A 55,805-nucleotide genomic window follows, 5' to 3' on the forward strand; every position below is an offset into this window, starting at 1 on the left:
TCACAGGGCTCGGTTCGTCCACCACGTCTGGTCATCATGGAATGGCAGGGTGCCAAGTCCAAGGAGAAGCCGGTTGCCTTCGTGGGCAAGGGCGTTGTTTTCGATACTGGCGGCATCTCGATCAAGCCTGCTGCTGGTATGGAAGAAATGAAAGGCGACATGGGTGGCGCTGCAGCCGTTACCGGCTTGATGCGCGCTCTTGCTGGTCGCAAGGCGAAGGTCAATGCTATCGGCGTGATCGGTCTTGTTGAGAATATGCCGGATGGCAATGCTCAGCGTCCGGGTGATATCGTTACATCGATGTCTGGCCAGACAATCGAAGTGATTAACACCGATGCTGAAGGCCGCCTCGTGCTGGCAGATGCACTCTACTACACCAATGATCGTTTCAAGCCGCAGTTCATGATCAATCTCGCTACGCTGACCGGCGCGATCGTGGTTGCACTCGGTACGCATCATGCTGGTCTATTCTCGAACGATGACGAGCTTGCTGATCAGCTTTATGAAGCAGGTCAGGCAACTGGTGAAAAGCTGTGGCGTATGCCGCTCGGCAAGGAATACGACAAGATGATCGATTCCAAGTTTGCCGATATGAAGAACAGCTCAGGCCGCTATGCAGGCTCGATCACCGCGGCGCAGTTCCTCAAGCGTTTCGTGGGCGATACGCCATGGGCGCATCTCGATGTGGCCGGAACAGCTATGGGATCGCCAACAAATGAGTATAGCCAATCGTGGGCTTCGGGTTACGGCGTTCGGCTTCTCGACCGACTTGTCCGCGATAATTTCGAAAGCTGAATTCGATTCAAGAACAATATGTTGGGGCGAGAAGGTGAATCACTTTCTTCGCCCCCATCAATAATTTAAAGAGAGCGCATGGCTGAAATTCTCTTTTACCACCTGACAGAATCGACACTGGATGAAGCCCTGCCGGGGCTTGTAGAACGCTCCCTCGGGCGCGGTTGGCGTGTGACGATTCAGGCCGTGAGTGATGAAAGACGGGATGCGCTCGATAGTCTGCTTTGGACATTCTCTGACACATCTTTCGTGGCTCATGGCACCGACAAGGAACCGCACCCTGAACAGCAGCCGGTGCTACTGACAACCTCGGAAGCCAATCCCAACGGAGCAACGGTTCGCTTTCTCGTGGAAGGTGCTGCATTGGAACAAGCGGGCGGCTACGAGCGACTTGTTGTCATGTTTGACGGGCATGATCAGGATCAGCTCGAACATGCTCGCGCGCAGTGGAAAGCCTTCAAGACGGAGAACCACGATTTGACCTACTGGCAACAGACACCAGATCGTCGTTGGGAGCGCAAAGCCTGATGCGTGCAATTTTCGTTGCGATGATTATTGCGGGTTTTGGTCTCGCCCTTGGTTATCCCTGGTATGTGCGTCACTTCACTGGTGACGAGATTGGCCGTTGGCCAATTCTGGAAAGCCGTCAGGGTGGCTTCATCACACAGGAAATCAAGCTTGAGGCGAGCGACGCGCCTGTACGTATTTTCCTCGATGCAGTGCCGCTGCCTGGCTATGTGCCTGCCGAGCGCCGCTCGGCCGTAACGCTGGCCGTGAGCCGGAATGGAGTTCCCGTTCTGTCGCAAGGTCTCGATTTCGCTTCGACCAGTAGCTCTATCAACACAGATCGCCCGCAGGATGGCAGCGTGTTGCGCCAGAGTGCAGGCGATATTGATCCGGTTTTATCCGGCACTTATGCTTTCCGCGCCGTGCAGGGCAATACGGATGGCCTGCAACTCTCCAAAGTCGAACTGGTGCTTAGGCGAGGGGCTGAAGAAGCTGATGAGACCTACACCACGATTGGCCTCATCATTGGCGTGCTCGGCGTTTATGCGCTTATGCGGACGCGTATTCGCCGCCCGCAAGTTTAATCAGCCATTGCCTCTTCATGTTCGGAAGACATTTCAAGCCATTTGTCTTCCGCATCGGCAAGCGCTGATTTCGCTTCGCTCATCTCTTTATTGATCCGGATCGCTTTCTGTGGTTCCTTTTCATAAAGAGCGGGGTCTTCCAGCTGCGATGTGAAGCCGTGAATCTGTTTCTGCAGTTTCTGCATCAAGCTCTCGGTTTCTTTAATCTTTTTGAGCAGGGGCGCCAGTGTTTCGCGCTTCTGGGCGGCAAGTTTACGCTGTTCCGCCTTGTTGACCTTCGGGCCTTCTTCGCGCTCTGAGGCCTGTTCACCCTTGGCATCGGCGAGAACAATCTGGCGGTATTCGTCCAGATCGCCATCAAATGCTTTTACGCGACCCTCACGCACCAGCCATAGCCGCTCCATGGTCGCTTCGATCAGGTGACGATCATGCGCGATCAGAATAACGGCGCCGTTGTAGGCGTTGAGAGCGTGAACCAGTTCCTCGCGGCTATCAATATCAAGGTGGTTGGTCGGTTCGTCGAGGATCAGCAGGTTTGGGCCATGGAAAGTCGCAAGGCCCATTAGCAGGCGTGCCTTTTCACCACCTGAGAGATCCTTGGCGGGCGTCAGCATTTTCTCAGTCGAAAGCCCCATCTGGGCAACGCGTGCACGAACTTTGGCTTCAGGTTCAAGCGGCATCAGCTTGCGCACATGCTCGATCGCGTTGTCTTCCGGTATCAGATCATCCATCTGATGTTGGGCAAAGAACGCAACTTTCAGATTGGGCGAAAGCGTGAGATTGCCTTTTTCGGGCTGCAACCGACCGGCAATCAGCTTGGCGAGCGTCGACTTACCATTACCGTTGGAGCCGAGCAGCGCAATGCGATCATCATTGTCGATGCGCAGCGTGACGTTTCGCAACACAGGCTTACCCGGCACATAGCCGACATCGGCATGGTCAAGCGCGATGATTGGCGAGGCGGCTTTCTTTTCCGCGTCAGGGAAGCGGAACGGCTGCACATTGCTTTCGACGTAAAGGTCTATTGGTTTCAGCTTTTCCAGCGCCTTCATACGCGATTGCGCCTGTCTGGCCTTCGACGCCTTGGCACGGAAGCGTTCCACAAAAGCTTCCATGTGTTTGCGATGTGCTTCCTGTTTCACATGGGCTTTTTGCTGAAGCTCCAGCATTTCATGACGTTGCCGCTCGAACTGATCATAGTTGCCACGCCAGAAGCTGATTTTCTTCTGATCAAGATGCATGATTGATGACGTAGCAGAATTCAGCAGATCGCGATCATGGCTGATGATGATGACGGTATGCGGATAGCGCTTCACATAATCAACAAGCCACAACACGCCTTCAAGATCGAGATAGTTGGTCGGTTCATCGAGCAACAGCAAATCCGGCTCAGCAAAAAGCACTGCTGCAAGTGCCACGCGCATACGCCAGCCGCCCGAGAAAGCGGATGCAGGGCGGCGTTGTGCTTCTGTGTTGAAACCGAGACCGGACAGGATCGCGCCCGCGCGTGATTCCGCCGAATGCGCATTGATATCGGCCAGTCGGGTATGAATTTCGGCAATGCGATGCGGATCGGTCGCTGTTTCAGCTTCTTCGAGAAGTGCTGTTCGTTCCTTATCCGCCTTCATGACGATTTCTATCAGCGCATCTTCCGTGCCGGGAGCTTCCTGAGCCACCTGACCAATGCGTGTGTTCTTCGGCAGAGAAATGCTGCCGGTCTCGGAAGCCATATCACCGGTAATCACGCGGAAAAGCGTGGATTTTCCAGTGCCGTTGCGGCCAACAAAACCCGTCTTCGATCCCGCAGGCAGTGTGACACTGGCGTGGTCGATCAGAAGGCGTCCGGCGATGCGTACAGAGATATCGTCAAGAATAAGCATGGTGAGAAGGCTTTTGCACGGCTTGAGAAATTTCCGCAAGTATCATCTGAACCAATATCAGGCGAAGCGGCGTCCTGCTTCAGTGCGCTGAAACTGAATGAGATCAAGTGACGGCGCATCCGCGCTCAAACGCGTGAGTGCTGAATGAATTTGCCCGCGATGGTGCGTCTGATGATTAAAGAGATGAGCGAGTGCTGGCGCGACGCGTTGGCTGATGGTGCGCACATTGGTTGCCGTCATATAGGTGAAGCGTCCTGCGAGCTGTGCGGCATTCATGCTTTCAACATAGTTGCAGATACGTTCGTCTTCTGCCTTCCTCATATCCCGTAGCTTGATGAAATCGTCGGTTATGATGGCATCAAGCTGGTTGGGGTGATCACCTTCGCCGGTGAAGCGCTTCATCCAGATGCGATCCGTCACCAGAAGATGATTGAAAGTACGATGGATCGAGCCGAAGAAAAGGCCGAGGTCGAGCCTGTAATCGACATCGCTCAGATCGGCCGCTGCGGAATAGAGCAGTTCATTGGCCCAGCGATTATAATAGGCGAACATTTGAAAGTGCTGTTCCATCTTTCCCCCGCATGTGAATCGAATTTACACATCTATGCAGTCAATTTTCTGCCGTCTCAAGATGATAAGAGGCAAGGCTGAGGGGCTACCCCTTGGCAATTGAGGCTATCAACGCTATAGAGCCTCACTTTTCAAATTTTCCATCAAACAAGGTGTCATAATGGCAATCGAACGTACCTTCTCCATGATCAAGCCTGATGCGACCCGCCGTAACCTGACCGGTGCTATCACCGCTAAGCTCGAAGAAGCTGGTCTGCGCGTTGTCGCTTCCAAGCGCGTATGGATGAGCCTGCGTGAAGCTGAAGGCTTCTACGCTGTTCACAAGGAACGCCCTTTCTTTGGCGAACTGACTGAATTCATGTCTTCCGGCCCAACCATCGTTCAGGTTCTCGAAGGCGAAAACGCAATTTCCAAAAACCGTGAAGTCATGGGCGCAACCAACCCTGCAAACGCAGACGCTGGTACGATCCGCAAGGAATTCGCTCTGTCGATCGGCGAAAACTCGGTTCACGGTTCGGACGCTCCTGAAACAGCTGCTGAAGAAATCGCTTACTGGTTCTCCGGCACCGAAATCGTTGGCTAATTGCTTATAGATGAATTGAAAAAGCCCGGTCTCTCGACCGGGCTTTTTTATTTAAGCATTGAGGCGATCAAAGGCTTTGTGCAAGCCTTGCCAACTCGTCACCACCTTCATCGATCAGGACGAGTTTTCCAGAATCCATTTTATATGAACGCGTCTTGCCAAGCACATCAAGGAATTTGCGTTCCTGATTCATCAGGGCAGGCGGGCATTGCATATAGGTGGAGCCGATCTCGGCGAATGAAATATTGCTGCCCGAGATCGTCGCCTTGCTCATGAAGCGGTTGCAGCCACCCGAGCCGCTGACAGTGCCGTTTGAATCAACCAGAAGGGTGGTCTGGGCAGTATCGACTACGCCGCCGCCTTGAATGTCTTCTGCGAGCCAATCCTTGCCTTCAATACCAATGGCAACCGATTCATCCGCGCTTTTACGAACCATCACGACTTTAAGTTCAATTGGTTCCTGAGGATTTTTCGGGTCAACTGTGTAACGTTCGTCGGTTACAAACCAAAGCGTATCACCTGCAACAATGCGCGCCTGAAGGGCATAGGTGTGTTGCGGCTCGATCTCATCAGTATCGAAATTGATTGCAAAAGGGATTGGCGATCCCTGTGGTGCTTCTATCCGCGTTTCGCCGATGGTCTTGGATGGCGCATCGGCAAGAGATACATCGGTGAGCTGCACAACAAGGTGCGCTTCTGGTGGGAGAGCGATGCGCTCGCGATAAACAACCTTACCGCTGATTGTTTTGTCAGCGGCAATACTGGCAGTCGGCATGGACGTCGTAAAAAACATGGCAGCACCGCCGAGCACACCAATACCCGCAGTGAGCGCTGCCACGATTGAAAGAGTTTTCGTCAGTCCTTTTAGCATCGCCAAATCCGAAACTTCCGTTCCCCGCATTTGTTGTCATGTGCTTTTGAGCGGCGCGAACAATCTGTCGATTGGTTCATTGGCCCAAGCTCAATGGCATCAAGATTCATGAGGCAGACAATAAACGCCGCTTCATGTGAAAATTGTGGCAGCGCGGTAACACGCTATCCAAAATACCCTATATTCTAGTGGCTTAAATAGTTAATTCGCCATTAAATAGCGCGAGCGAAATTCTTTCCAATGTAAAAAAGAATTTCATCTGCGACAACTTGCCCAAAAGAAGAAGCGTTCAGTGCTTCTGCCAGCGTTCTCGACTTTGGTCGTCTTCAGCCTTTGATTCGACCCAGCTGCCGGTGCCGCCGTCAATCAAATGCTCGCGTTTCCAGAACGGCGCTCCAGTTTTCATGAAGTCCATCAGGAATGACGCGGCTTCAAAAGCGGCCTGACGATGAGCTGATGCCGTGACGACCAGGACAATGTTTTCGCCAGGTTTAACAAGACCATAGCGATGGATGATAGAAATACCCGATAAAGGCCAGCGACTGATCGCTTCATCGACAATACGACGAATCTCTGCTTCCGCCATGCCGGGATAGTGTTCCAGTTCAAGCGCGGAAAGTTTTCCGCCTTCATCACGACAAAGGCCGGTAAACGTAACGATCGCACCAATATCCTTGCGACCTTCGCCAAGCTTGCGGATTTCTTCAGCAACATCGAAATCCTCGGAGCGCACGCTCACAAAAAGCGGGCATGTCGCTTGTCTGGACATTTCAACCACCCGTCATGGGTGGGAAAAGCGCTACTTCATTGCCGTCTTTGACGAGTTCGTCATGTTCGGCATGTTCCTGATTGATGGCCGCACGAATGACTGTCTCATGCTCGAAAGCAGCTTCATACTCTTCGCCGAGGTTTTTGAGGTGAGAAATCAGCTCCCCAACACTGATGGTCTGGGAAGGAAGTTCGATAACCTCTTCTCCCTTGCCGATCTTCTCGCGCACCCAGGCGAAATAGATGAGATTTACGCGCATAGTTTTAGTCCATGACGTGTTTGAGGCCAGCGCGGAAATAATCCCAACCGGTATAAAGTGTCAGGATCGCAGAAATCCACAACAGGCCAATGCCCATTTCAGTCGTATATGGTAGGACTTTGTCCCCGGCGGGGCCAGCAAGAAGGAATGCAAGTGCTACCATCTGTGCAGTGGTCTTCCACTTTGCCAGCTGAGAAACCGGAACGCTAACCTTCAGCTCAGCGAGATACTCGCGCAGGCCAGATACCAGAATTTCACGGCAAAGAATGATGATGGCTGCCCAGAGCGTCCATCCAGCAATTGTTCCATCGGCTGCAAGCAACAGCAGGCAAGCGGAAACAAGAAGTTTGTCAGCAATCGGATCAAGCATACGGCCGATCGTTGATGTCTGCTGCCAGATACGAGCCAAATAACCATCGAAGAAATCTGTGATACTGGCGATGGCGAAAATTGCAAGCGCTGTCCAGCGAGACGTATCACTGGATTGCAGACGTCCCTCCACGAAGAAGCACAAAACGACAAGCGGAACGGCGATAATCCGTCCGTAAGTCAGAATGTTAGGCAAGGAGAGAGTGTGATTTTTCCGCATAGCACCGCCGCATTCGTTATGAGAGCACATCAACAGGGATGACAAAGAAAATCAACACCTGCGGACGTGTTCTACCGGGACGTAATGACGCCTGTGGAAGATTAGCTGCCCAAACCCGGACAAAATTACGTCAACGGTCGTGAAAATGATCGTGAATGGTCTTCGCCATGGCTTCAGAGATGCCATCAATCTGCATCAGATCTTCAACTGCAGCACGAGATACGGCTTTCGCGGTTCCGAAGTGATGCAAAAGTGCTCGCTTTCTTGAGGGACCGATTCCCGAAATCTCATCCAGCGGATTGGCGACCATTTCCTTCTTGCGACGCGCGCGATGTGTGCCGATGGCAAAACGGTGCGCTTCGTCGCGCATACGCTGAACGAAATAAAGAACGGGATCGCGTGGCGGCAGTGTGAAAGGTGGTTTGCCCTCGATAAAGAAACGTTCGCGCCCAGCTTCGCGGTCAACGCCCTTGGCAATGCCAATGGCTGTCACAAGATGGCTTATGCCAAGTTCGCCCAAAATCTGGCGAACGGCTCCAACCTGTCCCTGACCGCCATCGATAAGAATAAGGTCGGGCCAGGCAGGGAAAGCATCGTTGATGGCTTCCGGGCTTTCCGCATCCATTACTGGCTCCGGCGCAGCATGTTCTTTAACCAGTCGCGAGAATCGGCGCTCGATCACTTCGCGCATCATGCCAAAGTCATCGCCGGGCGTGATGTCGGTCGATTTAATATTGAACTTGCGATACTGATTCTTGACGAAGCCTTCAGGGCCGGCAACGATCATGCCGCCGACTGCATTCGTACCCATGATATGCGAGTTATCGTAAACTTCGACACGGCGTGGCGCATTGGGCAAACCGAATGCCTCGGCCAGTCCTTTGAGCAGTCTTGCCTGCGAGGATGTTTCTGCCAGACGACGTCCCAGCGCTTCGCGGGCATTGGTCAGGGCGTGGTTGACCAACTCCACCTTTTCGCCGCGTTGTGGAACATTGACCTGAACGCGATGTCCCGCGCGCGATGAAAGTGCTTCAGCGAGAAGCGACTGATCTTCGACTTCTTCTGAAAGAAGAACGAGCTTCGGGCAGGGCTTGTCATCATAAAATTGCGACAGGAACGCGCCAAGAACTTCCGCTGCTCCAAGCGAGCTGTCGGCTTTCGGTAAATAGGCGCGATTGCCCCAATTCTGACCGGTACGGAAGAAGAAGACCTGAATACAGGTCATGCCACCTTCCTGATGGATTGCGAAAACGTCGGCTTCTTCAACCGTCTGCGGGTTGATGCCCTGATGCGATTGCACATGGGAAAGTGCGGCAAGACGATCACGATAGACCGCCGCGTGTTCAAAATCGAGATCGGCGGACGCCGCCTGCATGGCCGCTGCCAGATGATCCTTCACCCTCTGGCTCTTGCCGGAAAGGAAGGCCTTGGCCTCACTGACAAGCTCTGCATAATCCTCGTCGCTGACCTCATGCGTACAAGGGCCGGAACAGCGCTTGATTTGATAAAGCAGGCAGGGGCGGGTGCGCGTTTCAAAAACTGAATCCGTGCAGGTGCGCAGCAGGAACGCGCGCTGAAGCGCATTGATCGTGCGACCAACGGCACCCGCAGAAGCAAAAGGGCCGAAATACTCGCCTTTGCGCGAGCGTGCACCACGATGCTTGAAAATGCCGGGCGCGCGATGTCCGCCACTAAGCAGAATATAAGGAAACGATTTGTCGTCACGCAGCAGAACGTTAAAGCGTGGGCGCAAGCGTTTGATAAGATTCGCTTCCAGCAGCAGCGCTTCGGTCTCTGTACGCGTAACAACGAATTCCATCGTCGCCGTTTCGCCGATCATACGCGTGATACGATTGGAATGTCCGATGCCGCGCGCATAGTTGGAGACGCGTTTCTTGAGGCTGCGGGCTTTGCCGACATAAAGCACGTCACCATCGCTATTGAACATGCGGTAGACGCCGGGATTATTTGGCAAACGCTTGACGAAAGCATTGATAATGTCTGCGCCGCTTAAGCCTTTTGTATCTGGCAGACCATCTGACGAATCCCACTGAATGGAATCGGTCGCCGAGGCAACAGCAGGCGTTTCCTCGATTGCATCATCGTCGTCATCGTTCTCTGCATCGCCCATGATAATGCCCGCCACATCCTGCTCATCATCCGATGGCAGGCGTGAAATAGGATCATCATTGGGTTTGCGTGGTCCAGTCATTCTTTAATTCCTGCTATATCCGGCGTTTCCCATGCCAGATGCTGACCGCCATCAAGCGCAATCATCTGGCCAGTTACGGAACGGCTTTCCCAGAAATAGCGAATAGTGCGTCCAAATTCGGACAAATCAGGTGCGCGCTGCAATGGCAGATGGCTCACCTGTAACTCAAAGTCACTGATATCCTGACGCTCGCTGGGCAGCGTGGGGCCGGGAGCAATGGCATTGACACGAATACGTGGTGCAAGTGCCTGCGCAAGCGTACGCGTCGCATTCCAGAGCGCTGTCTTCGACAACGTATATGAAAAGAAGTGCGGGTTCAGCTTCCAGACACGCTGGTCGATGACATTCACAATGAGGCCGTCTTTACCTTCCGGCAGAGCCTTGGCCAATTCTTCAGCAAGGATCACTGGTGTTTTCAGATGAATCGCAAAATGGCGATCCCAAAGCTGCATATCAAGATTACCGATGCGATCGTCTTCAAACAACGAAGCATTGTTGACCAGCAAACGAATCGGTCCCAATTGCGCTTCTGCCTGTTGCAGCAAGCCACGAACATCATTTTCATTCGCCAGATCAGCCTGCACAACACCGGCTTTTCCGCCGTTAGCCACGATTTTGGCCGCCAGTGCCTGACCTTCCGCAACCGAGCGGTTACAATGGATAGCTACCGGAAAGCCGTGTGCTGCCAGATCTTCGACAATGGCTTTTCCTATGCGTCTTGCGCCTCCCGTCACCAGAACAGGGCAATTTGCAAGCAGGTTGGTTTCCGGATTTTCCAACAGGGTAAACACTTTCTTATCGTGATTCATCGCTTCGATTCATGCCATTTTGCCGGAAAAAAGACAGCTAAAAATAGGGGGGATGCCGATTACTGCTGACAAAAACCTTGCAAATTCAGTAGTTTCGATTTGACCCAACTTTTTCTGTCCCAAAATAGTGGTTCTCTATTTTCCTATATAAGCGCCTGAAACGAGCGTTGCGAGAATGCAACATCGCAATTTTGCCACCTTCTCGTCAGGTTCTCTCCACAGAAGGGGGCAGATCGTGCCGCAATTACCGACGATATGTCAGTCCTGTCAGCGCGGCATGAGCGGTTCACTCCCGAAATTGCTGCTCACCCGATAAGGGACCGCGCTAAAGGTAATTTAGTCAAGGAGAATGCTATGCGCACTCTTAAGTCTCTCGTAATCGCCTCGGCTGCGCTGCTGCCGTTCTCTGCAACTGCTTTCGCTGCTGACGCCATCATGGAACAGCCTCCTGTTCCAGCTCCTGTTGAGATGGCTCCACAGTACAGCTGGGCTGGCGGTTACACCGGTCTGTACCTCGGCTACGGCTGGAACAAGGTAAAGACCAACACCGACGGCGCAATCAAGCCTGACGATCTGAAGGCTGGCGCATATGCTGGCTGGAACTTCCAGCAGGACCAGTTCGTATACGGTGTTGAAGGTGACGCAGGTTACTCTTGGGCCAAGAAGTCCAAGAATGGTCTTGAAGCCAAGCAGGGCTTCGAAGGCTCGCTCCGTGGCCGTCTTGGTTACGACCTGAACCCAGTTATGCCTTACATCACCGCAGGTGTTGCTGGCTCGCAGGTTAAGCTCGACAACGGCGTTGAAGACGAAAGCAAGTTCCGCGTTGGTTGGACTGCTGGTGCCGGTCTCGAAGCTAAGCTGACCGACAACATCCTTGGTCGCGTTGAATACCGCTACACCCAGTTCGGTAACAAGACCTACGACCTCGGAACCGAATCGGTTCGCAACAAGCTCGACACCCACGACATCCGCGTCGGCGTTGGTTACAAGTTCTAATTACTACGTAATTGAACGAAAAAACCGGGTAGGAAACTACCCGGTTTTTTTATTGCCTGATTTTCTATGGCATTCAGCGAACGAGAGTGAACGATCTTACGCGAAAAGCGCTGCAACATAATTCCCTAAAACTGAATCAGTTTAAGGTAAAATTGTGCTGTAAACATAAAGTGTTAGAGCGACCTTTGTGCGCCCAATAGGGTCGCGGCGGTCTAGGCGTGTGGCAGAAGTTTTGAAAGCTCTGGATGCAGCTCTTCAAATCGCTTCATCCAGCGCTTGAGCTTCGGACGACCGCGCTCCCATTTGCCTTCAAAGCGCAGCCCCAGATAACCAAGGGTGGCAGCCACCGCCAGATGACCGCCATGCAGCTTGCCAGCAAGGCGCGGTGGAGCTTCATTTAGAAGATCGAGTGCGCGTTCGGCCTTACGCCATTGCAGATCCAGCCATGGCTGATGCACTTTTTCTTCCGGGCGCATACGACGCTCGTAAACATGGGCGAGCAGAACGTCAGCCAAACCGTCTGCAATCGCTTCAAAACGCTCAGCATCCGTACGCTTTTCGGCATTGCGCGGAAAAAGCTTGTTCCCCGATACGCGGTTCAAATATTGCATGATCGCGCGGCTATCGAAGACGGACTTGCCATCATCTGTAAGCAAGGTCGGGATTTTACCCAATGGATTGGCGCTGACGAGGTTATCGGGTTCTGCCGAGGTGGTAACGACCACGCTTTCAAACGGGATACCTGCATGGGCTGCGGCCATACGCACCTTGGCGCTGTACGGCGAGGCGGGCGAATAAAGGATCTGAGTCATCACGATTCCTGAGGTTTAGGACTATCTTGTCGCGGGCATCATAACGGATCGGCTGCGACATGCATTGGCGTTGACCTGTTCGCAGGCACGAAACTTCAGGTCTTTCGTCATGCAGATGCGCACTTCCTGAAGGTAATTTCTATTGCAGGCGACCGATATTCCGTCCGGCTTCATTCCCGGATTGGCGGTTACAAACGCTTTTTCAACAAGCATCGGATCAACACGACGGTTTCCAGCCATGCTCCGAAGGCTCGGAGGGATGTTCACATGCTGATAGGCTTGACGGACGGTTGCGAAATATTCGTTCTGAGGAAGGCCGGAGCAGCTTCCATGCTTGCGCCATTGATGCGCGACAAGCCCTGTGGACGGCATGATGTCCGAAACGCTTGAAACGATTTGTCGGGGAACAAAACTGCCACGGCTTCGAGCATTGTCGAACTGACAATTGGCCGGATAGCCCCATTCGTTTTGTGGCCAAAGCCCATGAACGACAAAACCGAAAGGGCGATTGGTCCCGCATTGCTGCCTGTTTGCCCTCGGACCTTCCGAAGCGCAATAGCTTGGCGACCATGAAAGAGACAGCACATAGAAATCAAATTCACCGGGGCTGCTGTTGCCCCGGTCTTGCGCCACTGCGGGTAGCGCTGCAAAGGAAGTGGCAAGAAGGGCGGCTGAGATCGCCGCCAGTTTGCGCAGCATTGCCTATCCTATCAACGTAGGACGCGGCATTTTGCGTCGTACACGGCCCAGCGATCAAAGCCATCTACGCAGAACTCGACATTCTTGCCGACGCCTGCAAAGCCTTGACCTTCTTCAACCATGTACCAGACCGAACGATTCTGGCCATCGCTGAGAACAGCCGTTGCCTTGCAATAGGTGCGATCGATCTGGGCTGGATTGTTCTTTGGCTCATAGCGCGTCAGGCGAACATCGCTCATTGCAGAAATGCCAACCTGTGGAAGGTTTGGTACGTTGCGAACCTGATAGCCGAAATCAGAAACGACGCTGCGCAGAATGCTCTGCTGACTGCAAAGACCGGCATCACCAACGGCTGTCGGTGCAGATGTCAGATAATCTGCAGCATTTGCGGGCAGGGAAGCGAACGTCAGGGGAAGAACCGATGCAGCCAGAAGTGCTGCACGAGAAAACTGTCCGATGCGATCCAACTTGCGTTGCATATCTCTATCCTGTCTCACAATTCGAGCGTGGAGCTCGTTTTATTAAATTGGCTGAGTTGCAGTTTCTTTCAGCAACGGGCAGCGGTCAAGTGCGATCCGTCTCGCTGCGTATCCATTGAATGCTGAAATTGCTCCCCTTTTCTTCACTAAGCAACTTGGTAAGGCAGGGAAGCAGGGTTTGCATCTCACTTTCCAGTGTATAGGGCGGATTGACGACAATCATTCCAGTGCCATCAAGCCTCGGCTCAAGCGATGGTGCGCGAATCGCAAGTTCAATGCGCATGATCTTCGGAATTTCGGTTTCACGCAGGCGCTTTGAGAACCGTTCTGTCTCTTTACGGTCCTTGACCGGATACCAGAGCGCATAAGTACCACCGGGAAAACGCTTGTAAGCCTTAACCAGCCCGTCAACGAGGCGATCAAATTCGCCTTCTATTTCAAACGGCGGATCAACCAGCACCAGACCGCGTTTCTCCTTAGGCGGCATATGTGCGCCGAGCGAAAGCCAGCCATCAAGCTCAATGACGCGCGCCTGATAATCGCCGTCAAACAGCTTCGTCAGCTTTTTGGCATCCTGCGGATGAAGTTCCAGTGCCGACAAGCGATCCTGTTTGCGCAAAAGATGACGGGTCAGAAGCGGCGAGCCGGGGTAATGCCGCAGCTCTTTACCATTGTTCACCGCGCGCACCACATCGAGATAAGGCTGCAACAATTCAATAGCGGCTTCTGGGATTTCGCTTTTTTCGACTGCATCGAAAACACGGCTGATCCCGCCCGTCCATTCGCTGGTTTTGCCAGCTTCGGTGCCTCGCAGATCGTAAAGGCCGATACCTGCATGGGTATCGATCACGCGAAAGGCTTGATCCTTGCGCTTGAGATATTCAACAATGCGGGAAAGGATGACGTGCTTGACGACATCCGCAAAATTCCCGGCGTGATAGGCGTGACGATAATTCATGTTCGCGCTTGTTTCATGCCTCGTCGCTTTCGGCAATATCCCTGCTTCACCAAATGTGACATATAACTGTCATCATCTGCTCTCATCCGAGTCGAGTCTTCCATGTCTGGTAGCGTACTGCTGATTGTCCTTTGTGGCGCGTTTTTCCACGCAAGCTGGAATGCTATCGTCAAAGGAGGCAGTGACAAATTTTTCGCAGCCGCCTGCATTACCGGTGCGGCTGGTCTGATTTCACTGTTTTTCCTGCCTTTTTTGCCACTGCCGCATCCATCGAGCTGGATTTTCATAGGCCTCTCGACCATCACGCAGATATTCTACATGTCTTTGGTCGCAGCTGCCTATAAATCGGGCGACATGAGTGAAGCATATCCGATCATGCGCGGCACGCCACCTTTGCTGGTGGCACTTGTCAGCGCACCTTTGATTGGTGAAGCCATTGGCTGGGGCGGCTGGGTAGGCATTATCCTGATCTGTAGCGGCGTTCTTGCAATGGCGCTCGAAGCGCGACGTCGTAACGGCGGCACATCGAGCAAAACCGCTTTGCTTGCGCTTGCCAATGCAGGTTTCATTGCAACTTATACCATCATTGATGGCGTCGGCGTACGGGCATCGGGTAACACGCTGTCCTATACGCTGTGGCTGTTTCTGATAAACGCTTTTCCGCTCGGGTGCTGGGCGCTTTATCGTGAGCCGGATCGTTTTCTCAATTATGTTCGTAACCGATGGCGCCCGTCGCTGATTGGCGGAATTGGCACTTTGGCCTCTTACGGCCTGGCACTGTGGGCAATGACAATGGCTCCAATCGCGGTCGTCGCAGCTTTGAGAGAGACGGCAATCCTGTTTGGTGTTCTCATTTCAGCACTTATTCTCAAAGAGAAAGTGGGCCTGCCACGTTTTCTGGCTGCGGGCTTCATTGTGCTCGGCGCCATTACCTTGAGACTTTCGTGAAAATCTATTTCGTCGCAGGTGGTTCAACACGTCAGAAATTCGTTTCTGTGGAACTTAGCTTGCGCTAAAAAGCGCTATGAACCAGCCATCCCCCAGATCAAATATCAAAATCGGACATTCTGCCTGTCCGCATGATTGCCCTTCCACCTGTGCGCTTGATGTCGAGCTGCTGGATGAGCGTACAATCGGCCGCGTCCGTGGTGCGAAGGACAACAGCTATACCGCTGGTGTAATCTGCGCCAAGGTTGCCCGCTATGCCGAGCGTGTTCATCATCCGGATCGCCTGAAACATCCGCTCATTCGTGCTGGCCGTAAGGGTGACGGCGAGTGGAAGCAGGCATCCTGGGAAGCCGCGCTTGATCTGATCGCCGAACGCTTCATCAAGGCCGAACAGACCTATGGCAGCGAAACTGTCTGGCCATATTACTATGCTGGTACAATGGGGCTCGTGCAGCGCGATTCCATCAATCGCCTGCGCTATGCCAAACGCTATTCGAACCAGTTTGACAGTTTCTGCACCAATATGGCGTGGACCGGCTATTTTGCTGGCACCGGCAGCCTGACAGGCCCAGACCCGCGTGAGATGGCAAAGGCGGATGTGGTGGTCATCTGGGGGACCAATGCCGCAGCCACGCAGGTCAATGTGATGACCCATGCGGTGCGAGCACGAAAAGATCGCGGCGCCAAGATCGTTGTCATCGACATTTACGCCAATGCGACCGTGCGACAGGCGGATATGGGCATTGTGCTTAAGCCCGGAACGGATGGCGCTTTTGCCTGCGCTGTCATGCATGTCCTGTTTCGTGATGGTCTTGCGGACTGGGATTATCTCAATCGCTACACCGACGATCCGAAAGCGCTGGAAGCTCATCTTGAGACCCGCACACCGGAATGGGCGGCTGAAATCACCGGCTTGAGTGTCGAGGAAATCGAAGCTTTTGCGCATCTGGTGGGTAAAACCAAGCGCACCTATTTCCGGCTTGGCTACGGCTTTACGCGCCAGCGGAATGGCGCTGTGAATATGCACGCCGCAGCATCGATTGCCTGTGTGACGGGCGCGTTTTTACACGAGGGCGGCGGCGCGTTTCATTCCAATTCCGGCATCTTCAAGATGGATAAGCGCGAGATTGAAGGCAGCGCAATGCAGGATAAAAGCCTGCGTTTCCTCGATCAGTCGAAGATCGGACGTATTCTTACCGGCGATAGCGAAGCGCTATATGGCGGCCCGCCCGTAACAGCGATGCTGATCCAGAACACCAATCCAATGAATGTGACGCCAGAACAGCGTCTGGTGCGTCAGGGTTTTGCCCGTGAAGACCTGTTTGTTGCCGTGCATGAGCAATTCATGACTGATACGGCCAAAATGGCCGATGTACTGTTGCCAGCGACCACATTTCTTGAACATGACGATATTTACCGTGGCGGCGGACAGCAGCATGTGGTGCTGGGGCCGAAGTTGATCGAACCTCTTGCAGATGCTCGCCCGAATATCTTTGTTATCAACGAGTTGGCTGAACGTCTGGGCGTCGCACATCTGCCGGGCTTTAACGTCGATGAGCGTACGTTGATCGACAACATGAATGCCAACAGCGCCCTTCCGCATTTCGATGACTTGAAGGAAAAGCGCTTTGTCGATTTGCAGCCTCCATTTGAGGAAGCACATTACATCAATGGCTTTAAATGGCCGGATGGAAAGTTCCGCTTCCGTCCTGACTGGACCGGCAGCCCGTCACCAAACAAACCACCGGAAGTCATGGGCCTGCAAGGGCCACATCACTCCATTCCAGAGTTTCCAGACTATTGGAATGTGATTGAGGCCGTGGATGCCGAACATCCATTCCGTCTCGCCACATCGCCTGCCCATAATTTCCTGAATTCGACATTTGCGGAAACACCGACATCTCTCACGAAGGAAATCCGGCCAGAGCTTCTCATCCACCCGGATGATGCGGCTCAACTGGATATCGCAGATGGTGAGCGGATTGAAATCGGCAATCATCGCGGTGAAGTGGTGCTTCATGCGGTGTTGCGCGCTGGTCAAAAGCGCGGTGTCGTTGTGTCAGAAGGTATTTTCCCGAACTCCACGTTCGAGCGGGGTGAGGGGATTAATACACTGATCGGTGCGGAGCCCGCGGCGCCATATGGCGGTCTGGCAGTTCACGACACCAAAATCTGGATCAGAAAACTTTGATGAAATAAAAAAACCGCGCTTAATTTAAATTAAGCGCGGTTCTTGATTATATCAGGCCGGATTAGCCTGCGTAATTCAGCTTGAGCTTGGAAAGGCCAACAGCTGCGTTGAGGCCTTTCTGGCCCTGAACCGAAATTGGCTGCAGCGAAATTGTCTTCCACGAGCCGCCGGTCAGGATGTTGGTGCCCGCGCCAATGCCGATTGAGGCATTTGCCGATGCGCCGACATAGCGGCCCTTGAGCGCGCCTTCAGGGCGAACGGTTGGAGCCCAGACAGCCCATGCAACGGTGCCGCCATTGATGAAGCCGATATCTACGCCGATTTTTGTGATGTTGCCGGTGTAACGCTCTACCGGGCCGCGACCGCGAACAGGGCTGAACACACAATCCACGTCCTGCTGGCTGCCGATAATGACGCCGATTGCAGGGGAAATATCACAAGTAAGAGTGCCAACTTCCGAACGCGGCTGGGTGCGACCTGATCCGGGAGGCGCTACGAAGTCAGCAGCAAGAGCAGGGGCAGTGATAGCAATGCCCGAAACGACGGCCATAGCCGACAGGAAGGAAGTCGAAAAACGGAGAGACATGATGTTGTCCTCTAATAAACACATACTGAAAGAGACGCTTATGCGACTCTCACGGGTTGCCGAAGCAGCTTCCCTAACGAACCTGAATTAGGGCATTTTCGCGAGAATTAAAGTTTTGTTAACGAAAAAATTCGGGTGTGATTAATTTGTCGCGTTTAATCGCGCTTTTGTAACTCAGGCGCTGATCACCATCGCATCTTGCGACAGGCCTATTTCCGCGTCGCCACTGGCAAATTTGCTGAGCGCCAAAGCGTAGATCTTGTGTTCGGCTTTCAAAACGCGCGCAGCAAGGCTGCTTTCCGTATCGCCTTCGACGATAGGCACAGCGGCCTGTGCCAAAATCGGACCTTCATCCATGCCTTCCGTCACCAAATGCACGGTGCAGCCAGCAAGCTTCATGCCTGCATCAAGCGCGCGCTGATGCGTGTGAAGGCCTGCGAAAAGCGGCAACAGCGAAGGATGAATGTTGAGGATACGGCGCTCGTAAGGCGCAATGAACCTGGCCGTGAGAAGCCGCATATAGCCAGCAAGACAGATAATATCCGGCTTCAATGCGGCGAGTGCTTCAAGGATCGCATCTTCATGCGCTTCCTTGGAAGCATAGTCCTTGCGGGTAAACACCTGCGTCGCGATGCCAGCGGCCTGTGCTTTGGCAAGGCCGCCTGCATCTGACTTATCAGAGAAAACCGAGGCGATTTCAGCCGGAAAATCGGGTGCCTGAGCAGCGCGGATCAGCGCCTCCATATTGGAGCCGCTGCCCGAGATGAAAATGACGACCCGTTTGCGGCTCATAGTTTCAGCGTGCCCTGATAGACGACGCCTTCGCCTTCGCGCTTGACCATGCGGCCGAGTGTTGTGACGTTTTCGCCTTCCTTGGTCAAAGCTGCAATCACTTCGTCCACCTTGTCTGGTGTGACAACAGCGATCATGCCGATGCCGCAGTTGAAGGTGCGCAGCATTTCGAGTGGTTCGACGCCGCCGGTCTTTGCAAGCCATGAGAATACGGCAGGAACATCGATTGCATCGAGATTGACTTCAGCCGCAAGACCTTCTGGCAGAACGCGCGGGATATTGTCCGGGAAACCACCGCCAGTAATATGAGCTAACGCCTTGATACCATCCGAAGCGCGGATAGCGGCAAGCAACGGCTTCACATAAATGCGGGTTGGCTCCAGCAGTGCTTCACCAAGCGTTGCACCTTCCTTGAACGGCGCATCAGACTTCCAGCCAAGGCCGGACATTTCGACAATGCGACGAACCAGAGAGAAGCCGTTGGAGTGAACGCCCGACGACGAAAGGCCGATAATGATGTCGCCTTCCGAAACATCGCCGCGCGGCAGCAGACGGTTGCGTTCAGCAGCGCCAACCGCAAAGCCAGCCAGATCGTAATCGCCATCGCGGTACATGCCCGGCATTTCAGCGGTTTCACCGCCAATCAGCGCACAACCAGCCTGAAGGCAACCTTCCGCAATGCCGGAGACGATAGCTACGCCCTGATCAGGCGACAGCTTGCCGGTTGCGAAATAATCAAGAAAGAACAGTGGCTCTGCACCCTGAACGACGAGATCGTTCACACACATGGCAACAAGATCGATACCAACAGTGTCGTGCTTGTCTGCATCGATTGCAATTTTGAGCTTTGTGCCAACGCCATCATTGGCTGCAACCAGCACCGGATCGGTGAAACCTGCCGCTTTGAGATCGAAGAGGCCACCAAAACCACCAATTTCGCCATCTGCGCCAGGGCGACGCGTGGAGCGGACAAGTGGCTTGATCTTGTCGACCATCAGATTGCCGGCATCGATATCGACGCCCGCTTCAGCATAAGTCAGTCCATTTTTTCTGGCGGGGTTATTTTCCGTGGTCATCACCTGCTCCTGAAACTGGCCTGAAACGGGGCTGTGCCCCTAGTGGGGAATAATGAGGGCGCAATGACATGAGATTGCGTGTCCTGCAAGGCCAGAAGGCCGGAAAAGCGCAAAACATCGCAGGAATCTGCTGAAATTTTCGCGATTGTGGATTTGCAGTAACCTGTCAATGCATAGCCAGCGCCGCGCTCATAAGCATTGCAATCTTTTTGCTACGATCTAACTATCTCTATCTGCCCGCGCTTACGAGAATAGTAACGCCGACGTATTATAGCTGAGACGCGGGAAATATCTTTGCAGAGAATGGATCAAAATGGCCAAGAAACCAGCGCCTGCGCGTGACACGACGACCAAGACGATACAGCAGGCTGAGGCTGTAGCGCGGGATGGCGATATTCACGTCAATGTGGAAGTCGGCGGCTTTACAGGTTCTGTTGTTCGTCGTCAGGCCATGTTCTGGACCTGTACTGCGGCGATATTCCTTCTGTTTCTGGTGATTTTCAGCCCGGTTCTTCTGCCCTTTGTGGCAGGCATGGCGCTGGCATATTTTCTTGATCCTGTTGCAGACCGTCTGGAACGGCTGGGTCTGTCGCGACTGGCTGCAACGATTGTCATTCTGCTGGTCTTCCTGATGATACTCGTCGTCGGGCTGATGATCATCATACCGGTGCTTGCGACACAGCTCGCAGACTTCATATCCAAGCTACCGGATTACATTTCACAGTTGCAGGCGCTTCTTGCCAATGAGAATTCGAGCTGGCTGAAACGCTATATCGGTATCGATAGTTCGGTCATTCAGGAAAACCTCAGCACGCTCCTGCAACAGGGCGCCGGTTTCCTCTCCACATTGCTCCAGTCCCTGTGGAATTCGGGGAAATCTCTCATTGATATTGCGGGCCTTTTCATCGTTACGCCGGTGGTTGCGTTCTACATGCTGCTCGACTGGGATCGCATGGTTGATCGCATCGATTCATGGGTTCCTCGCAGGCAGCTTTATACCGTCCGCGGCATTGCTCGTGACATGGATGCAGCGGTGGCGGGCTTCGTGCGCGGGCAGGGTACTTTGTGTCTCATTCTCGGCACCTATTACGCTATCGGCCTGACCCTGACCGGACTTAACTTTGGCCTGCTGATCGGCTTTTTTGCAGGGCTTATCAGCTTCATTCCCTATATCGGTTCCTTCGTTGGTCTGACGCTTGCAATCGGTGTTGCGCTGGTCCAGTTCTGGCCGGATTGGATCATGATTGTGGCTGTTGCCGCGGTGTTTTTCCTGGGCCAGTTTGTTGAAGGAAACATCCTCCAGCCAAAGCTCGTCGGATCGTCCGTGGGCCTGCATCCGGTCTGGCTGATGTTCGCTCTGTTCGCCTTCGGTTCTCTGTTTGGCTTCACTGGAATGCTGGTTGCAGTGCCAGCTGCGGCAGCGGTCGGGGTGCTTGTGCGTTTTGCCCTGAATCGCTATCTCCATTCTCCGATGTATGACCCTGCTTACAAGCGTTCGCATTCAGATGTCGGACCGCTGATAGAGGCGGGCGAGAATACAGGCAAAGAGAAATGAAATTGAAACGTAACCGGGCCAGATTTTCAGGAGCCAGACATTCTGGAGGCAGCGATGAGTGACGCGCCGCGTCAGATTCCGCTCGCCCTTGAGCATCAGCCCGGCTATCACCGCGAAGACATCATGGTCACGGGGTCGAACCGTGCGGCGGTGGACCTTATCGACCGTTGGCCGAACTGGGTTGCTCCGGTGGTTATTCTTGCCGGGCCGACGGGCGCGGGTAAAACACATCTTGCAGAAGTGTGGCGTGCAGCAACAGGTGCGTTGCTGGCTGATCCAAAATCTATCAGCGAGCGCGTAGTGCATGGTGCTGCGGAATATCCTGTGCTGATTGATAATATCGGTGGCGCACGTTTTGACGAAACAGGCCTGTTTCATCTCATTAACAGCGTTCGGCAGAATGCAGCCCTTGGTCCGGGACCATCGCTGCTGATGACTTCGCGTCTTCTGCCCGCAAACTGGAAAGTCAAACTTCCCGATCTTGCATCGCGCCTCAAGGCGGCGACAGTGGTGGAAATTGCCGAACCGGACGACATGCTGCTGGGTGGTGTTATTCACAAGCTCTTTGCTGATCGACAGATCAGCGTTGAACCGCATGTGGTGAGTTATCTGGTCAGCCGCATTGAACGCTCGCTTCTGTCAGCGATTCAGATTGTCGATCGTCTTGATAACGCCGCTATGGAGCAGAAAACGCGCATAACGCGCACGCTTGCCGCGCAGGTTTTGTCCGAAGCTGGTCACGGTGAGGGATGAAGGTCGCTGTCACTGGAGCTGGCGGATTTATCGGAAGTGCTGTTCTGCGCGAGCTGGCCGGCAATGGACACGAAACGCTCGCTCTTTCACGCGATGCGCTTTTGGCGCCAGACTTTGACGGCGTTGATGCGGTCGTTCATTGTGCCGCTCTGGCGCATCGAACTGGTGCCGAACGCCCGCAGGCGGATGAGTTTGAAGCTGTCAATCATCGCCTGACAGTCGAGCTTGCAGAAAAAGCCAGACAGGCCGGTGTACGCCGTTTTATCTTTGTCTCAACAATCTACACGATTGCAGGCAATCCATCGCCGTTAATGCCGGATATGCCGTTTTCACCGCGTGATGATTACGGCCATGCCAAAGCGAAGGCCGAAGCAGCATTGCTTGCGATGCGTGGTATTGAGGTGGTTATTACGCGTCCGGTGCTCGTTTATGGCCCAGATGCACGGGCCAATCTGCGCGCTTTAATGAAGCTTTGCGACACAGGACTACCGCTTCCCTTTGGTTTGGCCGACAACCGGCGCAGTTTTGTCTCGCTGGAAAACGTGGCGCGTGCATTAGTGTTTCTCGTCAATGCACAGAAAGATCAGGTTTCAGGCCAAACTTTCCATCTCGCTGAGCCAGAACCCCGCTCAACCCGCGAACTTGTCTCAAAAGCCCGCAAAGCAATGGGCCGTTCGTCACGGTTGCTGCCGGTGCCAGCCTTTCTTATGAAGGTTTTGCTGACGCTTGTGGGCAGACAGACGCTTTATGAGCAGCTGTTCGGCAACATGGTCGCCGATACCTCGTCGCTGCTCGCAATTGGCTTTGACTATCTGCCGGGTGATCCGCAAATCGCAGCCATGGCAATAGCCGCACAGAAAATCTAGTTTTTCTGTCCAACGGCCATTGGCGGCTGAATGCGTGCCTTCTGCACGACGGGTGCCGCTGGAGTTGGTGCTTGCGTCTTCTTGGCAATCGAGCCGGTGGTCATCATTTGTGCGCTGTCGGGCTTGTTACGGCCACCGAGCAACTGATCTTCATGAACCCAGCCAATTATATTGGTTGAAGGCACGACCACACGATGCCACTTGCCGGTCTTACCATAGGAGCGCATTTCGCGACCCTTCTCGACTGTACCGATAGCCGGTGAGCGATCCCATGCGTTCTTGTGAATGGTGAGTTTTGCCTTGGCATATATCACCGATGGAGAATGAGCGGCCGTATTGGTGCCGCGCGGTGGCATCGGCAATGCGCGTGCGGATGCAGGGGGAGGCGGCGGTGGAGCCACTTTCTGTGTCGCGACTGCGGGCTTTGAAACCTCAATTGCGGCTTGCTGCACAGGCTTGGCCGGTGCCGGCGCTACCAATGCGGCCGGGCGTGGCACCGGACCCACCGCGCCAGCATAATCTCTGCTTTGCGACTTCTTTTCGACCACGGCCTTCTCGGCAGGTTGTCTGGCTTCAACCTTGGCAGGAGCAGACGAAGTGGTTGTCGGGACAGTGCGTTGGAACAAGGCGGTCAATGCTGCTTGTGGGCTTTTATGCTGAGCCGTTGCCCACAGGCTAAACGCACCCAATCCCAAAATAGCGCCAAGCGCCAGAATTGGTGCTGATGAACCTGAACTGTTCTTGCGCCCGGTAGAACGCCCGGTTGAGCGTTTTGTCGGGCGGGAACTCCGTTTCCGTGGCGCCATTTTTCATGTCCCCTGTCCGAATCGCGACAGGAAGACACTACCGAGTCTTCCTTCGCATTTCGTTACCAGGGTTTTTATCAGACCGAGCGGGTGAGGCCGCCATCCACGCGCAGGTTCTGACCCGTGATGTAGGCAGCACCTTCGGAGGCAAGGAATGAAACCGTCGCAGCGATTTCTTCGCTTTTGCCATAGCGCTGCATAGGCACGCTATCCCGGCGTTCTTCTGTTGCTGGCAGACTGTCGATCCAGCCCGGCAAAACATTGTTCATACGGATATTGTCTGCCGCATAGGTGTCGGCGAAGACTTTTGTAAACGAGGCCAAACCAGCACGGAAAACTGCTGAAGTCGGGAACATCGCGCTTGGCTCAAAAGCCCATGCAGTCGAGATATTGATGATCGTGCCGGATTTCTGCTTTTGCATGAAAGGCACGACGAGACGGCTCGGGCGTACGACATTTAGAAAGTAAGTATCGAGACCCTTATGCCAATCTTCATCTGTAATATCGAGGATCGGTGCGCGTGGACCGTGGCCGGCACTATTCACCAGCGTATCGATACGCCCCCATTTTTCGATAGTGAGATCGACGAGCTTCTTCAGGTCGTCAGCCGACTGGTTTGACCCTGTGACACCAATGCCACCCAATTCCTCGGCCAATGCTTCGCCTTTGCCAGATGACGAGAGGATTGCGACGGAAAAACCGTCCGCTGCAAGCCGCCGTGCGGAAGCCGCACCCATTCCGCTGCCACCTGCCGTAATGATCGCTACTTTCTGTGTCGACATTTCCTGATCCCAAAATACTGAAATTGTTTCGATATGCAGAAGGTAGCGGACGGGATTGAAATCCCAAGTGAATTTTCTTGAATTTAAGATTTTATAGCGTTGTTCCGGCAATAAAAAACGCCGCTTTCGCGGCGTTCTAACTAAGTGGGTCGGAATGAATTATTCCTGTCCGGATGCCTTGTTGCCCGAAAAGGGTTCACCGGAAGCAGTCTCACCGCGTTTCTGGCTCGCCTCTTTTTGCTGAACAGCATCACGAAATGCTGCCCACTCATTTTCGTGGCGACGATAAAGTGCATCTGAAGTCTGGATATCCATTTCGATCCTCCATTGGCTCTTGGCATGGCAAATAACATGGACCTTGAAGAATCGTTGCATCACAAACGGTAAGCGTTTGAAATCTTAATCGGTTTATATGTTTATAACCGATTTAGACTTGAAACTTTTTGCCGTGTTGACGCGCCCGTCTTAGCTTAAAGGCTTAGTTTTCCTGAATGGAAACGCCACCCTCTCCAATTTTCATTTCGATGCCGGAAGGTTTTGATTCCTCCTGATAGGTATAGATCGCGAACCCTGCGACCACGACAATAAGAGCACCGATAATCAGATAAAGCCCGTTGCGATTCACTCTGAAACTCCTGAAAATTTGAGGATGAAAACAAAACGCACCAGAGCAAGCTTGGTTCCTGGCTTTGAGCTAAGCCATAAACGCACCGAGCGGCGTAACGCTGTGAATAAAATTTGAAAAATCTGTTTTTAGCGCTTGCTTTATACACGGCGATTATCTAGGGAAGGGCCGCTTACAAAGCACGGAGCGTAGCGCAGCCTGGTAGCGCACCTGATTTGGGATCAGGGGGTCGGAGGTTCGAATCCTCTCGCTCCGACCATTTTTTCCAGACAATTTGCCAAGATGAGTATGTCGCAGTCAGATGCTGTGGCGTGCGCCTTTATCGCGTTGACATGGTGAGACGTGTAAACTATTGCCTTGGTGAAATTATCGCCCTTCATGGGCTCAAGAGCATAGATCAAGGTTCGTCAAATGGTTGCACGTATTTACCGTCCAGCTAAGACCGCAATGCAGTCTGGTAAAGCCAAAACCGATAACTGGCTTCTGGAATATGAGCCAGAAAGCGCTCGTAAGGTCGAGCCGCTTATGGGTTACACATCATCCGGTGACATGAAGAGTCAGATTCGCCTGTCTTTCTACAGCCGCGAAGACGCGATTGAATATGCGACCCGCAACGGTATCGCTTATCGCGTAATCGAGCCGCATGAAGTGAAGCGTCGCAAGGTTTCCTATTCGGATAACTTCAGCTTCTATCGTCCACAGCCTTGGACGCACTAACAGCTTTTCCCGGCCTCATGCTTTGTGCTATGGCCGGGTTCTGATGGTGAGGTCCCGTAGCTCAGCTGGATAGAGCACCGGCCTTCTAAGCCGTAGGTCACTGGTTCGAATCCAGTCGGGATCGCCATCAAAACAATGACTTGGATCATTGAATCTTCCTCTGCCAAAAACCTCACATTGCAGCAATCGTATCCGCCAGCATTAGCGCTGCCGTCAGCAATTCTGCTAATCACCTTCGACACAGTTGCAATTGCGTTCCCAAGTGCTAAACGGGAATTCCGGTAACTCGAAGGAATACGATATGCCGGATCTCTCCACACTTATGCTTTTTGCCACTGCTTGCGTCGTGCTCACTGCTACGCCAGGGCCAGATATGCTCCTCATTGCCTCCCGCAGTATTAGCCAAGGACGGGCTGCAGGTTTTCTCACCTATGTTGGTATTGCCGTGGGCACATATTGCCACGCAGTCGCGGCAGCCCTTGGTCTTTCGCAGCTCTTTTTGGTTTTGCCCGTTGCCTATGAAATTGTGCGCTGGGCAGGCTGCATCTACCTCCTTTATCTTGCCTGGAAGACCATTCGCTCAGATGGCACTGTCTTTTCACCGGTGGTGGGCCTCAATCGCTTTTCTTTGAAATGGATATTCGGTGAGGGCCTTTTTACCAATCTGCTTAATCCGAAGATGGTGCTCTTTGTGCTGGCGTTATTTCCCCAGTTCGTGAAGCCTGAGGCTGGTTCCCTCATCTTACAAATGTTGGTTTTGGCAACCGTGCTCAACGGCATTGGTTTGATTGTGAATGGAAGCGTGATTCTTTTGAGTACGCATGTTCGAAATCGCATTAAAGCACAGCCCTCTATGCGAAAGCTGCCGCAATATCTGCTGGCGACTGTGTTCGCAGCGCTTGCCTGCCGCCTCGCGCTCGGAGGTCGCAATTAGGTTTCACCTGGTACAATAACAAAAACGCCGCAAATTTTGCGGCGTTTCTCAATTCAAAATTGTTTGTCTTATTGGCCGTGCGGGCCATCGCCGGAGCGGCTTCGTGGGAAAAACCGCGGACCGCGATCACGATCCCAATTTCTTCCACCACGGTCCCAGTGGCGGCCTCTGTCCCATCCACGGCCGCGGTCCCAATGGCGACCACGATCCCAATGACGGCGGTCATAATGGCGACGGTCCCAGCGGTCGTTTCGGTCGTTGAGGGCAGCGCCAATCGCGACACCAGCGATCAATGGAATGCCGATCAGAGCGGCATTACGACCGAAATCGTCTGAGTAACCGCCGCTAGAGCCTTCACGCATGGCGAGGTAGCGGGATGATGCCCAGCCGGACAATCCGCCATAGCTAATCTGGCACCAGCCATAACCCGAGGTGCAACCATGCACATTGACAGGCGCTCTATTCGGAATGCTGCCGAGCGCGGCATAACCCGTTCCCGGACCTGTGCGTACATTAAGATTGGTTGTTACAATCGCGTTAGCGGCTTGCGCAGCACCCGCAGAAAAAACACCCAGCGCAATCATGGCGGCTTTAAGAGTGAGTTTCATGGGTCTTCTCCCTGGATTTATATGCACGGTAAACGAATTTACCGGGCAAGAAGTTCCCAATGGTTCTGCTTATGCGTGTATCTTAGCGACGGTGACGCAGAATGACGGCAATGGCCAGTCCTGCCAGACCAATAGCGATTACACCTTGCAACACGAAAACCCAGTTCATCATGGCATTTCCTTTGGGTGCTTTCGGCACCTGAAGACAAAATAGACTTATCTGGTTGGCTTCCTACCGTATTTCAGGGGCATGTGAAATGGATAAGTGCCGAAAAGCAGCCGCAGGGCCATGAATGTTGATTTTAAATATCAACTTTTCAATCTATGAAAACAAAAGCGACCATTCGGACGCATCTGCATTTTCCGACTATTCGTCCCTTCCGAAATATTTGGTTTTCAGCGCAGCCAGCTCTTCGCTTTCCTGAAGGCTGATGATCGCAATCGAAGCGGGCTTAACCAGATCACTATGGCGCGGGAAGGCGAATCCATATTTATCAGGGCTGAAGGTGTTGCCCACAATCTCGATTGGCGCATCGACATTCTGGTGTACATAATATTCAAGCACAGGACTATCGCCAACGATTGCCGAGATTTCGTCATTGGTCAGTGCGGTTACAGCTTCGGGAAGGTGGTCGAAACCTACAGTTGAGATGGAGCGCGCTGCCATTGTCTGCTCTGCAATACTACCCGTACGCACCCCAACCGTCTTACTCTGAAGGTCAGCCAAGTTGTTGATGTTATTGGAGATATGGGCAACGGTCATTACGCTGGTTACGGAAGATGTTACGTAAGCAACCACGGCAATACCAAAAACCAGCCAGAATGCCTGCCATATACGTCCCGCCCAACCGAAGAGATTCTTGCGTGAGCTTTTGCCGGAAGTGGCAAGCGAAACAACGTGATAGAAGCTTTCGGCCAGGCCCTCAAGCCAACGACGTGGGAAATTCTGGTCAAACCGGCGATCAAAGAGCGTAAGCAAAACTGTGGCAACCAGAATGACGATGCCAATCCAGGCGTAGGTGGCAAGATGGCCTGCATCTTCCAGGTCACCAATCAGATCTTCCCAGCCATTTCCCGCTTGGGTGTGAACCATGATCCGAAGGCCTGCATCAAACCAAGGATGAGTAAAATCAACCACTTCCGCACGTTTTTCAGTGATTGTAATGTTGGTGACAGCCGCATCGACTTCGCTCTGAGAAACGGCCTTCACCAGCGCATTATAGTTCGGATATTCGACGAATTGAGACGCAAGCCCTAGACGTGTGCTTATATTGCTCCACAAATCGATAGCCATGCCAGTGTAGATGTCGCCCTGTTTGCTGACAAAAGGCTCACTGACATAAACCCCGACTTTCACCTGACGCAGAGCTGTGTCCTGAGCGACAGTCGGAATCGCTGATAGAGCTAGTAAAAAGAGCGCGAGCAGACTCTGCGTAAAAAGGTGAAGCGGATGCTTAATTGAATTCCAAGAAGACACTGACCCAAGCCGATATTTATTTTCGATAGTTCATAAGTATAAATATTCCAACACTCGATGGAAGCAAAAGAATGAGCTAATTTCACCCTAAATTTTTATTTATATATAACTAAAATACTATGTAAAAACAAAGCGGCTCCCGATACCATCAAGAGCCGCTTTGCTATTTTATGTGTCTATTCCGATGGGACGAGCACGTGATAAGGCAATTCAGATTGCTGCAAAGCCTTTTTCGAGATCGGCAATCAGGTCAGGTACATCTTCAAGGCCGATCTGCAAGCGAATGACTGGGCCCGGATAATCGCCCTTGGCAACCATGCGATCCTTGATGCCAACTTCATTGGCGAGGCTTTCGTAGCCGCCCCAAGAATAACCGAGCCCAAAAATCTCAAGCGCATTCAGAAATGCGTGAGCTTCCTGCCGTCCGCCGCTTTTCACAACGAAAGCGAAGACGCCTGACGAGCCTTTGAAGTCGCGCTTCCAGATTTCATGGCCGGGATGGCTTTCAAGGGCGGGGTGCAGCACACGATCAACCGCTGGATGGCTTTCAAGCCAATGAGCGACTTCAAGCGCACTTTTGCGGTGATGCTCCAGACGAACACCCATTGTGCGCAAACCGCGCAGGATCTGATAGGCATCGTCAGGTGCAGCACAAAGGCCGAGCGTGCCATGCGTTTCCAGAAGCTGCGGCCAGCACTTTTCATTGGCCGAAATTGTCCCGAAAAGAATATCGGCGTGACCGGATGGATACTTCGTTGAAGCATGGATGCTGATATCAACGCCAAAATCGAGCGGTTTGAAGTAAAGCGGCGTTGCCCAGGTGTTATCCATCATCACAATCGCACCGACCTTATGCGCTTCTTCGACGATTGCCGGGATATCCTGCACCTCAAATGTGTTGGATGCTGGCGACTCCGTGAAGACGACCTTGGTGTTTGGGCGCATCAGCTTTGCAATGGCTGCACCGATCTCCGGATCGTAATATTCAACCTCGATACCCATACGCTTGAGGATCGTATCGGCAAAGTGACGGGTTGGATTGTAAATAGAATCGACAAACAAAACATGGTCGCCGGGTGACAGGAAAGCCAGCAGAGGGATAGTGACTGCAGCAAGACCAGAAGGCACGCAAACAGTGCCAGCGGAGCCTTCAAGAGCGTCTATAGCCTTGCAAAGTGCTTCACTGGTTGGAGTGCCGCGCGTTCCGTAAGTGTACTTCTGTGCGCCCGTCGCCATGGTCTGTGCATCCGGGAAAAGAACGGTAGAGGCGCGCACGACGGGTGGATTGACGAAGCCATAATAATCGCGCGGTTCATAACCATCATGGGCCAACCGTGTGTTTATGCCCAGCTTTTCTGTCTTGTCCTGTTTGTTAGTCACGAAATTGCCTCCAGGCCATGTTGCATGCTTTGCCACCAGTTCTCATTTGGAGAGCTTTGCAAACTTGTTTCCGGCGGATTCAGTCTTGCATGAGCAGGTTTTGGTCCGCTCCGGTGGATACTCCAATTTATTGGATAAGACGCACATGAAGCGGATGCAACATGGCGCTTTGTAACAGTGATAATGTAAACCAGAGAAAGAGTAATTCCGATATGAGTGAGAGTAAGGCCACAAGCACAATTCTTTATCCGATCCGCATCGCTTCGGAGTTGGTAAGGGCGCTTGTCAGGCCGGCTTATCCGGGTGCGCCATCAAGCTGGACACTTGAAATGACGGCGCTTGTAGTTCTGCTGCCCTTTGTTCTGCTTGTTCTGCATATTTGGGATGCGCAGATTGTTCGCGCTGCAATGAACAGCGACTTCTTTGTCATGGAAGTGCTTAGAACCATTACGGATTTGATTCGCACTTTGGTCTGGCTTGGCGTCGGCATTATCGTTTGGCTGAGTACGGCTTTCTTGCTCTCACCAAACATTCGCTTAGCTTCACAACAAGTGCTCGTCCGTTTTCACAGTTGGGCGACTCTTGTTCTTGCCTCAGTCGTTGTCGGCAGTTTTCCCACGGAGATCGGAAAGCTCTTGATCGGACGCGCGCGCCCGCTTTTGCTGGATGAATTGGGCTCCGCGTATTTCGCTCCGTTTCGGGGCGAACATTCTTATGAAAGTTTCCCCTCCGGACACTCCATGATGGCCGGTATCATGCTGGTTTCACTGTGGATTTTCTTGCCTCGCTGGCGGTTTCTCACGGTTCCGGTCTGTGTTCTTTTCGTTATCAGCCGACTGGCAGCCGGCGCTCATTATCCGACAGATGTCGTGGCTGGACTGACAATTGGCTTTATCGCGACATGGTGGGTGGCTCGCTATATGGCGACGCGAAATATTATTTTTTCGCTAGATGAAGATCAGGTGATGCCGCGGGTCTGAATGGGGCAAAATTGAGGTGCTGATCGCTATGTTCAGTGCCTCTTTTTATCTATAACAATTTGTAATTATTGAATTTTTATAATATTTTCTTTTTTAGGTTCGGCTGATTTTTCAAGCTGAACGCCTTTACCCTAAAATTGGGAAATCGTGTAAAAATCTGCATGTTGATGACCCATTTTTTAGGCAAACGGGCTTTTTCCACGACGTTAATAGCTTGACCAAAACCAAAATATCGCCTTCGATAGCGCTGTGAAGGCGACAGGCATCACTCCGCCCATAAAAACAACAGAGGGTCGATAACGGCTCCGGGCGAGGGATATCTGCGTAAGCAGGGGTGGGGGAGGTCTTGTGGCCTGTTCTTCAACCTCATGCAAAAAATAAAGCAACAGAGACGTGCATGGATCATTTGTCCACCACGATCTCCAGGGAACATAAAAGGTTGCAGGCCAGATGAAAAAGACTGTTTTGACAGGGGTATTGGGTGCAGCGGCGTTGTTTGGCGCAGCTTCGGGAGCATCGGCCGATACACTTTCGGATGTAAAGGCTAAGGGGTTCCTGCAGTGTGGTGTCAACACAGGTTTGCTCGGCTTCGCATCGCCTAATGACAAGGGCGAGTGGTCGGGTTTTGACGTTGATTATTGCCGTGCGGTTGCTGCCGCGATTTTCGGCGATGCAACGAAGGTAAAGTTCACGCCTCTCAATGCTAAAGAGCGCTTTACTGCATTGCAGTCGGGCGAAGTGGATGTCCTCATCCGCAACACGACATGGACCATCAGCCGCGATACGTCGCTGGGTCTCGATTTCCCTGGCGTCAATTACTACGACGGTCAGGGGTTCATGATTAACTCGAAGAAGCTGTCGGGTATTAACTCAGCACTTCAGCTTTCCGGCGCTTCAATCTGTGTTCAGGCTGGCACCACGACCGAGCTGAACATGGCTGACTACTTCCGCGCCAACAAGATGGAATACAATCCGGTGGTCTTCGAAAAGCTCGAAGAAGCCAACGCAGCTTATGATTCTGGCCGTTGCGATGCCTATACGACTGATCAGTCGGGCCTCTATTCGACCCGCCTCACGCTGGCAAACCCGGATGACCACGTTGTTCTGCCGGAAATCATTTCCAAGGAACCACTCGGACCGGCTGTCCGTCAGGGCGATTCCAAGTGGGCAGACGTTATCCGCTGGACTCACTATGCGCTGCTGAATGCTGAAGAGTTTGGTATTACTCAGGCCAATGTCGAAGAGATGAAGAATTCCGATAACCCGGAAATCAAGCGTCTTCTCGGCTCGGAAGCGGATACCAAGATCGGTACGGATCTCGGCCTCACCAATGATTGGGTTGTGAATATCGTTAAGGGCGTCGGCAATTACGGCGAACTCTTCGAACGCAATCTGGGTGCCAACAGCCCGCTCAAGATCGCTCGCGGTATCAATGCGCAGTGGAACAAGGGCGGCCTGCAATACGGTATGCCGATCCGCTAAGGCCGATCCGTTAAGGAACGCGCTTTTATTGGATAAATATCGGGCGGGGGCAGCAATGCACCCGCCGGATTTGTCGGCTGTATGATTTTGCAGCTGACCTCAGAATCCGCAGCGCATTCAGGGTTCGGCACTCAGGTCTGACGACTGTACCAAGCAATTTAACTCGCGCTTTGTATCTTATGAGCAAGGCTGCAAGGTTCGGCATTTATACGTAACTGCTTTGAAAAGATTTTCCCGGTGGGGGTCGGGAGCCACAGCTATTTTCAAAGCTGATGCGAAAGGCCGAAAGAAAACAGGGAACATATGGCTTCCTATTCTGCAACCGAACGACGCCAAAGCGGCGGCGGCACATCACTCCTCTATGATCCGCGGCTTCGCGGCATCTTCTATCAGGTCGTGGTTTTTGCTGCCGTTATTGGCTTGATCTACTGGATCGTGGGTAACACGATCACCAATCTTCAACGCGCCAACATCGCTTCCGGCTTCGGATTCCTGAATGGTCGTGCTGGCTTCGATATCAGTCAGACGCTGATTTCCTATTCGAGCGATTCCACCTATGGCCGGGCCATTCTGGTTGGCCTGATGAACACGCTATACGTCGCAGGACTTGGTGTTGTTCTGGCGTCGATCATCGGCTTTCTGGTGGGTATCGGGCGGCTCTCGCGCAACTGGCTGATCCGCAAGATCTGCATGGTTTATGTCGAGATCTTCCGAAACATTCCGCCGCTTCTGGTTATCTTCTTCTGGTATTTCGGCGTGCTTTCCGTTTTGCCGCAGGCGCGAGAAAGCCTTTCTCTGCCGCTTGGCAGCTACCTGAATAATCGCGGTTTCTTCATGCCGTCGCCCGTATGGGGTGAGGGTGCGTGGCTGTTGCCAGTTGCCTTGTTGCTTGGCATCGTCGTTTCATTTTTCGTTGCGCGCTGGGCGAAGCGTCGGCAGATGGCGACGGGGCAACCGTTTCATACGGTTCGCGTTTCTGCAGCGCTGATCATCGGCCTGCCGTTACTGGCGCTGATTGTGACCGGATTTCCTATCTCGTTTGATTTTCCGAAACTCGGAACCTTCAATCTGACAGGCGGTGCGCAGGTTAAGCCTGAATTCCTCGCGCTGCTTTTGGCCCTGTCGTTTTATACTGCATCCTTCATCGCTGAAACCGTTCGTGCAGGTGTTCTAGGCGTCAATAAAGGCCAGACCGAAGCGTCTTATGCGGTGGGCTTGCGTCCAGGTCAGACGATGCGTTTGATCATCGTGCCGCAGGCGCTGCGCATCATCATTCCTCCGCTCTCCAGTCAGTATCTCAATCTGATCAAGAACTCTTCGCTGGCCATCGCAATCGGCTATCCGGATCTGGTCGCCGTTGGCGGTACGATCCTTAATCAGACCGGTCAGGCTGTTGAAGTCGTAGCTGTCTGGATGGTGATCTATCTCGGTATCAGCTTGATCGTTTCTGTTCTGATGAACTGGTTCAATGCCAAGATGGCGCTGGTGGAGAGATGACAATGGAAAACGCAAATCTCCAATATGTCCGCCCGCAAATGGTTGAAGGCGAAGCACCTCCGCGTTCTGTGCAGGGGCTTTCGCATTGGTTGCGGGTCAATCTTTTCGCCACGCCAGTTGATGCAGCTATGACCATTCTCGGTCTGTTGCTTGTGGCGTGGTTTCTTCCGCCGATCATCCAGTGGTTGTTCATCAATGCAGCCTGGACAGGAACAGACCGCACAGCCTGTCTGACGATCGCACAGGGCGGCACTCAGCCAGAAGGCTGGTCGGGTGCCTGCTGGGCCTTTGTAAATGCGAAATACGAGCAGTTCATTTACGGACGTTACCCGATCTCCGAACGCTGGCGTGTCAATCTGACTGCGCTGATGTTCGTGGTGCTACTTGTGCCGCTTCTCATCCCAAGGGCGCCGCATAAGGTCTTGAATGCGATCCTCTTTTTCTTCGTGTTCCCGATTATCGCCTTCTTCCTGCTGGTCGGCGGCTGGTTTGGCCTGCCATTCGTGGAAACACCGCTTTGGGGCGGCCTGCTGGTAACGCTGGTTCTGTCCTTCGTGGGTATTGCAGTATCATTGCCATTGGGTGTCGTGCTGGCTCTCGGAAGACGTTCAAAGCTGCCGGTTATCAAGACCTTCAGTATTATCTTCATCGAAATGGTTCGCGGTGTTCCGCTGGTGACAGTGTTGTTCATGGCGAGCGTGATGCTTCCACTGTTTTTGCCGCCGGGCGTGACCTTCGACAAGCTGTTGCGTGCGCTTATCGGCGTGGCACTTTTCGCGTCGGCTTATATGGCGGAAGTGGTGCGCGGTGGCCTTCAGGCTATCCCGCGTGGGCAGTATGAAGGTGCCGATGCACTGGGTCTCAGCTACTGGCAGAAGACCAACCTCATCGTGTTGCCACAGGCGCTCAAGCTGGTGATCCCGGGTATCGTGAATACCTTCATCGGCCTCTTTAAAGACACCAGCCTTGTCTACATCATCGGCATGTTCGATCTGCTCGGCATTGTCCGTCAGAATTTCTCCGATGCAAACTGGGCTTCTCCACAGACACCTGCAACAGGTTTGATCTTTGCGGGCTTTGTTTTCTGGATTTTCTGTTTCGCCATGTCGCGATACTCTATATTCATGGAACGAAGGCTCGACACGGGTCATAAACGATAAGAATCAAGGGAATAATACAAATGAGTGCACAAAGCGCCCTCCCGCAATCCGAACTCGGTGTCGAACTCGACCGTTCAAAGCTGGAAGTCTCGAAGACCGATGTGGCCATCGAGATCAAGAACATGCACAAGTGGTATGGCGAGTTCCACGTTCTGCGTGACATCAACCTGAAGGTTATGCGTGGCGAACGTATCGTCGTTGCTGGTCCTTCGGGTTCCGGCAAGTCAACCATGATCCGTTGCGTCAATCGTCTGGAAGAACACCAGAAAGGCCAGATCATTGTTGATGGTATTGAGCTCACCAATGATCTCAAGAAGATCGACGAAGTGCGCCGCGAAGTCGGCATGGTGTTCCAGCACTTCAACCTCTTCCCGCATCTGACCATTTTGGAGAACTGTACACTCGCACCGATCTGGGTTCGCAAAATGCCAAAGAAGCAGGCGGAAGAAATCGCGATGCACTATCTGGCACGCGTGAAAATTCCAGAGCAGGCCAACAAATATCCGGGCCAGCTTTCAGGCGGTCAGCAGCAGCGTGTGGCAATTGCCCGTGCGCTCTGCATGAACCCGAAGGTCATGCTGTTCGATGAGCCAACCTCGGCGCTCGATCCGGAAATGGTCAAGGAAGTGCTGGATACAATGGTGAGCCTTGCTGCCGAAGGCATGACGATGATCTGCGTAACGCACGAAATGGGCTTTGCGCGTCAGGTCGCAAACCGCGTGATCTTTATGGATCAGGGCCAGATCGTTGAGCAGAATTCGCCAGCTGAGTTCTTCGACAACCCGCAGCATGAACGCACCAAGCTGTTCCTGAGCCAGATTCTTCACTAATCATTTGATTGGTCGAAATATAAAACACCCGCCAGAGCGATCCGGCGGGTGTTTTTCTTTGCAGCGGGTTCAGTGAAGACTGAATCGTTGGAACCGCTGTAACTGTTTGGTTTTACGCCTTATCCGACGCATCGCACCAGGAAAAGAAATCAGTCTGGCGAACTGATTTTCCTACGGAGGCACTTCGCAGGCTTGCTGGAAATGCTATTCGTCATTCGGCCCCTGGCAGAACTGAATGCGATTGCCGAATGGATCAATCACCGCCATGACACGGCCCCATGGCGCGTCCTCGATGCCGGGCCGCATATAGCGATAGCCACGCGCATTAACTTCCCTGTGGAATTCTTCGACACCCTGCATACGGACGAAAATATTTGCGCCCGGACTGCCATCACCGTGATGTTCGCTCAGATGCAAGGTCAGACCAGCGCGGGAAACCTGCATATAAAGCGGCATTCCGTCGGCAAAGCGATGTTCCCAATCAAGTGTGAAACCCAGAAAACCGATGTAGAAATCTTTGGCTTTCTCGATATCGAAAATCCGGAAGATTGGGCAGGTCTGTTCAAACTGGATTGTCATTCTGGCTTGCCTTTGCGACTGGTGTATTGTTCACCATTAGAGCGCATTCCGAAAAGTGTGAAACGGTTTTCGGACCAAGATTCGCGTCAAAACAAATATTTTGGGCGCCGATCTGCTTCAAGCAATTCAAATGCGCTCTAAAGAGGTCGTCATGGCTGAGTATTATTGGTCGGAAGAATTAGCGCCAGCGCAATTTCGCGAGTTTCATGCGTTTTATTGTAAAGAGTGGTGGACTTCGGTGCGTTCATTTGAGGATGTGACGCATATGCTTTCACATTGCGATCTGACGCTTTTCTGTCGCGATGCGCACGGATCGATAATCGGTTTTGCGCGTGTGCTAAGCGACTTCACCTTCAAGGCGATGATTTTTGATGTGATTGTTGCGGATCAGTTTCGCGGGCAAGGCCTCGGTAAAGCTCTTGTGGATCGTATAGTCACCCACGAAAAACTGCAGCGTGTTAAAAGCTTTGAGCTCTACTGTCCTGATAAGCTCGTGCCCTTCTACGAGAAACTTGGCTTCGTGAAGGGCACGTCTTCAATGTTGTTTAATCAGCGTTGACAAGATTATGCTTCAAATAAAAGGCTTAGAGCGCCTATCTGTTTCAATCAGATTGAAACGCGCTCTAAAGCCATTTCGAATCCTGCGATCGGCGACTTTGATCAGTCTTCGACGAAACGACGCAAGCGCTGTAGTGCATCATCCCATTGTGCAGAGACAGTGCTGAGATAGGCCCTCGCATCGACAAGCGGGGTCGGGCAAAGCCTGAAACGGCTTTCACGCCCAACCTTATCGCGCTCAACCAATCCCGCTTGCTCAAGCACGGAAAGATGCTTGGTCATTCCCTGCCTGCTAATGCTGCCATTTTGTGAAAGCGTGACAATTGAGCGGCTTTCACCGTCGCTCAATGTTTCGATCAGGGCCAGCCGGGTTGGGTCGGCCAGTGCTGCAAAAATGGCAGACATGTTTGCTGATTGCGTGAGCGAGGCTTCGGTCATTTGCTTTCGAGGTATTCCTTGATATTTCGCATCTGCTCTTCCCAACCACCCGTGTTCATTCGAAGGGCGATTGGCTGACGCTCCGCAGGCAGGGCATCAAAGCCTGTTTCGATAACCGTGAGTTTTGTGCCCGACTCGATTTCTTCAAGTTTGAATTCTACCAGTGTCTGCGGTTCTTTCGCATAATCTGTTTCAGCTTCAACAGCATAAGGATGCCAGGTGAAGGAAAAATAGTGCGGCGCTTTCATATCCTTGATGAAGGACGTCCATCTGGTGTCGCCACATCCATCAAATGTAAAGCGGCCAGTCGATGCGCTGCCGACAATAAATGGTCCATCAATTTTGACCCGGAACCATTCGCCGAATTCCTCATGATCCGTGAGTGCGCGCCATACCCGATCAATGCCAGCGCGAAGGTTCACGGTCTTCTCAATGCGATCAGTCGATGATGTCGTTGTCATGATATGCATTCTCCTTGATTGGCAACTGTATGGTTGCCAATCTACACGAGTTTTACATATATGCAACCATATGGTTGCTTATTTCATTTTTGCAGCGGTGCTTTTGCAGGAAGTGGAAACAGTGTGATGAATTTTTCTGCCAGAGCATGATCCCCATTCAGTGTGAGCAGGTTTGCCTCTTCAAGGGAGATTAAGGGCTGTCCTCCATAGATTGCTGCAGCCATCATGCGGGGAGAACTTTCAAAAGCGATATCATATTGCTCAGCTTTACCGCGCTTTACTTCCAATCTGCCGTTGTGCAGGTGCGCGGTGAAATCTTCATCATCGAGTTTAAGCCCAATCACAGCATTCATGTCTTGCGAGCGTTCCGGACTGATCATCGTTCGTAGTGATAGCAGGAACGACGTGGTCGAAATCGGCAAATTGGGGTCATGGCTCGGCGAACGTGCAGCCCAGCGACCAAGTGTTTGCAGGATCGGTTCTGCTTCATAGCCCCATTCAGTCAATTCATAGACCTGCACGGATGCGGGGGGCGGCAATTTCGACTTCCGTAAAATGCCTGCTTCTTCCAGTCCTTCAAGCCGCTGTGTGAGAACATTGGCGCTTATTCCTGGCAAGTCTGATCGTAAATCGCTGAAACGCTTCGGTCCGAACATCAGTTCGCGAATGACAAGCAAGGCCCAGCGTTCCCCAATCAAATCAAGGGCATGTGCTGCTGCGCAAGCATCGTCATAGCTGCGTCTTGCTGTTGGCGTTTCGCGATTAGTTATTTTTTCTAACTTCATAGTTGCTAATTATAACTTATCTGTCATTATGTTCAAGCAATCTTATGATAGTCGGTTTCAAACAACACATAAAATGCCGACTTTATCGCCCGGGGGATCGGGCAGGCGATAGAAAAGCTGCCGTAAAGACAAGCCAAATGAAAATGGGCAGTTCATGCCCACAATTGGAGGAATTGCCATGCCTAAAATGATTTTCGTAAACCTTCCTGTAAAAGACGTCGCTCGCTCCACCAGTTTCTATGAAGCAATCGGAGCAACGAAGAACCCGATGTTTTCGGACGAAACGGCGTCCTGCATGGTCTTTTCCGACACGATCCATGCGATGATTCTCAGCCATGAGAAATTCAGCCAGTTCACACCTAAAAAGATTTCCGACGCCAATGACACAAGTGAAGTTTTGATCTGTCTTTCGGCGGACAGCAAAGCGGATGTGGATGCAACGGTTGAAAATGCAGCTAAGGCTGGTGGTCGCGCCGATCCTGCTCCCAAGCAGGATTACGGTTTCATGTATGGTCGCAGCTTTGAAGATCTCGACGGTCACATCTGGGAGTTGATGTGGATGGATATGGAAGCAGCCGCAAAAGCGATGGGCTAAATCCACGCATATCCCAAAAAATATGAAACGGTTTTCAGGCAAGAAACGTTTGAAACTTATAGATCGAGCATTTCCAGCCATACAACCAAACTGGAAATGCTCAACAAGTCGGGGGCTGAGACATATGGGAGGAACAATCCATGTCTGGCTTAACAGTATGCCTCTGGTTCGATAACAAGGCTGAAGAGGCGGCCAATTATTACGTATCGCTCTTCAAGGAATTGGGAAAATCAGCCTCACTCGATGGCTTCATTCGCTTTCAGCACGGTCATCAATCCGGCGGTACCGATGTCGTCACTGCAAACTTTACGCTGGACGGACAGGCGATGACTGCCTTGAACGGTGGTCCACAATTCAAGTTCAACCCGGCAACATCGCTTATTCTGAAATGCAAGGATCAGGCAGAGCTTGATGCGTTCTGGAACCGGTTGCTGGAAGGCGGTTCTGCGATGGAATGCAGCTGGCTGACCGACAAATATGGGTTTGCTTGGCAGATTGTGCCGGAATTCCTGCTCGATATTCTACAGAACGGTGAGCCAGAGGTCAGGCAGCGCGTGGCAAATGCCATGATGACGATGGTCAAAATTGATATTGCCGCGCTGGAAGCCGCGCGCGACGCAGATTAACTTCTTACCGCTGCAACGGCATCATAGCCATAAAGCCAGTCCAGATCTTTCAGGAAAGTATCTGGGCTGCGGATGGCAAAGAGCATGTTGCGTCCAAGCGCAAACACACCTGTCGCGTGATAGGCAAAGCGGTTCAGCTGGCCGCGTTTGGCAACTGCTGCAATCCGTTCTTTGCGAACAGAATCAAATCGCTTCAGCGCTGATTGTGGCTCTTGGTCATCCAATGCTTCGGCAAGTGCTGCTGCATCTTCAATTGCCATGGCAGCCCCCTGCGCTGCAAAGGGTGTGACAGCGTGAGAGGCGTCACCGAGAAATATCGTTCTGTCCGGGCCGACAAACTGAGCACTGGCCATTTCAAAAAGCGGCCAGTAAGTCCACTCGGTGGCTAGAGTCAGCACTTCACGTACCGGGTCGCTCCAACCAGCATAGATTGATTGCAGCCGCGCATTGTCACCCGTCTTAGACCAGACCTCACCGGGGTTGTCGCCCGTCGTAATGGCGACGAAATTGAAGAAGTCGCCACCCTTTACCGGATAGGCGATAAAATGCGCCTTCTTGCCAAGCCATGCAGAAACGGATTTCTGTTCTGGGATTGCTGCCTTGAAGCTTGCGGGCAGGGCATCCGCTGCAAGTGTCGTACGCCACGCGATATGGCCGCTGAAACGCGCCTTTTCATATCCCGCCTTGGTGCGTTGTGCAGACCAGACGCCATCGCAGGCAATGAGATAGCTGGCAGCAATATCTTGATCTGCTCCGCCACGTCTAACCGTTGCGGTGATGCCGTTTTGATCTGCCTTATGGCCAATAATCTCAGCACTGAGATTAATCTCGATATTTGGATTGTCGTGGCAGGCATCTAACAGTGCTGTTTGCAAATCAGCGCGATGGCAAACGACATAGGGATCGTGCCAACGTTTGAATGCCTTGTCGCCAAGTTGCATGGCGAGCAGGGGGCGAGCCTTGCGCCCATCCATGAGATAAAGCGCTTCTGGCGTAACGGCTTGTGAGGAAAGGCGGTCGGCCACGCCAAGGCGCTGGAGATGGCGCATCGCATTGGGAGCCAGCTGCAAGCCCGCGCCGACTTCCGACAGGGCTTGCGCTTTTTCAAACAGCTGGACAGTCCATCCGCGTGCCGCACATTCAAGTGCTGCACTGAGACCGGCAACACCGGCCCCTGCAATCAATATGCGTCCCTTGACCAAGCTGCTCATAATATCAGCGGCACGAATACCGCCATTTATGTTCAGGCAGCTTTGTCAGCAGGTGCTTCGTAAACGCAGCCTGCAGGAACAGTCTCGTCAGCGTGAAGCTGCGGATTGTAACGATAGAGCGTCGAGCAATATGGGCAAACCACTTCGCTTTCGTCACCCATGTCGAGGAAGACATGTGGATGATCGAAAGGCGGGTTTGCGCCGACGCACATGAATTCCTTCACGCCGATTTCAATGGAATTGTGTCCAGCGTCATTCTGGAAGTGCGGGATGATGTGATCGGACATAATAGGCTCCGGAGCTTTTGGATCGCGGCATTCAAATTGGGATGGCTATTTTTCAAGCGTTTACCGCGAACGGCTTGTTTCTGGAAGCGTTTTCATCAATTCTGGGGACATTTCAAGCGGTTTGCTATCAAACTGTCATATGACAGCCATAGGCTTATCGTCGCGCCGGGATTTGCCGGTAGTAACCGGGACAGGAAAAATGAACGAAAACAGCGTTGTGGCAACCCAGGCCGCCGATTTGACCGCACATGTGGCAGATCAGGCGGCAAATGACCATTCTGCAAACCAGAATGCCAGCAAAGTTCAAAACGCTCACGAAGCTTTGAACACTGACAAGACAGCAGAGCTGATGCAAAGCCCTGAACGCTTCGTCAATCGCGAGTTTTCCTGGCTGCAGTTTAACCGTCGTGTTCTCGAAGAAGCAGGCAATACGCGTCAGCCACTGCTGGAGCGTCTGCGCTTCCTGTCGATTTCGGCAGCCAACCTCGATGAATTCTTCATGGTGCGTATTGCAGGGCTTGCTGCACAGGTGCGTGCAGGTGTTGCCATGCGCAGCGCCGATGGTCGCACGCCGCAGGAGCAGCTTGATTTCGTTCTGGAAGAAGTTGGCCGCCTGCAGGAAGGCCAGCAGGAACGTCTGCGTACGCTTCGCGAAGAACTTGAAAAAGAGAATATCGAGATCGTACGCGCATCGACCTTGTCGAAGACCGAAAAAGATTGGCTGGAAGGTCACTTCCTGGAAACAATTTTCCCGGTTCTGACGCCGCTTTCAATCGATCCTGCGCACCCGTTCCCGTTCATTCCAAATCTGGGCTTCTCGATTGCATTGCAGCTTGCGCGTCGTCTTGATGGTCATCCGATGACGGCGCTGTTGCGCATTCCGGTTGCCCTGAAGCGCTTCATCCAGTTGCCGACCGAGCAGCAGAACGCGTTCCGTTTTATCACCATTGAAGATGCAGTCAGCCTGTTTATCGGTCGTCTGTTCCCGGGCTATGAGGTGCGCGGTGCCGGTACATTCCGCATCATTCGCGACAGCGATATCGAAGTCGAAGAAGAAGCGGAAGATCTGGTCCGCCTTTTTGAAACAGCTCTGAAGCGCCGTCGCCGCGGTCAGGTGATCCGCATCGAGTTCGATGCTGAAATCCCGGAAGCGCTGCGTGTTTTCGTTGCCACCGAACTGGGTGTCTCGGAAAACCGCATAAGCGTTCTGGAAGGTCTTCTGGCGCTCAACATGATTTCGGAAGTCGTTTCGATCCCGCGCGATGACCTGAAATTTGTGTCTTACAATCCGCGTTTCCCTGAGCGCATTCGCGAGCACGGCGGCGATTGCTTTGCCGCGATTCGTGAAAAGGACATTGTGGTCCACCATCCATATGAATCATTTGATGTGGTGGTGCAGTTTCTGCGTCAGGCCGCAGCTGATCCGGATGTGTTGGCAATCAAGCAGACGCTTTACCGTACCTCCAATGACAGCCCGATCGTGCGTGCGCTCGTCGATGCGGCAGAAGCTGGCAAGTCGGTCACAGCCCTTGTTGAGCTGAAGGCTCGCTTCGATGAAGAAGCCAATATTCGCTGGGCACGCGATCTGGAGCGCGCAGGCGTTCAGGTGGTCTTCGGCTTTATCGAATTGAAGACGCACGCAAAGATGTCGCTGGTTGTTCGCCGTGAAGACCAGAAGCTGCGTTCTTATGTTCACCTTGGAACGGGCAACTACCACCCGATCACAGCGCGTATTTACACCGACCTTTCATTCTTCACTTCCGATGCCGATATCGCACGCGATGTGGCGCATATCTTCAACTTCATCACCGGCTATGCGCAGCCTGCTGAAGAAATGAAGATCGGGATTTCACCGCTTACCTTGCGCACGCGAATCTTGAAGCATATCGATGACGAGATCACCAATGCGAAGGCTCATAAGCCTGCAGCCATCTGGATGAAGATGAACTCGCTCGTTGATCCACAGATTATTGACGCGCTTTACAAGGCCAGTCAGGCGGGCGTGCATGTGGACCTCGTCGTGCGTGGCATCTGCTGTCTGAGACCGGGTGTTCCTGGCCTCTCAGACAACATTCGCGCAAAGTCGATTGTCGGGCGTTTTCTCGAGCATAGCCGCATTTTCTGCTTCGGAAACGGGCATGATCTGCCTTCAGACAAGGCAATTGTCTATATCGGTTCTGCCGATATGATGCCGCGCAATCTCGACCGTCGCGTAGAGACACTGGTGCCCATTACCAATGCCACTGTGCATCAGCAAATCCTGTCGCAAATCATGTTTGCCAACATAATTGATAACCAGCAGAGCTATCAGCTACTTGCGGACGGCACCTCTCGCCGGATAGAAAAAGAAGATGGAGAGGAAGCTTTCAACGCGCAGGAATATTTCATGACAAATCCAAGCTTGTCGGGTCGCGGAAAGTCGCTGAAGTCATCTGCCCCCCGTCTGATTGCGCATCGTAAACGTGCGCAGGCGGAAAGAAACACGACTTCATGAGTCCAGCAGTAGCACAAGGCCGGTTGAAAGGCCTCAAGCCCGTCGCGGTAATCGATATTGGTTCCAACTCGATCCGTGTCGTTGTTTACGAAGGCATTGTCCGGTCTCCGACAGTGCTTTTCAATGAAAAGCTTCTCTGCGGTCTTGGCAAAGGATTGGCCAAGACCGGAAAGCTCAATGAGAAATCCGTCGATATCGCCCTGCGCGCATTGAAGCGTTTTCGCGTTCTGGCCGAACAAGCGGGTGCGATTTCCATTCATGCGCTGGCAACAGCCGCAGCACGCGAGGCGAAAAACGGTCCTGATTTCATTTCTCAGGCCGAGGCTATTCTTGGACGGCACATTGAAGTGTTGTCGGGCAAGGAAGAAGCCTATTACTCCGCTTTGGGAATCATTTCCGGTTTCTACAAACCGCAGGGTGTAACTGGCGACCTTGGCGGTGGTAGTTTGGAACTGGTTGGCGTCAATGACCATGAGGTCGGTGAGGGGATTACCCTCCCGCTCGGTGGCCTGCGTCTGCAGGATATGTCGAACGAACAATTGCCTGAAGCCGCCAAAATCACCCGCACCGAGCTTGCACGCGCGACACTTCTTGAAGAGCATCAGGGAGAAGTCTTCTACGCGGTGGGTGGTACGTGGCGAAATCTCGCCAAGCTACATATGACGGCCAAGCATTACCCGCTGCACGTCATGCATGGCTATGAGATGGACCCGGTGGAAGCAAAAAGCTTTCTCACGCGGGTTGCCAGAGGCAATATCGACACGATGCGCGGCATCGAAGCAGTATCCAAAAATCGTCGCCAGCTTCTTGCTTATGGCGCTACGGTTCTGCTCGAAACCATTCGGCGCATGAAACCCTCCAAGATCGTATTCTCGGCGCTGGGAGTTCGTGAAGGTTACTTGTATTCGCTGCTGCCCAAGAACGAACAGCGGCTTGATCCGCTTTTGTCTTCTGCAGAAGAGCTGGCAATCCTGCGTTCACGTTCGCCGCGTCATGCACGCGAGCTCGCAACATGGACAACGCTTTCGCTTCCCGTTCTCGGTTTCGATGAAACTGAAGATGAGAGCCGCTATCGTCAGGCGGCGTGTCTGGTGGCTGATATCAGCTGGCGCGCGCATCCCGACTATCGGGGCTCGCAGGCGTTGAACATCATTGCGCATGGTTCGTTCGGCGGCATCGATCATCCTGGCCGTTCTTTCATGGCTCTTGCGAATTACTACCGCCATGAAGGATTGGTCGAAGACGAGATTGCGCCGGAAATCCTGCAGCTTGCCTCACCGCGCCTGCGTGAGCGGGCAAAGCTTCTGGGTGCGCTGCTTCGCGTCATCTATCTGCTATCGGCATCTATGCCGGGCGTAATCCCGCGTCTTTACTGGCGTGAGGAAGACAACGGCATTGCACTGGTCGTACCGGGAGATATCGCCGATCTGATTTCTGACCGCCCTGAAGGGCGTTTACAGCAGCTTTCAAAGCTGACGGGAAAGAACCTCTTCTTTGCCATCGGCGACAGTGCGATTGACGCGAACGAGCATCATTGAAAAGAGTATGACTGATAAATCGAAAGGCCGGCGAGAGTTTTCTCCGCCGGCCTTTTTACTTAGTTTACAGCGGTTCCAGTTAAGAATGAATCGTTGGAACCGCTGTAACTGTTTGTTTTTACGCATTATCCGACGCAAAACTGCTTCGCACTTTTGCTGGAAATGCTATAATTCGACAGCTTGAATACGCCGGTTCTCAAATTTAATGCCGATTTTGCCTTCAATGAGATCGAGTGCTTTCTGGCCGAACACTTCGCGACGCCAGCCCTGAAGTGCGGGCACATTGGCATTCTCGCCTTCGGCTGCAATCTTGTCGATATCATCGGAGCTTGCGACGATCTTGGCTGCAACGCCGTGTTCTTCGGTCACAAGCTTGAGCAGCACTTTAAGAATATCTGCAGCTGCAGCACTGCCTTCTGGCGAATGAGACTGCTTTGGCAACTTTGGCAGATCTTCTTTTGGAATAGCCAGTGCCGCCTGAATGGCATTCACCAAGCCTGCCGCCTGAGCCGAACGTTCCCAGCCCTTCGGGATCGAACGAAGACGTCCGAGCGCTTCCGCATCTTTTGGCTGCTGCTGGGCGATTTCAGCGATCGTGTCATCCTTGATGACGCGGCCACGCGGAACATTACGTTCGCGCGCTTCACGTTCGCGCCATGCCGCAACGGACTGAACGATAGCAAGCTCGATTGGCTTGCGCATACGCGTCTTCACACGCTTCCAGGCATCATCTGGATGAAGGTCATAGGTCTCACGCGCGCTGAGAACAGCCATTTCCTCGTTGACCCACTCGCTACGGCCTTCTTTCTGAAGCTCATCTTTCAGATAAAGGTAGATGTCGCGCAGATAGGTGACATCGGCCAGCGCATAATCGAGCTGCTTTTCAGACAGCGGGCGGCGGCGCCAGTCGGTGAAGCGCGATGACTTGTCGATGTGTTTCCCAGTGACTTTCTGAACCAGAGCGTCATAGGAAATGGCATCGCCAAAGCCGCAGACCATGGCAGCAACCTGGCTGTCAAAAATCGGGGCAGGGATCAGGTTGCCCAAGTGGAAGACGATTTCAATGTCCTGACGTGCGGCGTGGAACACCTTGACCACCTTTTCATCGGCCATCAGCCGGAAGAAAGGCGCAAGATCGAGACCGGGCGCCAGTGCATCGACCAGAGCGGTATGATCGGGCGAAGCCATCTGAATAAGACAGAGTTCCGGCCAGAAGGTCGTTTCCCGAATGAATTCGGTATCGACCGTTACGAAGTCGGATTTGGCTAGGGCGGATACGGCCTCTTCAAGGGCCTCTGTGGTCGTGATGAGCTGCATGTTTTTCTTTTAGAGCGCATCCCGAAAACTGTGAAGCGATTTTCGGACAAGATGCACGTTTAACAGAGGATTAGCGCGCGCTTCGATATGATTCAGTCAGATTGAAACGATCACTGGATAATGGTGGGCTGCTTTGGGCTGTTGGCCGCACAGCAAGAAGCATATAGCGATGGAATAACACGTAAATAGTGATTTTTGTCGACATAATCCGTCAAGCTGGTTTAACAAGGCCGGATACGTGCCCGGATACAGGCAGTATCGGCTTGACAAAGCGTGATCAAAATGCGCTTTTCCGCCGGAATTGCAGCGCTTTGCCTGCACAAGATTTATAAAGTTCCAAAAGGCAGAAATCATGCACCGTTATCGCAGCCATACCTGCGCAGCCCTTCGCAAATCGGATGTTGGTTCAAAAGTCCGTCTGTCTGGCTGGGTTCATCGCGTCCGTGACCATGGTGGCATCCTCTTCATCGACATTCGCGATCATTATGGCCTCACTCAGGTTGTTGCAGATCCTGATTCGCCAGCGTTCAAGATTGCCGAAACCGTTCGTGGCGAATGGGTCATCCGTGTTGACGGTGAAGTGAAGGCCCGCGCAGATGAAGCTGTGAATGCCAATTTGCCGACCGGCGATGTTGAAATCTTCGCAACCGAGATCGAAGTTCTGGCTGCCGCCAAGGAACTGCCGCTGCCAGTGTTTGGCGAGCCGGACTATCCGGAAGACATTCGCCTTAAGTACCGCTTCCTCGATCTGCGCCGCGAAACGCTGCACAAGAATATCATGAGCCGCACGAAGATCATTGCAGCGATGCGTCGCCGCATGACCGAGATCGGCTTCAATGAGTTTTCGACGCCAATTCTGACGGCTTCTTCGCCGGAAGGCGCGCGCGACTTCCTCGTGCCAAGCCGTATTCATGAAGGCAAGTTCTACGCGCTGCCGCAGGCTCCGCAGCAGTACAAGCAGCTCCTGATGGTTGCCGGTTTCGACCGCTACTTCCAGATTGCACCTTGCTTCCGCGATGAAGATCCGCGTGCGGACCGTCTGCCGGGTGAATTCTATCAGCTCGACCTTGAAATGAGCTTCGTGACCCAGGAAGAAATCTGGGAAACGATGGAACCAGTCATGCGCGGCATCTTTGAAGAGTTTGCCGAAGGCAAGCCTGTCACGCAGCAGTTCCGCCGCATCGCTTATGACGACGCGATCCGCACCTATGGTTCGGACAAGCCTGATCTGCGTAACCCGATTGAAATGCAGGCCGTAACCGAGCATTTCGCTGGTTCCGGCTTCAAGGTCTTCGCGAACATGATCGCCAACGATCCAAAGGTCGAAGTCTGGGCAATCCCGGCAAAGACCGGTGGTAGCCGCGCATTCTGTGACCGCATGAATTCATGGGCGCAGGGCGAAGGTCAGCCGGGTCTCGGCTACATCTTCTGGCGCAAGGAAGGCGATAAGCTTGAAGGCGCTGGCCCGATTGCCAAGAACATTGGTGAAGAACGCACCGAAGCGCTCCGCAACCAGCTGGGTCTCGGCGATGGCGATGCCTGCTTCTTCGTAGCAGGTCAGCCATCGAAGTTCTACAAATTCGCAGGCGATGCCCGTACGCGCGCTGGTGAAGAACTGAACCTCGTTGACCGTGATCGCTTTGAACTGGCCTGGATCATCGACTTCCCGTTCTATGAATGGGACGAAGACAACAAGAAGCTCGACTTCGCGCACAACCCGTTCTCGATGCCGCAGGGTGGCATGGAAGCACTGGAAACGCAGGACCCGCTGACGCTCAAGGCTTACCAGTACGATCTGGTCTGCAACGGCTTTGAAATCGCTTCCGGTTCGATCCGTAACCAGCTGCCGGATGTCATGGTCAAGGCGTTTGAAAAGGTCGGCCTCAGCCAGCAGGACGTGGAAGAGCGCTTCGGCGGCCTTTATCGTGCATTCCAGTATGGCGCGCCTCCACATGGCGGCATGGCGGCCGGTGTTGATCGCGTTATCATGCTGCTCGTTGGTGCAAAGAACCTGCGCGAAATCTCGCTGTTCCCGATGAACCAGCAGGCGCTCGATCTTCTGATGAATGCACCTTCGGAAGTGTCGCCAGCGCAGCTGCGCGATCTTCATATTCGCTTAGCGCCAACCCAGAAGAGCTGATCTTCTCCGGTTTGAAAATCAAAAGCCCGGTCGCGAGACCGGGCTTTTTCTTTGACCTTATCAGTACGGCAAAAGAAAACCCGGTGAGCAGAACTCACCGGGTTTTGTTTGATGAACCTGAGTTCGATCAGTTGTTGGCTTCAACGCCAACTTTCAGAAGCTGGATCAGCTTTGTCGGGTCGAGCGAAGCGGTCGCAACGATGGACGCGAAGCTTACCGACTGGTCAGGCGAAGCCGAAACGGTCAGCGACTTTGGATCGTCGAAGTACTTTTCAGCTGCGGCCTTGAGCTGCTGGGCAAATTCAGGGTTCTTGAGCTGTGTTGCCATCAGCGGAACCATCATCTTCAGCTGTTCGCCGAGCTGCTTGCCATCGGCACCCTGCTGCTTGCCGTAATATTCGAGCAGCTTCTGTGTGAGTTCTTCGTTGTCAAAGCGGATCGACAGGTTCTTGAGGCTCAGCTGTTCAGCGAGACCGAGAAGAGCGAGGCCAGCTGCGTCTTTTTCTGCATCAGCCTTGGCCATGTTTTCCTGTGTCTTCTGCAGAGCTTCTACGAAAGACAGATCATAGCCGTCGATAGCAGCGGTCAGATTGATCTTGCCGAGTTCTTCAGCATTGATTTCAAACTGATCCAGCGTCGCATTGCCCGAAGTCGGCAGCCATGTACCCTTCGAGTTGATCGAACCCTTAAGAGCGCTCATATCGAGTGGAGCGAGCGGGTTCTTGCCGTTCTTGTCGAAAGTCGCATCAATATCGGCAATGGTGAGATTGTAGTCGATTTTTTCGGCTTTGTTGGCCGAATTCAGAGTCACTTCCATGCCCTTGATCAGAGCGCCATCTTTGCCTGGAGTGCCAACCGAGAACTCGTCGATCTTCATCTTGTCGTAGAAGACCATCTTGGCGAGCGGGCCTTCGGCTTTCTCGGATGGGAGAATAACGTTCTCCATCGAGATGCCTTTGATCGTGGCTTTATCGTTCTTGTCCGCGCCTTCAGGAGCGAAGTCCAAGTCCGCAACCGCAACTTTTTCGATGCTATAGCCGCCTTCTGGCGTGTCCTGCACGTTTTCGAGCGTTATATCGCCGACAGGCGTCGCGCGGTCAGAGATGGTAGGCAGCTTGATTGTTGTGCCTTTGAGCAAAATGTTGTCGCCGTCAGCCTTAACTTCGGCGAAGTTCAGCTCTCCGCCCTGCTTTGTATAGAGGGCTTTAACGCGCTCTGCGACTGCATTTGCATCTGCAGCCATTGCCGCACTGCCAAGAACAAGCGAGAGCGCGGTGCTTGCTGCGAAGACGCGCACGGCCTGCTTGCTAACAACGAAAACCTTCATTTATTGGCTCCTGATCATTTGGTAAATTTTAGATAGCCTTCATAAGCCTTTACGCAAGGAAAAACAGCCTGTTTCATTCGTTACGTATAAGTTGTGGAGAAAACCTCTACAATTCCCGTATAGAAGCTAAATGACGGCAACATTGCGACGAATGTACTGGATTGGTTCTCATCCCCACTTGCTGACGAATCGCGCAATTGGTACTGAGAACTATGGGTAAAAGTCTGATTCCGCCGGACGACGGCGACGAACACATCGAACGGGTTGATCTTAAATCGGCCCTCGAGGAACGCTACCTCGCTTATGCGCTGTCCACGATCATGCATCGTGCGCTGCCGGATGTGCGCGACGGTTTGAAGCCGGTTCATCGCCGCATCATGCATGCAATGCGCCTGTTGCGACTCAATCCCGATCAGGCCTATGCAAAATGCGCGCGTATCGTCGGTGACGTTATGGGTAAATTCCACCCACACGGCGACGCCTCGATTTACGACGCGCTTGTGCGTCTGGCGCAGGATTTTGCCGTGCGTTATCCGCTCGTGGACGGGCAGGGCAACTTCGGCAACATTGACGGCGATAATGCGGCTGCGATGCGTTATACCGAAGCGCGGATGACCGAGGTCGCAACGCTGCTTCTTGAAGGCATTACCGAAAACGCCATCGACTTCCGCCCGACCTATAATGAAGAGGACGAGGAACCCATCGTCCTTCCGGGCGCGTTCCCGAACCTGCTTGCCAATGGCTCGGCCGGTATTGCGGTCGGCATGGCCACCAATATTCCGCCGCATAATGTGGCGGAGCTGTGCTCGTCGGCGCTCTATCTTATCAATCATCCCGAAGCGACTGTTGAAGAACTCGTCACTTCGCCGGAACAATGGGAAGAGCTGAAGAAGGAAGCGGAAACCGATCCGGCAGCACTATTGAAGTGCAAGGTGCGTGGTCCCGATTTCCCGACCGGCGGCATCCTGGTGGAAGAGCATGCCAACATTCTCGAAGCCTATCGCACCGGGCGTGGTTCTTTCCGCGCACGCGCGCGCTGGGAAAAGGAAGAGGGCAATCGCGGAACCTGGGTGATTGTTGTCACCGAGATCCCATATCAGGTTCAGAAGTCGCGCCTGATCGAGAAGATTGCAGAGCTGCTTCTGGCCAAGAAGCTGCCACTGCTCGACGATATTCGCGACGAGTCTGCTGAAGACATCCGCATCGTTCTGGAGCCGAAGAACCGCACGGTCGATCCTGAACTGCTGATGGAATCGCTTTTCAAGCTGACCGAGCTTGAGAACCGCGTTTCGCTCAACATGAACGTGCTCTCGCACGGTAAAGTGCCGAATGTTCTGTCACTGGGCGGCGTGCTCAAAGAATGGCTTGAACATCGCAAGGAAGTGCTCGTTCGCCGTTCCGAATACCGTCTGGCAGAAATCGAAAAGCGGCTGGAAATCCTTGGCGGTTTCCTCAAGGCATATCTCAATCTTGATGAAGTCATCCGCATTATTCGTGAAGAGGATGAACCGAAACAGGAGCTGATGCGGTTCTTTGATCTGACGGATAATCAGGCCGAAGCAATCCTCAACATGCGCTTGCGTTCCTTGCGCAAGCTTGAAGAATTTGAAATTCGCAAAGAATTCGATGGTCTGACTGCTGAAAAGACCGATCTGGAAGGCTTGCTTGCTTCGGGCACGCGCCAGTGGAAGAAGATCAGCACGGAAATCAAAGCTGTCCGTGAGAAGTTTGGCCCTGAAACCAAACTTGGCAAGCGCCGCAGCACCTTTGCCGATGCGCCAAGCCATGATCTCGAAGACATTCATCAGGCGATGATCGAGCGTGAACCGGTTACGATTGTTGTGTCTGAAAAGGGCTGGCTGCGCGCGATGAAGGGCCATATGGCTGACTTCTCGACGCTGGCATTCAAGGAAGGCGATAAGCTCAAGCTGGCTTTCCATGCTGAGACGACTGACAAGCTGCTGTTCTTCACGACGGGTGGCAAGTTCTTCACCATTGGTGCGAACACGCTTCCGGGCGGGCGCGGCCATGGCGAACCGATCCGTATCCTCGTTGATATGGAGAATGATCAGGATATCCTGACGGCCTTCGTTCACGATCCACAGGCCAAGCTTCTGCTTGTATCGCATGAAGGCAATGGCTTCATAGTGTCCGAGAATGAAGCGGTCGCCAATACCCGCAAGGGTAAGCAGGTGATGAATGTGAAGGCGCCAGATGAGGCCAAGCTTTGCCAGCGCATTTCGGGCGATCACATTGCGGTCGTGGGCGAGAACCGGAAGATGGTCGTCTTCCCGCTTTCGGACATTCCTGAAATGACACGCGGCAAGGGCGTTCGCTTGCAGAAGTATAAGGACGGCGGCGTGTCCGATGTTCGTACTTTCGCGATCAGCGACGGCCTGTCGTGGCAGGATTCAGCAGATCGTACCTTCAATCGCAGCAAAGAAGAACTTGTCGAGTGGATTGCGGCCCGTGCCTCTGCTGGGCGTCTGGTACCCAAGGGGTTTCCGCGTTCGGGTAAATTCTAAATAGCTATATTCTGTAATCGATTTCCGCTGATATGGAGCTTGGCCTAAGGCAAGAAGAGCAATTTACTTTCTTCATGCCTTAGGAGATTACATTGAAAATCAGGCAAGCCACACCAAAAGACTCTTTCGCGGTTTGTGAGGTTTTGCGTCGCTCGATAACAGAGCTTTGCGTGGGTGATCACGGTGGGCGCAATGATATTCTCTCACCTTGGCTGGCCAATAAGACTCCCGAAAACGTTCTTCAATGGATTACTGCACCGAGCCAGCTGACGGTTATTGCAGAGGCCGATCATGATATTGCGGGTGTCGGTCAGGCTTCGTTAGAGGGCAAGATATTGCTGAACTATGTCTCGCCTGAATTCAGGTTTCGTGGCGTAAGCAAGTCTATAATGCTCGCTCTCGAAGAGGGCATACGGAGCAATGGATGTGCAGTTGTCGAGCTGGTCAGCACGGGCACGGCACTCAGCTTCTATGAGGCGCTCGGATATATTGCTATAGGCTCACCGCAGGTGGCGCGTAGCGGGCGTTTATCGTACCCGATGGAAAAGCGACTCGGAGCTTGATCCTAGCCCTCAAATTTCTGCCAGCCGCGCGGGCCGAGATGCTCCTGTGGCCTGAAGCGCGTCTTATATTGCATCTTGCGCGACCCCTCGACCCAGTAGCCGAGATAGACATGGGGAAGGCCAGCGGCGCGTGCGCGCTGGATATGATCGAGGATCATGAAAGTTCCGAGCGAACGCTCGTGCATATGCGGCGTGAAGAATGAATAGACCATAGACAGGCCGTCTGCCATCACGTCGGTAAGAGCTACCGCGATCAGCTCTCCATCGCCTTTCGCGCTGATAAAACTGTCCGGGCCGCGTCTGCGATATTCGATAATCTGCGTGTTGACGTGGGTATCTTCGACCATCATCGCATAATCGAGCACTGTCATATCGGACATGCCACCTGAATGGTGACGGGCATCCAGATAATCGCGGAAAAGGGCATATTGTTCGGTGCTGGGCTGTGCCTTGTGCTGGCGGCCGATCAGATCGCGATTATGGTTCCAGACCCGGCGCATACTCCGGTTCATCTCAAATTCGCCGGTCAGGATACGCACAGAAACGCAGGCGCGACAAAGCTCGCAGGCCGGACGATAAGCAATATTCTGAGAACGACGGAAACCGCCCTGTGTAAGCAGGTCATTGATTTCGCTGGCCTTGTCACCCACAAGATGAGTGAAGACCTTCCGTTCCATCTGGCCGTCAAGATACGGGCAGGGCGATGGAGCCGTTAAGAAAAACTGCGGAGACTGTTGCGGTTGATGGGTCATTCAATATCCACGAAACGGCAATACCGAACCATCTCTTTATGCCCTAAAGATTGAGCCGGCTGCACAAAACGTCAATAGACATTTTGTGCAGCCGACCCTGAATTTTTTTGATGCTTGTTTTAGCGGTCTGAACGAATGACTGCTGTACCAAGCAAGAGGTCGTGCACGGTACGCTTACGGTCTATCACCAGTGTCGCCAAAAGGATGAACGGTGTAAGCACCACATTCAGGCCCCAGAACAGAACAGTGTGGACCAGTGCCAGCATCGGATCGACTGTGCCGCCTTCAAGGCGCACCAATTTGATGTTCATCATCTGCATACCCTTTGTGGCCTGTTGAGGCCCGCCAAGAGTGCGAGATATGTAAAACAATGCGACTACCGGGAACATGATGGCGTAGAGCGCCCATCCCAGCGAAAGCGTGAGAATTCCAAGGATGAAAATTACGATTGCTGCCGGGATGCAAAGAAAGAAGACAATCATATAGTCGATAAGAAAAGCCATAATACGGCGTGTGCGCACGCCTTCAAAAAATGCGCGGCTTTCAAAACGCGGGCCCATGACTTCGCCGTGCAGAATATGGTCGGACATTTTTCCTTCCAGTCCTTCAAAAGAAGCGTCCGGGAACAACCGTCCGCTGTCCCGCACTGCGCGGAACAGTCTCAAGGTGGTGTATGAAACTGGCTATTTCAAGGAAACAGCGTCTCGGATTTTAGCCCTGGCTTTTCAGCTTCTCAGCAACGTCGAGCGCAAAATAGGTCAGGATGCCGTCACAGCCTGCGCGTTTGAAAGCCAGCAGGCTTTCCATCATGACTTTTTCTTCGTCGATCCAGCCATTCATGCCTGCAGCTTTGATCATCGAATATTCGCCCGATACCTGATAGGCATAAGTCGGCAGGCGGAATGTGTTTTTCAGGCGATGGATGATGTCGAGATAAGGCATCCCAGGCTTAACCATCAGCATGTCAGCGCCTTCAGCCACGTCCTGCTCGGCCTCGCGCACCGCTTCGTCCGGATTTGCTGGATCAATGTAATAAGTCTTCTTGTCGCCCTTCAGCAGACCAGCTGTACCGATTGCATCGCGATAGGGGCCATAGAAGGCGGATGCGAATTTGGTCGCATAGGACATGATCGGTACATGGTTGAAGCCATGCGCATCCAGTGCCTGACGAATAGCGCCGATACGGCCATCC

58 protein-coding genes and 2 tRNA genes (2 of these 60 cut by a window edge) are annotated in these 55,805 nt (G+C 53.0%); 27 read left to right on the forward strand and 33 right to left on the reverse strand.

What is annotated here, in order from left to right; translation table 11 throughout:
• From KMS41_03280 to KMS41_03290, 3 genes are all read left to right on the forward strand, one after another.
• Positions 1-795, forward strand: partial view of a leucyl aminopeptidase gene (locus KMS41_03280; protein ID QWK78280.1) — the 3' portion only. The gene continues 699 nt to the left of window position 1, outside the view; 795 of the gene's 1,494 nt are visible here — the last part of the coding sequence; its start codon lies beyond the left edge, outside the window; it ends in the stop codon at positions 793-795.
• Between the two features lie 78 nt (positions 796-873).
• Positions 874-1,323 carry a DNA polymerase III subunit chi gene (locus KMS41_03285; protein QWK78281.1) on the forward strand — a complete coding sequence of 150 codons (450 nt, stop codon included), beginning with the start codon at positions 874-876 and terminating at the stop codon, positions 1,321-1,323.
• Positions 1,323-1,886, forward strand: coding sequence for a hypothetical protein (locus tag KMS41_03290; GenBank protein QWK78282.1), 564 nt, complete (start codon positions 1,323-1,325; stop codon positions 1,884-1,886). The genes KMS41_03285 and KMS41_03290 overlap by 1 nt, the downstream gene beginning before the upstream one ends.
• Here the strand turns inward: KMS41_03290 and KMS41_03295 are convergent.
• Together KMS41_03295 and KMS41_03300 are read right to left on the reverse strand one after the other, a co-directional pair.
• On the reverse strand, positions 1,883-3,766 hold the full coding sequence (locus tag KMS41_03295) for an ATP-binding cassette domain-containing protein (GenBank protein QWK78283.1): 1,884 nt from the start codon (positions 3,764-3,766) through the stop codon (positions 1,883-1,885). The genes KMS41_03290 and KMS41_03295 overlap by 4 nt on opposite strands.
• Positions 3,767-3,823: 57 nt before the next feature.
• The gene (locus KMS41_03300) at positions 3,824-4,336 is read right to left on the reverse strand and encodes a DinB family protein (GenBank protein ID QWK78284.1); all 513 of its coding nucleotides are present in this window, start codon (positions 4,334-4,336) and stop codon (positions 3,824-3,826) included.
• Between the two features lie 160 nt (positions 4,337-4,496).
• On the opposite strand from KMS41_03300, the gene ndk reads away from it, so the two are divergent.
• The gene (gene ndk, locus KMS41_03305) at positions 4,497-4,919 is read left to right on the forward strand and encodes a nucleoside-diphosphate kinase (protein QWK78285.1); all 423 of its coding nucleotides are present in this window, start codon (positions 4,497-4,499) and stop codon (positions 4,917-4,919) included.
• A 67-nt stretch (positions 4,920-4,986) separates the two neighbouring features.
• Here the strand turns inward: ndk and KMS41_03310 are convergent, their stop codons facing one another.
• The 6 genes from KMS41_03310 to KMS41_03335 form a co-directional block, all read right to left on the reverse strand.
• Positions 4,987-5,790, reverse strand: coding sequence for an META domain-containing protein (locus KMS41_03310; GenBank protein ID QWK78286.1), 804 nt, complete (start codon positions 5,788-5,790; stop codon positions 4,987-4,989).
• Between the two features lie 289 nt (positions 5,791-6,079).
• A complete protein-coding gene (locus KMS41_03315; protein ID QWK78287.1) occupies positions 6,080-6,559 on the reverse strand; it encodes a molybdenum cofactor biosynthesis protein MoaE in 480 nt (159 codons plus the stop codon).
• A 1-nt stretch (position 6,560) separates the two neighbouring features.
• A complete protein-coding gene (gene moaD, locus KMS41_03320; GenBank protein QWK78288.1) occupies positions 6,561-6,818 on the reverse strand; it encodes a molybdopterin converting factor subunit 1 in 258 nt (85 codons plus the stop codon).
• 4 nt (positions 6,819-6,822) lie between these two features.
• A complete protein-coding gene (pgsA, locus tag KMS41_03325) occupies positions 6,823-7,407 on the reverse strand; it encodes a CDP-diacylglycerol--glycerol-3-phosphate 3-phosphatidyltransferase (GenBank protein ID QWK78289.1) in 585 nt (194 codons plus the stop codon).
• Positions 7,408-7,537: 130 nt separating this feature from the next.
• On the reverse strand, positions 7,538-9,619 hold the full coding sequence (gene uvrC, locus KMS41_03330) for an excinuclease ABC subunit UvrC (protein QWK78290.1): 2,082 nt from the start codon (positions 9,617-9,619) through the stop codon (positions 7,538-7,540).
• A complete protein-coding gene (locus KMS41_03335; GenBank protein ID QWK78291.1) occupies positions 9,616-10,428 on the reverse strand; it encodes an SDR family oxidoreductase in 813 nt (270 codons plus the stop codon). The genes uvrC and KMS41_03335 overlap by 4 nt, the downstream gene beginning before the upstream one ends.
• Before the next feature lie 354 nt (positions 10,429-10,782).
• On the opposite strand from KMS41_03335, the gene KMS41_03340 reads away from it, so the two are divergent.
• On the forward strand, positions 10,783-11,424 hold the full coding sequence (locus KMS41_03340) for a porin family protein (protein QWK78292.1): 642 nt from the start codon (positions 10,783-10,785) through the stop codon (positions 11,422-11,424).
• 212 nt (positions 11,425-11,636) lie between these two features.
• Here the strand turns inward: KMS41_03340 and KMS41_03345 are convergent, their stop codons facing one another.
• From KMS41_03345 to KMS41_03360, 4 genes are all read right to left on the reverse strand, one after another.
• Complete coding sequence (locus KMS41_03345) at positions 11,637-12,236, reverse strand: glutathione S-transferase (GenBank protein QWK78293.1); 600 nt, start codon at positions 12,234-12,236, stop codon at positions 11,637-11,639.
• 21 nt (positions 12,237-12,257) lie between these two features.
• Positions 12,258-12,935, reverse strand: a complete 678-nt coding sequence (locus tag KMS41_03350) for a ribonuclease T (protein QWK78294.1) — start codon at positions 12,933-12,935, stop codon at positions 12,258-12,260.
• Positions 12,936-12,946: 11 nt separating this feature from the next.
• Positions 12,947-13,414 (reverse strand): phage portal protein, encoded by a 468-nt coding sequence (locus KMS41_03355; GenBank protein QWK78295.1) that lies wholly within the window; start codon positions 13,412-13,414, stop codon positions 12,947-12,949.
• An 85-nt stretch (positions 13,415-13,499) separates the two neighbouring features.
• Positions 13,500-14,372 (reverse strand): 23S rRNA (adenine(2030)-N(6))-methyltransferase RlmJ, encoded by an 873-nt coding sequence (locus KMS41_03360; protein ID QWK78296.1) that lies wholly within the window; start codon positions 14,370-14,372, stop codon positions 13,500-13,502.
• Positions 14,373-14,474: 102 nt separating this feature from the next.
• Here KMS41_03360 and KMS41_03365 point away from each other — a divergent pair, with 102 nt between their 5' ends.
• Entirely contained in the window at positions 14,475-15,320 is an 846-nt protein-coding gene (locus KMS41_03365) for a DMT family transporter (protein QWK78297.1), read from the forward strand.
• 76 nt (positions 15,321-15,396) lie between these two features.
• Positions 15,397-17,511 carry a molybdopterin oxidoreductase family protein gene (locus KMS41_03370; protein QWK78298.1) on the forward strand — a complete coding sequence of 705 codons (2,115 nt, stop codon included), beginning with the start codon at positions 15,397-15,399 and terminating at the stop codon, positions 17,509-17,511.
• A 61-nt stretch (positions 17,512-17,572) separates the two neighbouring features.
• On the opposite strand, the gene KMS41_03375 is transcribed toward KMS41_03370, so the two are convergent.
• From KMS41_03375 to purM, 3 genes are all read right to left on the reverse strand, one after another.
• Positions 17,573-18,097 carry a DUF992 domain-containing protein gene (locus tag KMS41_03375; GenBank protein QWK78299.1) on the reverse strand — a complete coding sequence of 175 codons (525 nt, stop codon included), beginning with the start codon at positions 18,095-18,097 and terminating at the stop codon, positions 17,573-17,575.
• 174 nt (positions 18,098-18,271) lie between these two features.
• Positions 18,272-18,889, reverse strand: a complete 618-nt coding sequence (locus tag KMS41_03380) for a phosphoribosylglycinamide formyltransferase (protein QWK78300.1) — start codon at positions 18,887-18,889, stop codon at positions 18,272-18,274.
• Complete coding sequence (gene purM / locus KMS41_03385; protein QWK78301.1) at positions 18,886-19,965, reverse strand: phosphoribosylformylglycinamidine cyclo-ligase; 1,080 nt, start codon at positions 19,963-19,965, stop codon at positions 18,886-18,888. The genes KMS41_03380 and purM overlap by 4 nt, the downstream gene beginning before the upstream one ends.
• Before the next feature lie 313 nt (positions 19,966-20,278).
• Here purM and KMS41_03390 point away from each other — a divergent pair, with 313 nt between their 5' ends.
• The 3 genes from KMS41_03390 to KMS41_03400 are packed head-to-tail and all read left to right on the forward strand — an operon-like array spanning position 20,279 to position 23,139.
• Complete coding sequence (locus tag KMS41_03390; protein QWK78302.1) at positions 20,279-21,520, forward strand: AI-2E family transporter; 1,242 nt, start codon at positions 20,279-20,281, stop codon at positions 21,518-21,520.
• 42 nt (positions 21,521-21,562) lie between these two features.
• The gene (locus KMS41_03395) at positions 21,563-22,273 is read left to right on the forward strand and encodes a hypothetical protein (GenBank protein ID QWK78758.1); all 711 of its coding nucleotides are present in this window, start codon (positions 21,563-21,565) and stop codon (positions 22,271-22,273) included.
• On the forward strand, positions 22,270-23,139 hold the full coding sequence (locus KMS41_03400; protein QWK78303.1) for an NAD-dependent epimerase/dehydratase family protein: 870 nt from the start codon (positions 22,270-22,272) through the stop codon (positions 23,137-23,139). The genes KMS41_03395 and KMS41_03400 overlap by 4 nt, the downstream gene beginning before the upstream one ends.
• Here KMS41_03400 and KMS41_03405 read toward each other — a convergent pair.
• From KMS41_03405 to KMS41_03420, 4 genes are all read right to left on the reverse strand, one after another.
• On the reverse strand, positions 23,136-23,945 hold the full coding sequence (locus tag KMS41_03405) for a hypothetical protein (protein QWK78304.1): 810 nt from the start codon (positions 23,943-23,945) through the stop codon (positions 23,136-23,138). The genes KMS41_03400 and KMS41_03405 overlap by 4 nt on opposite strands.
• Positions 23,946-24,022: 77 nt before the next feature.
• Positions 24,023-24,727 (reverse strand): SDR family oxidoreductase, encoded by a 705-nt coding sequence (locus KMS41_03410; protein ID QWK78305.1) that lies wholly within the window; start codon positions 24,725-24,727, stop codon positions 24,023-24,025.
• Positions 24,728-24,886: 159 nt separating this feature from the next.
• Positions 24,887-25,042 carry a hypothetical protein gene (locus KMS41_03415; protein ID QWK78306.1) on the reverse strand — a complete coding sequence of 52 codons (156 nt, stop codon included), beginning with the start codon at positions 25,040-25,042 and terminating at the stop codon, positions 24,887-24,889.
• A gap of 163 nt (positions 25,043-25,205) precedes the next feature.
• On the reverse strand, positions 25,206-25,352 hold the full coding sequence (locus KMS41_03420) for a hypothetical protein (GenBank protein ID QWK78307.1): 147 nt from the start codon (positions 25,350-25,352) through the stop codon (positions 25,206-25,208).
• A gap of 182 nt (positions 25,353-25,534) precedes the next feature.
• Here KMS41_03420 and KMS41_03425 point away from each other — a divergent pair.
• The 4 genes from KMS41_03425 (at position 25,535) to KMS41_03440 (ending at position 27,003) form a co-directional block, all read left to right on the forward strand.
• Positions 25,535-25,611, forward strand: a tRNA-Pro gene (locus KMS41_03425).
• 152 nt (positions 25,612-25,763) lie between these two features.
• Positions 25,764-26,069, forward strand: coding sequence for an ETC complex I subunit (locus tag KMS41_03430; GenBank protein QWK78308.1), 306 nt, complete (start codon positions 25,764-25,766; stop codon positions 26,067-26,069).
• Positions 26,070-26,119: 50 nt separating this feature from the next.
• A tRNA-Arg gene (locus tag KMS41_03435) sits at positions 26,120-26,196 on the forward strand.
• Between the two features lie 174 nt (positions 26,197-26,370).
• Complete coding sequence (locus KMS41_03440) at positions 26,371-27,003, forward strand: LysE family translocator (protein ID QWK78309.1); 633 nt, start codon at positions 26,371-26,373, stop codon at positions 27,001-27,003.
• Positions 27,004-27,071: 68 nt separating this feature from the next.
• Here the strand turns inward: KMS41_03440 and KMS41_03445 are convergent, their stop codons facing one another.
• The 3 genes from KMS41_03445 to KMS41_03455 form a co-directional block, all read right to left on the reverse strand.
• Positions 27,072-27,611, reverse strand: coding sequence for an SH3 domain-containing protein (locus tag KMS41_03445; protein QWK78310.1), 540 nt, complete (start codon positions 27,609-27,611; stop codon positions 27,072-27,074).
• 367 nt (positions 27,612-27,978) lie between these two features.
• Positions 27,979-29,070: a transporter substrate-binding domain-containing protein gene (locus KMS41_03450; protein ID QWK78759.1), complete on the reverse strand. Its 1,092-nt coding sequence runs from the start codon at positions 29,068-29,070 to the stop codon at positions 27,979-27,981.
• 228 nt (positions 29,071-29,298) lie between these two features.
• Positions 29,299-30,468, reverse strand: coding sequence for a cystathionine beta-lyase (locus tag KMS41_03455; GenBank protein QWK78311.1), 1,170 nt, complete (start codon positions 30,466-30,468; stop codon positions 29,299-29,301).
• A gap of 212 nt (positions 30,469-30,680) precedes the next feature.
• Here KMS41_03455 and lpxE point away from each other — a divergent pair, with 212 nt between their 5' ends.
• The 5 genes from lpxE to KMS41_03480 all read left to right on the forward strand — a co-directional run bounded on the left by lpxE (position 30,681) and on the right by KMS41_03480 (position 36,417).
• Positions 30,681-31,448 (forward strand): lipid A 1-phosphatase LpxE, encoded by a 768-nt coding sequence (gene lpxE, locus KMS41_03460; protein QWK78312.1) that lies wholly within the window; start codon positions 30,681-30,683, stop codon positions 31,446-31,448.
• Positions 31,449-31,898: 450 nt separating this feature from the next.
• Positions 31,899-32,930, forward strand: coding sequence for an amino acid ABC transporter substrate-binding protein (locus KMS41_03465; GenBank protein QWK78313.1), 1,032 nt, complete (start codon positions 31,899-31,901; stop codon positions 32,928-32,930).
• 303 nt (positions 32,931-33,233) lie between these two features.
• Positions 33,234-34,427, forward strand: a complete 1,194-nt coding sequence (locus tag KMS41_03470) for an amino acid ABC transporter permease (protein ID QWK78314.1) — start codon at positions 33,234-33,236, stop codon at positions 34,425-34,427.
• A gap of 2 nt (positions 34,428-34,429) precedes the next feature.
• Complete coding sequence (locus KMS41_03475; protein QWK78315.1) at positions 34,430-35,587, forward strand: amino acid ABC transporter permease; 1,158 nt, start codon at positions 34,430-34,432, stop codon at positions 35,585-35,587.
• 20 nt (positions 35,588-35,607) lie between these two features.
• Positions 35,608-36,417, forward strand: a complete 810-nt coding sequence (locus tag KMS41_03480) for an amino acid ABC transporter ATP-binding protein (GenBank protein ID QWK78316.1) — start codon at positions 35,608-35,610, stop codon at positions 36,415-36,417.
• 204 nt (positions 36,418-36,621) lie between these two features.
• Here KMS41_03480 and KMS41_03485 read toward each other — a convergent pair whose 3' ends face one another.
• A complete protein-coding gene (locus tag KMS41_03485; protein QWK78317.1) occupies positions 36,622-36,996 on the reverse strand; it encodes a VOC family protein in 375 nt (124 codons plus the stop codon).
• 151 nt (positions 36,997-37,147) lie between these two features.
• On the opposite strand from KMS41_03485, the gene KMS41_03490 reads away from it, so the two are divergent.
• The gene (locus tag KMS41_03490) at positions 37,148-37,555 is read left to right on the forward strand and encodes a GNAT family N-acetyltransferase (GenBank protein ID QWK78318.1); all 408 of its coding nucleotides are present in this window, start codon (positions 37,148-37,150) and stop codon (positions 37,553-37,555) included.
• A gap of 101 nt (positions 37,556-37,656) precedes the next feature.
• Here KMS41_03490 and KMS41_03495 read toward each other — a convergent pair whose 3' ends face one another.
• The 3 genes from KMS41_03495 to KMS41_03505 all read right to left on the reverse strand — a co-directional run bounded on the left by KMS41_03495 (position 37,657) and on the right by KMS41_03505 (position 39,238).
• Complete coding sequence (locus KMS41_03495) at positions 37,657-37,992, reverse strand: metalloregulator ArsR/SmtB family transcription factor (GenBank protein QWK78319.1); 336 nt, start codon at positions 37,990-37,992, stop codon at positions 37,657-37,659.
• A complete protein-coding gene (locus KMS41_03500; protein ID QWK78320.1) occupies positions 37,989-38,453 on the reverse strand; it encodes an SRPBCC family protein in 465 nt (154 codons plus the stop codon). The genes KMS41_03495 and KMS41_03500 overlap by 4 nt, the downstream gene beginning before the upstream one ends.
• An 83-nt stretch (positions 38,454-38,536) precedes the next feature.
• Positions 38,537-39,238, reverse strand: a complete 702-nt coding sequence (locus KMS41_03505; protein QWK78321.1) for a helix-turn-helix transcriptional regulator — start codon at positions 39,236-39,238, stop codon at positions 38,537-38,539.
• A gap of 178 nt (positions 39,239-39,416) precedes the next feature.
• Here KMS41_03505 and KMS41_03510 point away from each other — a divergent pair, with 178 nt between their 5' ends.
• Together KMS41_03510 and KMS41_03515 are read left to right on the forward strand one after the other, a co-directional pair.
• Positions 39,417-39,833 (forward strand): VOC family protein, encoded by a 417-nt coding sequence (locus KMS41_03510; protein QWK78322.1) that lies wholly within the window; start codon positions 39,417-39,419, stop codon positions 39,831-39,833.
• Between the two features lie 140 nt (positions 39,834-39,973).
• Entirely contained in the window at positions 39,974-40,459 is a 486-nt protein-coding gene (locus tag KMS41_03515) for a VOC family protein (GenBank protein QWK78323.1), read from the forward strand.
• Here KMS41_03515 and KMS41_03520 read toward each other — a convergent pair.
• Together KMS41_03520 and KMS41_03525 are read right to left on the reverse strand one after the other, a co-directional pair.
• Positions 40,456-41,661 carry an FAD-binding protein gene (locus tag KMS41_03520; protein ID QWK78760.1) on the reverse strand — a complete coding sequence of 402 codons (1,206 nt, stop codon included), beginning with the start codon at positions 41,659-41,661 and terminating at the stop codon, positions 40,456-40,458. The two genes, KMS41_03515 and KMS41_03520, sit on opposite strands and share 4 nt — an antisense overlap.
• A 41-nt stretch (positions 41,662-41,702) precedes the next feature.
• Positions 41,703-41,957 (reverse strand): zinc-finger domain-containing protein, encoded by a 255-nt coding sequence (locus tag KMS41_03525; protein ID QWK78324.1) that lies wholly within the window; start codon positions 41,955-41,957, stop codon positions 41,703-41,705.
• Between the two features lie 199 nt (positions 41,958-42,156).
• Between KMS41_03525 and KMS41_03530 the strand changes: the two genes are divergently transcribed.
• Both KMS41_03530 and ppx read left to right on the forward strand, forming a co-directional pair.
• Positions 42,157-44,451 carry an RNA degradosome polyphosphate kinase gene (locus KMS41_03530; protein ID QWK78325.1) on the forward strand — a complete coding sequence of 765 codons (2,295 nt, stop codon included), beginning with the start codon at positions 42,157-42,159 and terminating at the stop codon, positions 44,449-44,451.
• Positions 44,448-45,989 carry an exopolyphosphatase gene (gene ppx / locus KMS41_03535; protein ID QWK78326.1) on the forward strand — a complete coding sequence of 514 codons (1,542 nt, stop codon included), beginning with the start codon at positions 44,448-44,450 and terminating at the stop codon, positions 45,987-45,989. The genes KMS41_03530 and ppx overlap by 4 nt, the downstream gene beginning before the upstream one ends.
• A gap of 165 nt (positions 45,990-46,154) precedes the next feature.
• Here the strand turns inward: ppx and rnd are convergent, their stop codons facing one another.
• Positions 46,155-47,306 carry a ribonuclease D gene (rnd, locus tag KMS41_03540; GenBank protein QWK78327.1) on the reverse strand — a complete coding sequence of 384 codons (1,152 nt, stop codon included), beginning with the start codon at positions 47,304-47,306 and terminating at the stop codon, positions 46,155-46,157.
• Between the two features lie 352 nt (positions 47,307-47,658).
• Here rnd and aspS point away from each other — a divergent pair, with 352 nt between their 5' ends.
• Complete coding sequence (aspS, locus tag KMS41_03545) at positions 47,659-49,446, forward strand: aspartate--tRNA ligase (GenBank protein ID QWK78328.1); 1,788 nt, start codon at positions 47,659-47,661, stop codon at positions 49,444-49,446.
• A gap of 127 nt (positions 49,447-49,573) precedes the next feature.
• Here the strand turns inward: aspS and KMS41_03550 are convergent, their stop codons facing one another.
• A complete protein-coding gene (locus tag KMS41_03550) occupies positions 49,574-50,773 on the reverse strand; it encodes a hypothetical protein (GenBank protein ID QWK78329.1) in 1,200 nt (399 codons plus the stop codon).
• A gap of 212 nt (positions 50,774-50,985) precedes the next feature.
• Between KMS41_03550 and KMS41_03555 the strand changes: the two genes are divergently transcribed.
• Positions 50,986-53,298, forward strand: a complete 2,313-nt coding sequence (locus KMS41_03555; protein ID QWK78330.1) for a DNA topoisomerase IV subunit A — start codon at positions 50,986-50,988, stop codon at positions 53,296-53,298.
• Between the two features lie 92 nt (positions 53,299-53,390).
• Entirely contained in the window at positions 53,391-53,861 is a 471-nt protein-coding gene (locus tag KMS41_03560; GenBank protein ID QWK78331.1) for a GNAT family N-acetyltransferase, read from the forward strand.
• A 2-nt stretch (positions 53,862-53,863) separates the two neighbouring features.
• Here the strand turns inward: KMS41_03560 and KMS41_03565 are convergent, their stop codons facing one another.
• From KMS41_03565 to hemB, 3 genes are all read right to left on the reverse strand, one after another.
• Positions 53,864-54,613: an arginyltransferase gene (locus KMS41_03565; protein QWK78332.1), complete on the reverse strand. Its 750-nt coding sequence runs from the start codon at positions 54,611-54,613 to the stop codon at positions 53,864-53,866.
• A gap of 119 nt (positions 54,614-54,732) precedes the next feature.
• Complete coding sequence (locus KMS41_03570; protein QWK78333.1) at positions 54,733-55,203, reverse strand: RDD family protein; 471 nt, start codon at positions 55,201-55,203, stop codon at positions 54,733-54,735.
• 121 nt (positions 55,204-55,324) lie between these two features.
• On the reverse strand, positions 55,325-55,805 hold the 3' portion of the coding sequence (gene hemB, locus KMS41_03575) for a porphobilinogen synthase (GenBank protein QWK78334.1). It continues 563 nt past the right edge of the window; 481 of the gene's 1,044 nt are visible here — the last part of the coding sequence; its start codon lies beyond the right edge, outside the window; the stop codon is at positions 55,325-55,327.

The sequence above is a fragment of the Ochrobactrum sp. BTU1 genome, from assembly GCA_018798825.1.
In the GTDB taxonomy this organism is placed as follows: Bacteria; Pseudomonadota; Alphaproteobacteria; order Rhizobiales; family Rhizobiaceae; genus Brucella.

Excerpts from the sequence above, each read along its gene's own strand:
- uvrC (QWK78290.1), bottom strand. The coding sequence starts at position 9,619 with ATGACTGGACCACGCAAACCCAATGATGATCCTATTTCACGCCTGCCA.
- KMS41_03495 (QWK78319.1), bottom strand. The coding sequence starts at position 37,992 with ATGACCGAAGCCTCGCTCACGCAATCAGCAAACATGTCTGCCATTTTT.
- KMS41_03350 (QWK78294.1), bottom strand. The coding sequence starts at position 12,935 with ATGCTGCGCAAACTGGCGGCGATCTCAGCCGCCCTTCTTGCCACTTCC.
- KMS41_03375 (QWK78299.1), bottom strand. The coding sequence starts at position 18,097 with ATGTCTCTCCGTTTTTCGACTTCCTTCCTGTCGGCTATGGCCGTCGTT.
- KMS41_03360 (QWK78296.1), bottom strand. The coding sequence starts at position 14,372 with ATGAATTATCGTCACGCCTATCACGCCGGGAATTTTGCGGATGTCGTC.
- KMS41_03285 (QWK78281.1), top strand. The coding sequence starts at position 874 with ATGGCTGAAATTCTCTTTTACCACCTGACAGAATCGACACTGGATGAA.
- KMS41_03480 (QWK78316.1), top strand. The coding sequence starts at position 35,608 with ATGAGTGCACAAAGCGCCCTCCCGCAATCCGAACTCGGTGTCGAACTC.
- KMS41_03530 (QWK78325.1), top strand. The coding sequence starts at position 42,157 with ATGAACGAAAACAGCGTTGTGGCAACCCAGGCCGCCGATTTGACCGCA.
- KMS41_03290 (QWK78282.1), top strand. The coding sequence starts at position 1,323 with ATGCGTGCAATTTTCGTTGCGATGATTATTGCGGGTTTTGGTCTCGCC.
- KMS41_03415 (QWK78306.1), bottom strand. The coding sequence starts at position 25,042 with ATGGATATCCAGACTTCAGATGCACTTTATCGTCGCCACGAAAATGAG.
- KMS41_03445 (QWK78310.1), bottom strand. The coding sequence starts at position 27,611 with ATGAAACTCACTCTTAAAGCCGCCATGATTGCGCTGGGTGTTTTTTCT.
- KMS41_03300 (QWK78284.1), bottom strand. The coding sequence starts at position 4,336 with ATGGAACAGCACTTTCAAATGTTCGCCTATTATAATCGCTGGGCCAAT.
- KMS41_03490 (QWK78318.1), top strand. The coding sequence starts at position 37,148 with ATGGCTGAGTATTATTGGTCGGAAGAATTAGCGCCAGCGCAATTTCGC.
- KMS41_03475 (QWK78315.1), top strand. The coding sequence starts at position 34,430 with ATGGAAAACGCAAATCTCCAATATGTCCGCCCGCAAATGGTTGAAGGC.
- KMS41_03510 (QWK78322.1), top strand. The coding sequence starts at position 39,417 with ATGCCTAAAATGATTTTCGTAAACCTTCCTGTAAAAGACGTCGCTCGC.
- KMS41_03340 (QWK78292.1), top strand. The coding sequence starts at position 10,783 with ATGCGCACTCTTAAGTCTCTCGTAATCGCCTCGGCTGCGCTGCTGCCG.
- pgsA (QWK78289.1), bottom strand. The coding sequence starts at position 7,407 with ATGCGGAAAAATCACACTCTCTCCTTGCCTAACATTCTGACTTACGGA.
- ndk (QWK78285.1), top strand. The coding sequence starts at position 4,497 with ATGGCAATCGAACGTACCTTCTCCATGATCAAGCCTGATGCGACCCGC.
- KMS41_03505 (QWK78321.1), bottom strand. The coding sequence starts at position 39,238 with ATGAAGTTAGAAAAAATAACTAATCGCGAAACGCCAACAGCAAGACGC.
- KMS41_03440 (QWK78309.1), top strand. The coding sequence starts at position 26,371 with ATGCCGGATCTCTCCACACTTATGCTTTTTGCCACTGCTTGCGTCGTG.
- KMS41_03565 (QWK78332.1), bottom strand. The coding sequence starts at position 54,613 with ATGACCCATCAACCGCAACAGTCTCCGCAGTTTTTCTTAACGGCTCCA.
- KMS41_03335 (QWK78291.1), bottom strand. The coding sequence starts at position 10,428 with ATGAATCACGATAAGAAAGTGTTTACCCTGTTGGAAAATCCGGAAACC.
- KMS41_03500 (QWK78320.1), bottom strand. The coding sequence starts at position 38,453 with ATGACAACGACATCATCGACTGATCGCATTGAGAAGACCGTGAACCTT.
- KMS41_03465 (QWK78313.1), top strand. The coding sequence starts at position 31,899 with ATGAAAAAGACTGTTTTGACAGGGGTATTGGGTGCAGCGGCGTTGTTT.
- KMS41_03370 (QWK78298.1), top strand. The coding sequence starts at position 15,397 with ATGAACCAGCCATCCCCCAGATCAAATATCAAAATCGGACATTCTGCC.
- KMS41_03410 (QWK78305.1), bottom strand. The coding sequence starts at position 24,727 with ATGTCGACACAGAAAGTAGCGATCATTACGGCAGGTGGCAGCGGAATG.
- KMS41_03400 (QWK78303.1), top strand. The coding sequence starts at position 22,270 with ATGAAGGTCGCTGTCACTGGAGCTGGCGGATTTATCGGAAGTGCTGTT.
- KMS41_03430 (QWK78308.1), top strand. The coding sequence starts at position 25,764 with ATGGTTGCACGTATTTACCGTCCAGCTAAGACCGCAATGCAGTCTGGT.
- ppx (QWK78326.1), top strand. The coding sequence starts at position 44,448 with ATGAGTCCAGCAGTAGCACAAGGCCGGTTGAAAGGCCTCAAGCCCGTC.
- KMS41_03550 (QWK78329.1), bottom strand. The coding sequence starts at position 50,773 with ATGAAGGTTTTCGTTGTTAGCAAGCAGGCCGTGCGCGTCTTCGCAGCA.
- moaD (QWK78288.1), bottom strand. The coding sequence starts at position 6,818 with ATGCGCGTAAATCTCATCTATTTCGCCTGGGTGCGCGAGAAGATCGGC.
- KMS41_03380 (QWK78300.1), bottom strand. The coding sequence starts at position 18,889 with ATGAGCCGCAAACGGGTCGTCATTTTCATCTCGGGCAGCGGCTCCAAT.
- lpxE (QWK78312.1), top strand. The coding sequence starts at position 30,681 with ATGAGTGAGAGTAAGGCCACAAGCACAATTCTTTATCCGATCCGCATC.
- KMS41_03485 (QWK78317.1), bottom strand. The coding sequence starts at position 36,996 with ATGACAATCCAGTTTGAACAGACCTGCCCAATCTTCCGGATTTTCGAT.
- KMS41_03365 (QWK78297.1), top strand. The coding sequence starts at position 14,475 with ATGTCTGGTAGCGTACTGCTGATTGTCCTTTGTGGCGCGTTTTTCCAC.
- purM (QWK78301.1), bottom strand. The coding sequence starts at position 19,965 with ATGACCACGGAAAATAACCCCGCCAGAAAAAATGGACTGACTTATGCT.
- aspS (QWK78328.1), top strand. The coding sequence starts at position 47,659 with ATGCACCGTTATCGCAGCCATACCTGCGCAGCCCTTCGCAAATCGGAT.
- KMS41_03345 (QWK78293.1), bottom strand. The coding sequence starts at position 12,236 with ATGACTCAGATCCTTTATTCGCCCGCCTCGCCGTACAGCGCCAAGGTG.
- KMS41_03470 (QWK78314.1), top strand. The coding sequence starts at position 33,234 with ATGGCTTCCTATTCTGCAACCGAACGACGCCAAAGCGGCGGCGGCACA.
- KMS41_03555 (QWK78330.1), top strand. The coding sequence starts at position 50,986 with ATGGGTAAAAGTCTGATTCCGCCGGACGACGGCGACGAACACATCGAA.
- KMS41_03390 (QWK78302.1), top strand. The coding sequence starts at position 20,279 with ATGGCCAAGAAACCAGCGCCTGCGCGTGACACGACGACCAAGACGATA.
- KMS41_03295 (QWK78283.1), bottom strand. The coding sequence starts at position 3,766 with ATGCTTATTCTTGACGATATCTCTGTACGCATCGCCGGACGCCTTCTG.
- KMS41_03310 (QWK78286.1), bottom strand. The coding sequence starts at position 5,790 with ATGCTAAAAGGACTGACGAAAACTCTTTCAATCGTGGCAGCGCTCACT.
- KMS41_03515 (QWK78323.1), top strand. The coding sequence starts at position 39,974 with ATGTCTGGCTTAACAGTATGCCTCTGGTTCGATAACAAGGCTGAAGAG.
- KMS41_03315 (QWK78287.1), bottom strand. The coding sequence starts at position 6,559 with ATGTCCAGACAAGCGACATGCCCGCTTTTTGTGAGCGTGCGCTCCGAG.
- rnd (QWK78327.1), bottom strand. The coding sequence starts at position 47,306 with ATGCAGCTCATCACGACCACAGAGGCCCTTGAAGAGGCCGTATCCGCC.
- KMS41_03525 (QWK78324.1), bottom strand. The coding sequence starts at position 41,957 with ATGTCCGATCACATCATCCCGCACTTCCAGAATGACGCTGGACACAAT.
- KMS41_03405 (QWK78304.1), bottom strand. The coding sequence starts at position 23,945 with ATGGCGCCACGGAAACGGAGTTCCCGCCCGACAAAACGCTCAACCGGG.
- KMS41_03570 (QWK78333.1), bottom strand. The coding sequence starts at position 55,203 with ATGTCCGACCATATTCTGCACGGCGAAGTCATGGGCCCGCGTTTTGAA.
- KMS41_03355 (QWK78295.1), bottom strand. The coding sequence starts at position 13,414 with ATGCAACGCAAGTTGGATCGCATCGGACAGTTTTCTCGTGCAGCACTT.